Annotated in this window: 54 protein-coding genes (2 of these 54 cut by a window edge); 34 read left to right on the plus strand and 20 right to left on the minus strand. The window is 68.4% G+C overall.

What is annotated here, in order from left to right; genetic code table 11:
- Positions 1-17: the 3' portion of a TetR/AcrR family transcriptional regulator gene (locus ABZW96_RS27955; protein ID WP_355078603.1), read on the plus strand. It extends 700 nt beyond the left edge of the window; only the last 17 of its 717 coding nucleotides appear in the window; its start codon lies off the left edge, out of view; it ends in the stop codon at positions 15-17.
- Between the two features lie 23 nt (positions 18-40).
- Positions 41-463, plus strand: a complete 423-nt coding sequence (locus ABZW96_RS27960; protein ID WP_355078604.1) for a limonene-1,2-epoxide hydrolase family protein — start codon at positions 41-43, stop codon at positions 461-463.
- Positions 464-470: 7 nt separating this feature from the next.
- On the opposite strand, the gene ABZW96_RS27965 is transcribed toward ABZW96_RS27960, so the two are convergent.
- Positions 471-743 carry a hypothetical protein gene (locus ABZW96_RS27965; RefSeq protein WP_039800723.1) on the minus strand — a complete coding sequence of 91 codons (273 nt, stop codon included), beginning with the start codon at positions 741-743 and terminating at the stop codon, positions 471-473.
- 86 nt (positions 744-829) lie between these two features.
- Between ABZW96_RS27965 and ABZW96_RS27970 the strand changes: the two genes are divergently transcribed.
- From ABZW96_RS27970 to ABZW96_RS27985, 4 genes are all read left to right on the plus strand, one after another.
- Positions 830-1198 (plus strand): DUF488 family protein, encoded by a 369-nt coding sequence (locus ABZW96_RS27970; protein ID WP_355078605.1) that lies wholly within the window; start codon positions 830-832, stop codon positions 1196-1198.
- Between the two features lie 266 nt (positions 1199-1464).
- Complete coding sequence (locus ABZW96_RS27975; protein WP_355078606.1) at positions 1465-2850, plus strand: PhoH family protein; 1386 nt, start codon at positions 1465-1467, stop codon at positions 2848-2850.
- A 189-nt stretch (positions 2851-3039) separates the two neighbouring features.
- Positions 3040-3621: an esterase gene (locus ABZW96_RS27980; protein ID WP_355078607.1), complete on the plus strand. Its 582-nt coding sequence runs from the start codon at positions 3040-3042 to the stop codon at positions 3619-3621.
- Positions 3622-3721: 100 nt separating this feature from the next.
- A complete protein-coding gene (locus tag ABZW96_RS27985) occupies positions 3722-4579 on the plus strand; it encodes an acyl-ACP desaturase (RefSeq protein WP_355078608.1) in 858 nt (285 codons plus the stop codon).
- A 79-nt stretch (positions 4580-4658) separates the two neighbouring features.
- Here the strand turns inward: ABZW96_RS27985 and ABZW96_RS27990 are convergent, their stop codons facing one another.
- On the minus strand, positions 4659-6062 hold the full coding sequence (locus ABZW96_RS27990) for a class II fumarate hydratase (protein ID WP_355078609.1): 1404 nt from the start codon (positions 6060-6062) through the stop codon (positions 4659-4661).
- A 243-nt stretch (positions 6063-6305) separates the two neighbouring features.
- On the minus strand, positions 6306-7349 hold the full coding sequence (gene glpX / locus ABZW96_RS27995; protein ID WP_355078610.1) for a class II fructose-bisphosphatase: 1044 nt from the start codon (positions 7347-7349) through the stop codon (positions 6306-6308).
- Between the two features lie 127 nt (positions 7350-7476).
- On the opposite strand from glpX, the gene ABZW96_RS28000 reads away from it, so the two are divergent.
- Both ABZW96_RS28000 and ABZW96_RS28005 read left to right on the plus strand, forming a co-directional pair.
- Positions 7477-8043, plus strand: coding sequence for a DUF4245 domain-containing protein (locus ABZW96_RS28000; protein ID WP_355078611.1), 567 nt, complete (start codon positions 7477-7479; stop codon positions 8041-8043).
- A gap of 188 nt (positions 8044-8231) precedes the next feature.
- Positions 8232-8729, plus strand: a complete 498-nt coding sequence (locus tag ABZW96_RS28005) for a GNAT family N-acetyltransferase (protein ID WP_355078612.1) — start codon at positions 8232-8234, stop codon at positions 8727-8729.
- 18 nt (positions 8730-8747) lie between these two features.
- Here ABZW96_RS28005 and ABZW96_RS28010 read toward each other — a convergent pair whose 3' ends face one another.
- The 4 genes from ABZW96_RS28010 to ABZW96_RS28025 all read right to left on the minus strand — a co-directional run bounded on the left by ABZW96_RS28010 (position 8748) and on the right by ABZW96_RS28025 (position 11338).
- Complete coding sequence (locus ABZW96_RS28010) at positions 8748-9092, minus strand: VOC family protein (RefSeq protein WP_355078613.1); 345 nt, start codon at positions 9090-9092, stop codon at positions 8748-8750.
- On the minus strand, positions 9089-9295 hold the full coding sequence (locus ABZW96_RS28015; RefSeq protein WP_355078662.1) for an exodeoxyribonuclease VII small subunit: 207 nt from the start codon (positions 9293-9295) through the stop codon (positions 9089-9091). Before ABZW96_RS28015 ends, ABZW96_RS28010 begins: the two co-directional genes overlap by 4 nt.
- A 70-nt stretch (positions 9296-9365) precedes the next feature.
- Positions 9366-10589 carry an exodeoxyribonuclease VII large subunit gene (xseA, locus tag ABZW96_RS28020; protein WP_355078663.1) on the minus strand — a complete coding sequence of 408 codons (1224 nt, stop codon included), beginning with the start codon at positions 10587-10589 and terminating at the stop codon, positions 9366-9368.
- 95 nt (positions 10590-10684) lie between these two features.
- The gene (locus ABZW96_RS28025) at positions 10685-11338 is read right to left on the minus strand and encodes a lipid droplet-associated protein (protein ID WP_355078614.1); all 654 of its coding nucleotides are present in this window, start codon (positions 11336-11338) and stop codon (positions 10685-10687) included.
- Positions 11339-11585: 247 nt separating this feature from the next.
- Between ABZW96_RS28025 and ABZW96_RS28030 the strand changes: the two genes are divergently transcribed.
- Positions 11586-12596, plus strand: a complete 1011-nt coding sequence (locus tag ABZW96_RS28030; RefSeq protein ID WP_355078615.1) for a 4-hydroxy-3-methylbut-2-enyl diphosphate reductase — start codon at positions 11586-11588, stop codon at positions 12594-12596.
- 57 nt (positions 12597-12653) lie between these two features.
- Here ABZW96_RS28030 and ABZW96_RS28035 read toward each other — a convergent pair whose 3' ends face one another.
- Together ABZW96_RS28035 and ABZW96_RS28040 are read right to left on the minus strand one after the other, a co-directional pair.
- The gene (locus ABZW96_RS28035; RefSeq protein ID WP_355078616.1) at positions 12654-13514 is read right to left on the minus strand and encodes a DUF6542 domain-containing protein; all 861 of its coding nucleotides are present in this window, start codon (positions 13512-13514) and stop codon (positions 12654-12656) included.
- A 58-nt stretch (positions 13515-13572) separates the two neighbouring features.
- On the minus strand, positions 13573-14718 hold the full coding sequence (locus tag ABZW96_RS28040) for a DNA recombination protein RmuC (protein WP_355078617.1): 1146 nt from the start codon (positions 14716-14718) through the stop codon (positions 13573-13575).
- Positions 14719-15024: 306 nt separating this feature from the next.
- On the opposite strand from ABZW96_RS28040, the gene ABZW96_RS28045 reads away from it, so the two are divergent.
- Both ABZW96_RS28045 and ABZW96_RS28050 read left to right on the plus strand, forming a co-directional pair.
- The gene (locus ABZW96_RS28045; protein ID WP_355078618.1) at positions 15025-16200 is read left to right on the plus strand and encodes an exonuclease SbcCD subunit D; all 1176 of its coding nucleotides are present in this window, start codon (positions 15025-15027) and stop codon (positions 16198-16200) included.
- 34 nt (positions 16201-16234) lie between these two features.
- A complete protein-coding gene (locus ABZW96_RS28050) occupies positions 16235-19435 on the plus strand; it encodes an SMC family ATPase (RefSeq protein ID WP_355078619.1) in 3201 nt (1066 codons plus the stop codon).
- A 532-nt stretch (positions 19436-19967) separates the two neighbouring features.
- Here the strand turns inward: ABZW96_RS28050 and ABZW96_RS28055 are convergent.
- The 4 genes from ABZW96_RS28055 to ABZW96_RS28070 all read right to left on the minus strand — a co-directional run bounded on the left by ABZW96_RS28055 (position 19968) and on the right by ABZW96_RS28070 (position 24817).
- Complete coding sequence (locus tag ABZW96_RS28055; RefSeq protein ID WP_355078620.1) at positions 19968-20510, minus strand: methylated-DNA--[protein]-cysteine S-methyltransferase; 543 nt, start codon at positions 20508-20510, stop codon at positions 19968-19970.
- Positions 20507-22138, minus strand: coding sequence for an Ada metal-binding domain-containing protein (locus ABZW96_RS28060; protein ID WP_355078621.1), 1632 nt, complete (start codon positions 22136-22138; stop codon positions 20507-20509). Before ABZW96_RS28060 ends, ABZW96_RS28055 begins: the two co-directional genes overlap by 4 nt.
- Before the next feature lie 163 nt (positions 22139-22301).
- A complete protein-coding gene (locus ABZW96_RS28065) occupies positions 22302-22472 on the minus strand; it encodes a YbdD/YjiX family protein (RefSeq protein WP_355078664.1) in 171 nt (56 codons plus the stop codon).
- 86 nt (positions 22473-22558) lie between these two features.
- A complete protein-coding gene (locus tag ABZW96_RS28070) occupies positions 22559-24817 on the minus strand; it encodes a carbon starvation CstA family protein (RefSeq protein WP_355078665.1) in 2259 nt (752 codons plus the stop codon).
- 203 nt (positions 24818-25020) lie between these two features.
- Between ABZW96_RS28070 and ABZW96_RS28075 the strand changes: the two genes are divergently transcribed.
- Genes ABZW96_RS28075 through ABZW96_RS28085 form a run of 3 tightly spaced genes read left to right on the plus strand, consistent with a single transcriptional unit; the run spans position 25021 to position 28162 of the window.
- Positions 25021-26331 carry a sugar ABC transporter substrate-binding protein gene (locus ABZW96_RS28075; protein ID WP_355078622.1) on the plus strand — a complete coding sequence of 437 codons (1311 nt, stop codon included), beginning with the start codon at positions 25021-25023 and terminating at the stop codon, positions 26329-26331.
- Positions 26332-26381: 50 nt separating this feature from the next.
- Positions 26382-27257, plus strand: a complete 876-nt coding sequence (locus tag ABZW96_RS28080) for a sugar ABC transporter permease (protein WP_355078666.1) — start codon at positions 26382-26384, stop codon at positions 27255-27257.
- Between the two features lie 59 nt (positions 27258-27316).
- Positions 27317-28162: a carbohydrate ABC transporter permease gene (locus ABZW96_RS28085; protein ID WP_355078667.1), complete on the plus strand. Its 846-nt coding sequence runs from the start codon at positions 27317-27319 to the stop codon at positions 28160-28162.
- 86 nt (positions 28163-28248) lie between these two features.
- On the opposite strand, the gene ABZW96_RS28090 is transcribed toward ABZW96_RS28085, so the two are convergent.
- The gene (locus ABZW96_RS28090) at positions 28249-28665 is read right to left on the minus strand and encodes a VOC family protein (RefSeq protein ID WP_355078623.1); all 417 of its coding nucleotides are present in this window, start codon (positions 28663-28665) and stop codon (positions 28249-28251) included.
- A 10-nt stretch (positions 28666-28675) separates the two neighbouring features.
- Positions 28676-29512, minus strand: a complete 837-nt coding sequence (locus tag ABZW96_RS28095; protein ID WP_355078624.1) for a helix-turn-helix domain-containing protein — start codon at positions 29510-29512, stop codon at positions 28676-28678.
- Between the two features lie 410 nt (positions 29513-29922).
- Here ABZW96_RS28095 and ABZW96_RS28100 point away from each other — a divergent pair, with 410 nt between their 5' ends.
- The 4 genes from ABZW96_RS28100 (at position 29923) to ABZW96_RS28115 (ending at position 33786) form a co-directional block, all read left to right on the plus strand.
- Positions 29923-30846: a zinc-binding dehydrogenase gene (locus tag ABZW96_RS28100; RefSeq protein ID WP_355078625.1), complete on the plus strand. Its 924-nt coding sequence runs from the start codon at positions 29923-29925 to the stop codon at positions 30844-30846.
- 106 nt (positions 30847-30952) lie between these two features.
- The gene (ychF, locus tag ABZW96_RS28105) at positions 30953-32032 is read left to right on the plus strand and encodes a redox-regulated ATPase YchF (RefSeq protein WP_355078626.1); all 1080 of its coding nucleotides are present in this window, start codon (positions 30953-30955) and stop codon (positions 32030-32032) included.
- A gap of 268 nt (positions 32033-32300) precedes the next feature.
- Entirely contained in the window at positions 32301-33263 is a 963-nt protein-coding gene (locus ABZW96_RS28110) for an RNA polymerase subunit sigma-70 (RefSeq protein ID WP_355078627.1), read from the plus strand.
- 37 nt (positions 33264-33300) lie between these two features.
- Positions 33301-33786 carry an SgcJ/EcaC family oxidoreductase gene (locus ABZW96_RS28115; RefSeq protein WP_355078628.1) on the plus strand — a complete coding sequence of 162 codons (486 nt, stop codon included), beginning with the start codon at positions 33301-33303 and terminating at the stop codon, positions 33784-33786.
- Between the two features lie 296 nt (positions 33787-34082).
- On the opposite strand, the gene ABZW96_RS28120 is transcribed toward ABZW96_RS28115, so the two are convergent.
- A complete protein-coding gene (locus ABZW96_RS28120) occupies positions 34083-35078 on the minus strand; it encodes a YafY family protein (protein ID WP_355078629.1) in 996 nt (331 codons plus the stop codon).
- Positions 35079-35179: 101 nt separating this feature from the next.
- Between ABZW96_RS28120 and ABZW96_RS28125 the strand changes: the two genes are divergently transcribed.
- Positions 35180-35578, plus strand: coding sequence for a VOC family protein (locus ABZW96_RS28125; RefSeq protein WP_355078630.1), 399 nt, complete (start codon positions 35180-35182; stop codon positions 35576-35578).
- A 105-nt stretch (positions 35579-35683) separates the two neighbouring features.
- Here ABZW96_RS28125 and ABZW96_RS28130 read toward each other — a convergent pair whose 3' ends face one another.
- Positions 35684-36646: an NAD-dependent epimerase/dehydratase family protein gene (locus ABZW96_RS28130; protein ID WP_355078631.1), complete on the minus strand. Its 963-nt coding sequence runs from the start codon at positions 36644-36646 to the stop codon at positions 35684-35686.
- 84 nt (positions 36647-36730) lie between these two features.
- Between ABZW96_RS28130 and ABZW96_RS28135 the strand changes: the two genes are divergently transcribed.
- The 5 genes from ABZW96_RS28135 (at position 36731) to ABZW96_RS28155 (ending at position 41401) form a co-directional block, all read left to right on the plus strand.
- On the plus strand, positions 36731-37348 hold the full coding sequence (locus ABZW96_RS28135) for a TetR/AcrR family transcriptional regulator (protein ID WP_355078632.1): 618 nt from the start codon (positions 36731-36733) through the stop codon (positions 37346-37348).
- A 143-nt stretch (positions 37349-37491) separates the two neighbouring features.
- A complete protein-coding gene (locus ABZW96_RS28140) occupies positions 37492-38358 on the plus strand; it encodes a hypothetical protein (RefSeq protein ID WP_355078633.1) in 867 nt (288 codons plus the stop codon).
- 226 nt (positions 38359-38584) lie between these two features.
- The gene (locus ABZW96_RS28145; protein ID WP_355078634.1) at positions 38585-38995 is read left to right on the plus strand and encodes a hypothetical protein; all 411 of its coding nucleotides are present in this window, start codon (positions 38585-38587) and stop codon (positions 38993-38995) included.
- A gap of 411 nt (positions 38996-39406) precedes the next feature.
- Positions 39407-40612 carry a glycoside hydrolase family 76 protein gene (locus tag ABZW96_RS28150; RefSeq protein ID WP_355078635.1) on the plus strand — a complete coding sequence of 402 codons (1206 nt, stop codon included), beginning with the start codon at positions 39407-39409 and terminating at the stop codon, positions 40610-40612.
- Positions 40613-40696: 84 nt separating this feature from the next.
- A complete protein-coding gene (locus ABZW96_RS28155; protein WP_355078668.1) occupies positions 40697-41401 on the plus strand; it encodes a MerR family transcriptional regulator in 705 nt (234 codons plus the stop codon).
- 90 nt (positions 41402-41491) lie between these two features.
- Here ABZW96_RS28155 and ABZW96_RS28160 read toward each other — a convergent pair whose 3' ends face one another.
- Complete coding sequence (locus tag ABZW96_RS28160; protein WP_355078636.1) at positions 41492-42667, minus strand: transcription termination factor Rho, short form; 1176 nt, start codon at positions 42665-42667, stop codon at positions 41492-41494.
- Between the two features lie 443 nt (positions 42668-43110).
- On the minus strand, positions 43111-43728 hold the full coding sequence (locus ABZW96_RS28165; RefSeq protein WP_355078637.1) for a dihydrofolate reductase family protein: 618 nt from the start codon (positions 43726-43728) through the stop codon (positions 43111-43113).
- 563 nt (positions 43729-44291) lie between these two features.
- Between ABZW96_RS28165 and ABZW96_RS28170 the strand changes: the two genes are divergently transcribed.
- The 3 genes from ABZW96_RS28170 to ABZW96_RS28180 all read left to right on the plus strand — a co-directional run bounded on the left by ABZW96_RS28170 (position 44292) and on the right by ABZW96_RS28180 (position 49872).
- Positions 44292-46748, plus strand: a complete 2457-nt coding sequence (locus tag ABZW96_RS28170; RefSeq protein WP_355078638.1) for an FHA domain-containing protein — start codon at positions 44292-44294, stop codon at positions 46746-46748.
- 208 nt (positions 46749-46956) lie between these two features.
- A complete protein-coding gene (locus tag ABZW96_RS28175; protein ID WP_355078639.1) occupies positions 46957-47985 on the plus strand; it encodes a transglycosylase SLT domain-containing protein in 1029 nt (342 codons plus the stop codon).
- A gap of 216 nt (positions 47986-48201) precedes the next feature.
- Positions 48202-49872 carry a hypothetical protein gene (locus ABZW96_RS28180; RefSeq protein WP_355078640.1) on the plus strand — a complete coding sequence of 557 codons (1671 nt, stop codon included), beginning with the start codon at positions 48202-48204 and terminating at the stop codon, positions 49870-49872.
- A 166-nt stretch (positions 49873-50038) separates the two neighbouring features.
- Here the strand turns inward: ABZW96_RS28180 and ABZW96_RS28185 are convergent, their stop codons facing one another.
- A complete protein-coding gene (locus tag ABZW96_RS28185; protein WP_355078641.1) occupies positions 50039-50377 on the minus strand; it encodes a VOC family protein in 339 nt (112 codons plus the stop codon).
- Positions 50378-50517: 140 nt separating this feature from the next.
- On the opposite strand from ABZW96_RS28185, the gene ABZW96_RS28190 reads away from it, so the two are divergent.
- The 7 genes from ABZW96_RS28190 to ABZW96_RS28220 all read left to right on the plus strand — a co-directional run.
- Positions 50518-51912, plus strand: a complete 1395-nt coding sequence (locus ABZW96_RS28190; protein ID WP_355078642.1) for an ATP-binding protein — start codon at positions 50518-50520, stop codon at positions 51910-51912.
- A 25-nt stretch (positions 51913-51937) separates the two neighbouring features.
- Positions 51938-53887, plus strand: coding sequence for a VWA domain-containing protein (locus ABZW96_RS28195; protein ID WP_355078643.1), 1950 nt, complete (start codon positions 51938-51940; stop codon positions 53885-53887).
- Between the two features lie 457 nt (positions 53888-54344).
- A complete protein-coding gene (locus ABZW96_RS28200) occupies positions 54345-54698 on the plus strand; it encodes a hypothetical protein (RefSeq protein WP_355078644.1) in 354 nt (117 codons plus the stop codon).
- Positions 54688-55521 carry a hypothetical protein gene (locus tag ABZW96_RS28205; RefSeq protein WP_355078645.1) on the plus strand — a complete coding sequence of 278 codons (834 nt, stop codon included), beginning with the start codon at positions 54688-54690 and terminating at the stop codon, positions 55519-55521. The genes ABZW96_RS28200 and ABZW96_RS28205 overlap by 11 nt, the downstream gene beginning before the upstream one ends.
- Positions 55518-55994 carry a roadblock/LC7 domain-containing protein gene (locus tag ABZW96_RS28210; RefSeq protein WP_355078646.1) on the plus strand — a complete coding sequence of 159 codons (477 nt, stop codon included), beginning with the start codon at positions 55518-55520 and terminating at the stop codon, positions 55992-55994. Before ABZW96_RS28205 ends, ABZW96_RS28210 begins: the two co-directional genes overlap by 4 nt.
- An 11-nt stretch (positions 55995-56005) precedes the next feature.
- Complete coding sequence (locus ABZW96_RS28215) at positions 56006-56377, plus strand: hypothetical protein (RefSeq protein ID WP_043729685.1); 372 nt, start codon at positions 56006-56008, stop codon at positions 56375-56377.
- Between the two features lie 86 nt (positions 56378-56463).
- Positions 56464-56951, plus strand: the 5' portion of a protein-coding gene (locus ABZW96_RS28220) for an NAD(P)H-dependent oxidoreductase (RefSeq protein ID WP_355078647.1). Its footprint extends 97 nt past the window's final position; 488 of the gene's 585 nt are visible here — the first part of the coding sequence; it begins with the start codon at positions 56464-56466; its stop codon lies beyond the right edge, outside the window.

The following is a 56951-nucleotide window of genomic DNA, read 5'->3' on the forward strand; positions in this document are numbered from 1 at the left end:
TCGCGCGCCGCGGGTGACCGCAGCGGCCTACGCTCGGACCATGACCGACGAACCCGACCTGAAACAGGACTCGACCACCACGGTGCGGGAGTTCTTCGCCGCGCTGGAAATGGGCGCCTCGGAGGAGGCGATCGACCTGTTGCACCCCGACATCGTCTGGAAGAACACCTCGCTGCCCGATGTGAAGGGCATCCGCCGGGTCGGCGGCGTGCTGCGCGGCCTGCGCCGCGACTGGCTCGGCTTCGGAGTGGACATGCACCACATCGCCGCCGACGGCGAGGTCGTGCTCACCGACCGCACCGACTACCTGCGCTTCGGTCCGGTGCGCGTCGGGTTCTGGGTGACCGGCACCTTCCGGCTACGCGACGGCCGAATCATCTTGTGGCACGACCACTTCGGTTGGGCGAACTTCCTGCGCGGCACGGCTGTCGGCCTCTGGCGCGCGGCGCTCACCCGCCGCTGACCTGGTCTCAGGAGTGCTGGGCCAGGTAGTCCAGATAGACCGGTCGCAGCACCTCGGCCACCGCGCCGTCACCGGCGTGGACGTAGTCGTCGAGCATGGGCAGCACGTACTTGATGTCCGCCTCGCTTTCGCCGACATTGCCCGCGGCGGCCTCCGCGGCCGGGATCGACGTGAGCAGCCGCCACAGGAACTTCACATCCCCCCGCCGCACGGCGAGCTTCATCGCCCGGTCGTGCAGCTCCTTCGACGACAGCTTCTCCAAATCCTCGTTACCGGACATACCAGCGACTCTATCCGCCGAATCGGGCGACAGCGACCGCGTGGCGAATCCCGTCCCGGCCCGGACGTCGTGCTGCGATAACCGCTATGACACCGCAACCCCGGCCCGGCTTCCGGATCAAGCGCGTCTACGACGATCCCGACCCCGACGACGGCACCCGGGTGCTGGTCGACCGGCTCTGGCCGAGGGGCATCACCAAAGCGCAAGCGCGGGTCGATCGCTGGCCCAAAGCGCTCACCCCGACCACCGAATTGCGGCGCTGGTTCCACGCCGACCGGGACGCGCGCGGCCCGGAATTCGCCCGCCGCTACCGTGCCGAACTCGCCGCGCCGGAGGTTCAGCAAGATTTGCGGGATTTACGCGCCCTGGCAGCCGAAGCTCCGGTGACATTGCTCACGGCCGTACAGGATCCGGCGCACAGCCATGTTCCGGTGTTGCTCGACGTGCTGCGCTGAACCCTCGCGACGTGCGGGTTTACGACATGTTCACGGACACGCCTCGCAGTCCCCGAGCGCGGACACCGGAATCGGAGGTAGCGTCGGGTGTGCGGGCCGCGGCGGTGTGGCTCGTACGGGAGGTCCTGACCGTGACTGAGCTACTCAGTACGAGGGGGCCGGAGCCCGGCCCTCGTGGCATCTGACGGCAACGTCGGGTCCATCAGGACGGACCGGTCCAGCGAGATCGTTCGTGCGACTGCCGCATGAACACAGAGGAGCCCACCGTGACTGCTGCACGCTCCGTTTCCGCTCCCTCGGCGAACTCCCGCTCCGCGAAAGGCGGAGCCGCCGCGAAGGGGGCCCGCCCCTCGCAATTACCCGGCAAAACCTTCGTCATCGACACCTCCGTCCTGCTGTCGGATCCCGGTTCCTTCACGCGGTTCGGCGAACACGACGTGGTGTTACCCCTGGTGGTCATCAGTGAACTCGAAGCCAAACGGCACCACCACGAGCTGGGCTGGTTCGCGCGAGAAGCTTTGCGCAATCTGGACGATCTGCGCCTGCAACACGGCAGGCTGGATCAGCAGGTGCCGATCGGCACCGAGGGCGGAACGTTGCAGGTGGAACTGAACCACACCGATCCCGCGGTCCTTCCGGTCGGCTTCCGCACCGACACCAACGACTCGCGGATCCTGGCCTGTGCGCTCAATCTCGCGGCCGAGGGCCGCGAAGTGGTGTTGGTGTCCAAGGACATTCCGCTGCGGGTCAAGGCCAGTGCGGTGGGCTTGCACGCCGACGAGTACCACGCGCAGGACGTGGTGACCTCGGGCTGGTCCGGCATGGTCGAGCTCGACGTCAGCACGGCACGCATCGATCAGCTCTACGCCGAGTCGGTGATCGATCTCGACGAAGCGCGAGAACTGCCCTGCCACACCGGCGTCCGGCTGCTCGGCGTCAGCTCGAGTGCGCTGGGCCGGATCACGCCGGACAAGCGGGTGCAATTGGTCCGCGAGCGCGAGGCGTTCGGGCTGCACGGGCGTTCCGCCGAGCAGCGCATCGCACTCGACCTGCTGCTGGACGAGAGCGTCGGCATCGTCTCGCTCGGTGGCCGGGCCGGGACCGGCAAGTCGGCGCTGGCGTTGACGGCGGGCCTGGAGGCGGTGCTGGAACGGCGCACGCAGCGCAAGGTGGTGGTCTTCCGCCCGCTGTACGCGGTGGGCGGCCAGGACCTGGGCTATCTGCCCGGCACCGAGAGCGAGAAGATGGGCCCCTGGGCGCAAGCGGTCTTCGACACGCTCGACGGGCTGGCCAGCCGCGAGGTGATGGAGGAGGTGCTCAGCCGCGACATGCTGGAGGTGTTGCCGCTGACCCACATTCGCGGGCGGTCGCTGCACGACTCCTTCGTGATCGTGGACGAAGCCCAGTCGTTGGAGCGGAATGTGCTGCTCACGGTGCTCAGCCGTCTGGGAACCGGCTCGCGGGTGGTGCTCACCCACGACGTCGCCCAGCGCGACAACTTGCGCGTCGGCAGGCACGACGGGGTCGCGGCGGTGGTCGAGAAGCTCAAGGGCCATCCGCTCTTCGCGCACATCACGCTGACCCGTAGCGAGCGCTCGCCGATCGCGGCGCTGGTCACCGAGATGCTGGAGGAGTACGGCCCCAACGCCTGATCCCGCGACGCCGTTCGCCGGCGTGTTTCACCGCATGTCCGGTGGGTATCATCGGCCGCGATAGCAGTTCGATATGACCCGGTGGCCGCTCGTCGGTCACCGGGTCATCGTCTGACCAACGGCCGAGGCTATGCGCGGCGTCGTCACGGAATCCGTGGTGCGCCGGCAGCCCACAGCGAGAGGATGGACATGCACCACTTCGCTCGACGAACGGCTGGATTCACCGCAGTACTCGCCGCGGCAGGGCTGGTCCTGGTCGGCTGCGGCGGCGGCGACAACAAAGACAACGGCGCCAAGACCGGTATGGCCAGCATGACCGGTATGGTCACCTCGATCGCGAGCCCCACCACCACCGCCGGGATGACCACGCACACCGGCGCGAGCCCGACGACCACGGGCGCGGCCGAGGCGACGACCAAGATCGCGACCCCGGCGGGGGAGATCGCCGTCTCCGGCGCCATCTACGACAAGTATGTGCAGCTCGGCGGCCCGACCGGTCCGCTCGGCGCACCGCTGCAGGCCGAAGAGGACGCACCCGACGAGGGGCACTACCAGGACTTCGCGGGCGGCACGATCTACGAACCCAAGGAGGGCGAAGCGCACGTCGTCTGGGGTGAGATCCGCAAGGCCTGGGAAGACAACGGCGGCGCGCAGGGACAGCTCGGCTACCCGATCAGCGACGAGAAGGACATCCCCGGCGGTAAGCAGAGCGACTTCACCGGCGGCACCATCACCTGGGTGAACGGTACTATCACGGTCACGCCGAAGTAGGAACCAGATACTCGGCGTCCGGGATCGCGGTGCGGTCTCGGTTGCCTGTGAATCCCATCCATCCGCCCCGCTCCGCGGGCCAAGCCGCTAGGTTATCTCGGTGCAAACTCTCCTGACCGATCGCGAATTGCTCGAATCGCTCGCGGTGGACGTAGAACTGCTGCTGCGTAAGCACGTGGACGCCGCCGATGGGTGGCAGCCGCACGATTTCGTGCCGTGGGACGACGGGCGCAACTTCGCCTTCCTCGGCGGTACCGACTGGGCGGCGGAGCAGTCCGAGCTCGGCGAAACCGCCAAGCTGGCGTTGACCGTTTCGGTGCTGATCGCCGACAACCTGCCCTCGTATCACCGCGAGATCGGCAAGTACCTGCGCACCGGCGCGTGGTGGCGCTGGGTCGGCCGCTGGACGGCCGAGGAGAACCGCCACGAGATCACCATCCGCAACTACCTCATGGTGACCAGGTCCGTCGATCCGGTGGAACTGGAGCGGCTGCGCATGGAGCACATGACCAAGGGCTTCCGCCGCCCGGCGATGCACTTGCTCGACGTGCTGGCGACCTGCGCGTTCGAAGAGGCCGCCAGCGCGATCCGGCACCGCAACATCGCGGCGCTCGAAGAGAACCCCCTGGTCACCGCCATCGCCGAGCGCATCGCGCTGGACGACGAACTGCAGTCGGTGTTCTTCGCCGACCTGGTCTCCGCCGCGCTCGATCTGGCGCCGGACCAGACCGTGCGGGCCATCGCCGACCGGGTCGCGGGCTTCGAGGTCCCGACGGTGACGTTGCCGGACGGCCGCGACAGCGATGTGGTGCTCGCCGAGGCGGGCATCTACGACCGCGCCAAGGAGGGTGAGTTGGTGTTCGCCCCGCTGCTGAAGCGGTGGAACATCTTCACCCGCACCGATTTCGGTCCGGAAGGGGAGCAGGCGCGCGAGGAGCTCGCGCACTTGCGCGACTGATCCGCATCCCCGGGCGCAGCGCACGAACGCCACCTCGACAGCCTTCCGGCTACCGAGGTGGCGTTCGTTTCGGCGCGGGTCAGTCCTGCTCCTTTACCTTCGCCATGGCGAGCACGTCGAGGCGGCGGTCGAGTTCCTCCTCGGTCAGCTTCTCGTCCAGCAGGCCGCGGTCGATGACCGTCTGGCGGATGGTCTTCTTCTCCCGCAGCGCTTCCTTCGCGACCGCCGCCGCCTCCTCGTAGCCGATCGCCGAGTTCAGGGGCGTCACGATCGAAGGCGACGACTCGGCGAGCGTGCGCAGGTGCTCGACATTGGCGACCAGGCCGCGCACGCACTTGTCGGCGAACAGCCGGGAGACGCTGGCCAGCAGGCGGATCGACTCCAGCAGGTTGCGCGCCATCACCGGGATGTACACGTTCAGCTCGAATGCGCCGTTCGCGCCCGCGAACGCCACCGCGGCATCGTTGCCGATCACCTGCGCGCCCACCTGGGTCACGGCCTCGGGCAGCACCGGGTTCACTTTGCCGGGCATGATCGAGCTGCCCGGTTGCAGATCCGGCAGCTGGATCTCGGCCAGGCCGGTGAGCGGACCAGAGCCCATCCAGCGAATATCGTTGGCGATCTTGGTCAGGCTCACCGCGATCGTGCGGAGCGCGCCGGACGCCTCGACCAGACCGTCGCGCGCGGCCTGCGCCTCGAAGTGGTCCTCGGCCTCGCGCAGCGCATCGATGTCGGTGGCGCGCACGAGTTCCGTGACGACCTTCGCGCCGAAACCCTCGGGCGCGTTCAGCCCGGTGCCGACCGCCGTGCCGCCGATGGGCAGCTCGCCGAGCCGCGGGAGCGTGGCCATGATGCGGTCGATGCCCGCGGCGACCTGCCGGGTGTAGCCGCCGAACTCCTGGCCGAGGGTCACCGGGACGGCGTCCATCAGGTGCGTGCGGCCGGACTTCACCACGGTGCGCCATTCCGTGGACTTGTCCAGCAACGCCAGCCGCAGATGCTCCAGCGCGGGAACCAGATCGGTGATGACCGCTTCGGTGGCGGCGAGATGCGTTGCGGTGGGGAAGGTGTCGTTGGACGACTGGGACATGTTCACGTCGTCGTTCGGGTGGACGGTGACGCCCTTCGCCTTGGCGAGCGAGGCGATCACCTCGTTGGCGTTCATGTTCGAGCTGGTGCCGGAACCGGTTTGGAAGACGTCGATCGGGAACTGATCGTCGTGTTCGCCACGCGCGATCTCGTTCGCCGCGGCGATGATGGCATCGGCCTTCACGGGATCGAGCAGCCCCAGGTCGCGGTTGACCGTGGCACACGCGGCCTTCAGCAAGCCGAGCGCGCGAATCTGCGCCCGCTCCAAGCCGCGTCCGCTGATCGGGAAGTTCTCCACGGCCCGCTGGGTCTGCGCCCGCCACAAAGCGTCCACCGGAACCCGGACCTCGCCCATGGTGTCGTGCTCGATGCGGTACTGCGTCTCCTCGCTCATGATCCCGACCCTATGCCGCGGCAGCGGCCCGTGGGGCAGCCACGCCTGAGGTCATTCGCACACCTCGGCAGGCCTTCGCTCGGGAATACGAACCGTTGGCTCAGGCGCCCGAGCATGCGCCGTTCGCGACCCGGCTCGCGTTTGCGCGACCACCGCGTCCGCGGCGAAGTCGCCTGCGGTGGTCGCGCAAACGCGAGCCACAAAGGGGCCGCGAACACGCCGCGACGAAGTCGCGGCCGAACATCACGGCAGCGGCGGGACCGCGTGTTCGTCGCCGATGAAATCGACAGAGGAGTATTCGCGCAGCTTGGTCAGGCGGTGGTAGGCGTCGATCATGCGTACCGTGCCGGACTTCGAGCGCATCACGATCGATTGGGTGGACGCGCCGCCGCCGTAGTAGCGCACGCCGCGCAGCAGGTCGCCGTCGGTCACGCCGGTGGCGCAGAAGAACACGTTGTCACCGGAGACGAGGTCCTCGGTGGTCAGTACGCGGTCGAGGTCGTGGCCCGCGTCGATGGCCTTCTGCCGTTCCTCGTCGTCCTTGGGCGCGAGCATGCCTTGCAGCTCGCCGCCCATACAGCGCATCGCGGCGGCGGCGATGATGCCCTCCGGGGTGCCGCCGATGCCGACCAGGATGTCGGTGCCGGAGTCGGGGCGGGCGGCGGCGATCGCGCCCGCGACGTCGCCGTCGGAGATCAGGCGGATCCGGGCGCCCGCGTCACGCACCTGCTGGATGAGCTCGGCGTGCCGGGGGCGATCCAGGATGCAGACGGTCAGGTCGGACTTCGCGGAATTCTTGGCCTTGGCGACCCGGCTGATGTTCTCCGCGATCGGGGCCGAGATATCGATCACGTGGGCAGCGTCGGGGCCTACGGCGATCTTGTGCATGTAGAACACCGCGGACGGGTCGAACATGGCGCCGCGTTCGGCGACCGCGAGCACCGAGATCGCGCCGGGCACGCCCTTGGACATCAGCGTGGTGCCGTCGATCGGGTCGACCGCGAAGTCCACTTCCGGGCCGGTGCCGTCGCCGACGGCCTCGCCGTTGTACAGCATGGGCGCCTCGTCCTTCTCGCCCTCGCCGATGACGACGATGCCGCGCATGGACACCGAGCTGACCAGCTGCCGCATGGCGTCGACGGCCGCGCCGTCGCCCCCCTCCTTGTCGCCGCGTCCGACCCACCGGCCCGCGGCCATCGCCCCTGCCTCGGTCACGCGGACCAGCTCGAGTGCGAGGTTGCGGTCGGGCGCCTCGCGGCGGCTAGGTGTGGGGGAAGTTGCCGTCATTGCGGGGCCTCCTGTGCGTCGGTACGTACCGGTCAATTGTCTCATTCGATGTGGCACGGCCGTACACCCCTGCTCGTGGTGCCGGGGTGCGGGGGGCGGCGTCGCCGCGCGAGTGGATACTGGGAGCGTGTCGTACCAAAAGCCGCGCATCTTGAACGACTACCGGGATCTGTTCTGGTCGTTGATCCCGTTGGTCCTGATCGCGCTGGTGTTCGCCGGGCTGGCCAGCCAATGCAGTTTCGCCGCGAACGGTCCGACGCAGGGTCAGATCCCGCATTTCGACGCGCGCGCCGCGCTCACCGCCGACGCTCGTTCCCTGCCGTTCCCCATCCGCAACCCGGCCCTGCCCGCGGACTGGACGCCGAACTCCGGCAGTCGCGAGTCCATCGGCGGCAACGGGGGCGGGCCGGTCAGCACGGTCGGCTACATCACGCCGCAGGGCACCTACATGCGGTTCAGTCAGAGCAACGCGACCGAGGAGGCGCTGGCCAGGTTCGTGCTCGGGTCGCGCTACGCCAGTGGCACCGAGCAGGTCGGCGCGCAGAAATGGATCGTCTACGCCGAGCAGGGCTCGGAGACCGCGTGGATCGCCGACCTCGGCCAGTCCCGCGTGCTGATCACCGGCGCGGGCAACCAGGCGGCGTTCAGCACGCTCGCTCAGGCGATCACGGCGGCGCAACCGCTAAAGCCCTGAAATTCGCTTGTCTTCGGCGGCGCGCGTTGGTTAATTTTGCCGCGGCAAGAGACACGTGCCGAACCGGTTTTCGGAGGTCGATGAATATGGCTGTCCTCAGCCGTCTTTCGCATGCCTTTCGCCGGTTCGCGCGCCACTGATTTTCCGCGGACGCGGACCGGTCTCTCTTCGACGACCAGGAGTGTCACGTGTCTGTTTCCCTTTCCCCCGACCTGCGCACCGAACGGCTGATCCTGCGGTCGTGGACCGCCGGTGCGGCGGCCGCCGTGCTCGATGGCCGCCGTCACGCCGAGTGGGCGGCGGATTTCCCTGCCGACGGCGATCGCGTCATCGCGGGCCTGTTCGCGGCGCACCCGGACTGGCTCGGGCCGTTCGGGCACCGGCTCGTCGTCGAGCGCTCGACCGGGCTCGTCGTCGGATCGATCGGGCTGTTCTGGCCGCCCGCCGACGGTGCCCTGGAGCTCGGGTACGGCATCGTCGCCTCGCGGCGCGGTCGCGGGTACGCCACCGAGGCCACCGTCGCCCTCACGGCGCACGCGCTCACCGCGCCCGGCGTTCGTGCGGTGCACGCCGAGGTGGAGCTGTCGAATCCGCCGTCGGCGCGGGTGCTGGAGAAGGCCGGATTCGAGCGGGTGAGCAGCGTGGACGGCGTCGCCCGGTTCCGCGCCGTGGCCGCATCGCGCTGACGAGGCCGGGGCCCGTCGTCAGCGGTGGCTCACCACGTTGACGATGGTCCCGCTCGGGTCGCGGACGAAGAAGCGGCGCACGCCCCACGGCTCGTCGCGCAGGGAGTAGACGACCTCGGCGCCCGCGGCGGTCACCGCCGCGTGTACGGCGTCGACGTCGTCCACCTCCACGCTCATGTCCGGCTGGAGCTGTTCGGCGTCCGGGCCGACGAGCAGGACCTGCGCGGTCGGGTTGGACGGCGAGGCCATCGTCACGACCCAGCCCAGGTCCATCGCCTCGTGGAAGCCGAGCAGCCGGTAGAAGTCGCGGCTCGCGGCCAGGTCGGTGGTGCGGATGTCGGGCGTGGCGCGGCGGATGGTCACTCTTGCCGCTCCAGGTCGGTGCGGTGCAGCGCGTCCTCGACGCGCTTGCGCGCCCCCGCCAGATGTTCCTCACAGCGGTTGGCCAGCGCCTCGCCGCGCTCCCACAGGGCGAGGGATTCATCGAGGTCGAGGCCGCCCTGTTCGAGGATCTTGACGACGTTGACGAGTTCGTCGCGCGCGCGTTCGTAGCCGAAACCGGCGATCTCGGCGGCATCGTCGGCCGGGTCGGCGCCCGTCCCGTCGGCTTCGGTGGACTTGCCGGACTGGGCCAAGTCAGTTCCTCCCTGTGTCGGTGTTCTTGGCGCCGAGGGCCTGGGTGCCGAGCGCGGCGGCCGTGACGGCCCCGTCGGCGACCCGGATGCGCAGCTGGCTGCCTGCGGGCGCGTCCTCGATCGAACGCACCACCTCGCGTTCCCGGCCGGTGACCCGCTGCACGACAGCGTAGCCACGGGCGAGTGTGGCGGCGGGGCCGACGGCGGTGAGTTTCTCGCGCAGATGCCTGGTGGCCGTGGCTTCGGTGCGGACGAAGTGCTCGGCGCAGCGGTGCGTGGCCGTGCGCAGGCGTTCGATCTCTTCTTGGCGGCGATCGATCTCGCGCAGCGGATCGGCCAGCACGGGTCGCGAACGCAGCTGGGCGAGCGCCTCGGTCTCCCGGTCGACCCAACCCCGCAACGCCGCGGCGGTGCGTTCGCGCAGTTCACGAATGCTGGCCAGTTCGGCGGCGGCGTCCGGGACGATCCGTTTGGCGGCGTCGGTCGGTGTGGCCGCGCGCAGGTCGGCGACGAAGTCACTGAGCGGGTTGTCCGGTTCGTGGCCGATCGCGCTGACGATCGGCGTGGTCGCGGCCACGATGGCACGGCACAGCGCCTCGTCGGAGAACGGCAGCAGGTCTTCGACGCTGCCGCCGCCGCGCGCGAGCACGATCACCTCGACGTCCGGATGCCGATCGAGCTCCGCCAGCGCCGTCAGCATCTGCGATACCGCGGTCGGCCCTTGCACGGCGGTGTTGCGAATCTCGAAACGCACCGCGGGCCAGCGATTGCGAGCGACGCTCAGCACATCGCGCTCCGCGGCGCTGGCGCGTCCGGTGATGAGGCCGACGGTTCCGGGAAGGAACGGGATCGGACGCTTGAGCCGGGGATCGAACAGGCCCTCGGCGTGCAGCAGCGCCTTCAGCCGTTCGATGCGGGCCAGTAGTTCGCCGATGCCGACGGGGCGGATTTCCAGCACGCGCAGCGAGATCGTGCCGCGCCCGGTGAAGAAGGAGAGCTTGCCGTAGACGACCACCCGGCTGCCCTCTTGCAGGGGAATGGGGGATTTGCGGATCAGGTCGGGATCGCAGGTCACCGACAGCGACATGTCGGCGGACGGGTCGCGCAGCACCAGGAACGCGGTGCGGGTGCCGGGCCGGAGATTGATCTGGGTGATCTGGCCCTCCACCCAGATGCTGCCGAGCCGGTCGATCCACTGGGCGACCTTGATGGAGACCGAACGCACCGGCCACGGATGCTCGGCGGAGTTGGCCGGAGCGGCGGCGGGTTGGCCGGAGGTCTCCCGGCCAGCCGTCGGCGACGAGGGTGTCCGGGGTTCGGTCACTGGGCCTGCACAGTGGCGATCCGGTTCGTGAGCATGGTCACGAACGGCGCCCTGGCGCGGGTGTGCTGCTCGTACTCCAGCAGCGCGGTGAGGTCATCGATCGTCAGCAGGCGCAGGCGGGCGCGCAACTGGGCCAGGGTCATGTTGGCGTAGTCGTAGCGGGTGGCGACTTCCGGTTCGGCGATGACGGGCGCTTCCGCGACGGGTTCGGGATCGGTATCCGGGTCCGGCTCTTCGACCGGTGGCTCGCCGATCGGCGTCACGGAGGCGACATGGCCGTTGGTCGCGCCTGCGCGGCTGTCGTCCGTGGCGAAGGATTCGGGCGCGGGGAACGCGTCGGGATCATCGGCGGTGTAGAGGTCGAATCGGCTGCCGCGCAGCGTGCTGGGGCCCGGGTCGTCGGCGAGGTCCTCGTCGAAGGTGGCCCACTCCGGCTGCTCGACCGGGCGGTTGGACAAACGGTCGAAAACCGCGTCGCCCTTCAGGGCCAGACTGGTGACGAACTGCTGGACGTGCATCGTCGTCTGCAGCACCTGACTGATGGCCGTGATCGGGAAATTCATTGCCGCCGTGGGTAGCCGACGGGATTCCTCGAGGGCGTATACGGCCGCGCCTGCGGCGACCCGGGCCAGAAAGGGTGGTCGAAACATGGTCCTAGCCTGCCGGAAATGGTGTGTTATGCAAAGGAGGGGCGCGCGGTTCGGGTATTCGCGGGTCGGGGCCGGTGGGCGGGACCGCACTCATATCGCGGAAATGCGCGCGGGAACCCGGCGGGCCGTCCGAAACAATCGGCGCACCCGGTCGTAGACCCGGCTCACGATTCCGATGGTTGCGGCGGGAATGTGACGGGCAACTCCCGGACGTGGCGGGATCCCGGGCCGCACGTATCCTGTGGGCATGTCTTCGGCCATTCCCTTGAACGTCGGAATCGCTCGCTCGGCAGGTGCCGGAAGCGCCGTCGCCGACGGCGGAAAACGCGTGCTGCTCGCGGAGCCGCGCGGGTATTGCGCCGGCGTGGACCGGGCGGTCGAAACCGTCGAGAAGGCGCTGGAGAAGCACGGCGCGCCCATCTACGTGCGCAAGGAGATCGTGCACAACCGGCACGTCGTGGAGACGCTGCGCGACCGCGGTGTGATCTTCGTCGACGAGACCGACCAGGTCCCCGAGGGCGCGGTCGTCGTGTTCTCCGCGCACGGCGTGTCCCCCGCGGTGCACACGTCGGCCGCCGAGCGGAATCTGCACACCATCGATGCCACCTGCCCGCTGGTGACCAAGGTGCACCAGGAGGCGAAGCGGTTCGCCCGCGACGACTACGACATCCTGCTGATCGGTCACGAGGGCCACGAGGAGGTCGAGGGCACCGCGGGCGAGGCGCCCGAACACGTCCAGCTGGTCGACGGGCCCGGCGCGGTGGACCAGGTCAGCGTGCGCGACGAGTCGAAGGTGATCTGGCTCTCGCAGACCACGTTGAGCGTGGACGAGACGATGGAGACGGTGCAGCGGCTGCGCGAGCGCTTCCCCGCCCTGCAGGACCCGCCGAGCGACGACATCTGCTACGCCACGCAGAACCGCCAGGTCGCGGTGAAGGCGATGGCTCCGGAATGCGATCTGGTGATCGTGGTCGGCTCGCGCAACTCGTCGAACTCGGTGCGCTTGGTGGAGGTGGCGCTCGGTGCGGGCGCCAAGGCCGCGTATCTGGTGGACTTCGCCCGCGAGATCGACCCGGCCTGGCTCGACGGCGTCCGCACGATCGGCATCACCTCCGGCGCGTCGGTGCCCGAGATCCTGGTCCGCGGTGTGCTGGACAGCCTGGCCGAGCACGGCTACGGCGACGTCCAGCCGGTCACCACGGCCAACGAAACCCTCGTCTTCGCCCTTCCCCGCGAACTGCGCGACGCCCGGCGCTGACGCCGGGCCCGCACCGAGCGTGCGGTATCCAGCTCCGACCGCACCGAGCGACCTCGCCTACAGATTCTCTGGCCTGCGCCGTTCCGGGCGGTTCGAATCGCGTTCGCGATAGCGCACATTGGGCTGGGGGTGCGGCGGCATCTCTCGGCGGCGGCCCGCGCCGCGCGGTGGTTCGGCTTCGGCCCGCGGCATGGCCCCGGTCGGGCGGGCAGGGCCCCGGGCGGGAGCCCGCCCTTCGCGCGGACGGGAGGGGGCAACGCGCGGCGGCGTATCCGCGACCTGCGCCGCGGGTCGGCGGGCCGGTCGGGGAGCTGGCTGTTCGGCATCGGCCGACTCCGGCTCGGCGGGCTCGTCCTTCGGGCGGCGGGTTCTGCGGCGCGCGGCGTCCGGCAGGCCACGGGAGGACCGGCCGGGCTTGGTCTTCTTCGCTGGTGACTTGCCCCAGCTGCCGCCACGGCGTGGCGCTTTGTCGTCCCCCTCTTCCCGGCGGTGCAGGTAGATCCGGGCGCCACCGATCAGCAGGACCACCACCGTGGCCAGCATCATGGTCGGGAACCGGTTCACCAGCGGGATCGCCAGGTTCAGCAGGATGTCCTTCATCGAGGTCGAGCCACGACCGGTGAGCTGCTGATAGGCCAGCGGGACGGCGACGAAGAGCAGCAGTGGCGGCAGCACCATCGTGCTGAACAAGCCCCGGTAGCGAACGGCGGCGACGGCCGCCACACAGCCCACGATGTACAGCGCGGCGAACGTGCCGGTCAGCTCGGCACTGCCGCCGCTGGCATCGATCAGGAATCCCAGAAACGTGCAGGCAACCGCGATCAGGATCGCCGCGCCGACCGGGATCCCCGGCACCGACGGCAGGATCGAGCGTTGCGGCGCGGGCACCCGGGATCGCACACGTTCGGAAGCAGCCACGATATGCACATTAGTTGCCGCCGCTCTCGGCGGCGTGGCGGCACGGCCATAGTCCCGGTTACTCGCCCGCGTCGGCGAAGCTCACCGCGCGAGGCCGGGAATCCACACGCCCGATCTCGGGCACTTCCTGCTCGGCCATCTCGAGCTCGTGCAGTTTGCGCGCGGTAACCATCACTCGTGACTCCACCGAGGCCACCGTGTAATTGAAAGCCTCGACGGCTCTGCCGAGTTGCGCCCCCAGCCGGTCCAGATGTTTCCCTGTCATGCCGAGCCGCTGGTACAGCTCACGGCCGAGCCGCTGCACGGTGGCCATGTCCTTGGAGAGCGCCTCCTGCCGCCAGCCGAAGGCGATGGTGCGCAGCAACGCGATCAGGGTGGTCGGTGTAGCGAGGATCACATTGCGGCCGAACGCGTACTCCAACAGCTCGGAGTCGGTGGTCAGGGCGGCGTCCAGGAACGGATCGCCGGGCACGAACAGCACCACGAATTCGGGTGCGGGGTCGAAGGCGGCCCAGTACGCCTTGTCCGACAGCTGGTCGACATGCGCGCGCAGATGTTTGGCGTGCCTGGTGAGCAGCTCGGCGCGCACGTCGGGGTCGTCGGAGCCGCAGGCGTCCAGGTAGGCGGCGAACGGCACCTTGGCGTCCACCACGATGTGCCTGCCGCCCGCCAGGCGCACCACCAGATCGGGTCGCACCGTGCGGTCGTCCTCGCCGTGACCGGTGCGGCTCACCTGGGTCCGGAAATCGCAATGCCTGGTCATCCCGGCCAGCTCGACCACCCGCTCCAGTTGGATCTCGCCCCATCGTCCCCGTACTTGCGGCGCGCGCAGCGCCGCGACCAGCCGGCCGGTCTCCCCGGTGAGCTGATGCGACGTGCGCTGCATGCTCGCGACCTGTTCGCGCAGGCTCGAATACGCGGTGAGCCGCTGTCGCTCGACCTGCTGGATGTGCTCGTTCAGCGCTCCGACCGCCGCCCGCAGCGGTTCCACCAGCGCGCCCACGGCGTGCGAATGCCTTCGCGCGGCATCCTCGTTGGCCGCGGTGAGCGACTGCCGCAGCAGCCGTTCGTTGTCCGCCGCCGCGGTGAGCCGCGCCTGGGCCGCCGCCGCGCGATGCCCGTCCCGCGCGGCGCGACCCAGCCAGCCGAGGCCGAGACCGGCGGCGAACACCAGCACGAGGGCGACGAGCATCGGTGCGGTCATAGCGGAGATAGTGCCGTACGTCACCGACAGGAACGAGCATCTGGCAACTGCCCGGCATCGCGTCGGAAACCGGCTCGGCCAGTGCGTTGCCGCATATTTCACATAGCTGTTCGGATTCTGGCATCCGGAATCGCCGACGCCGTGGATTCGGGAGGTCAAGAGGTGCGTGAGGTTTCGGCTCGTCGCCGAACGGGATCCGCCGACTCGGACACGTCCGCTGGACACGCCGGGTTCCGGCTGGGCGAACCCGACACGGCGGGCGGGGCGATTGAAGTCTGTCGGTGCCTTGCCCTACGGTTTCGCGGCATGCGGATGCTGCACACCTCGGACTGGCACATCGGGCGCACGTTCCACGGGGTCGATCTGCTTGCCGACCAGGCTCGTTCACTGACCGCCATCGCGGAGCTGGTAGCCGAGGAATCGGTCGATGTGGTGGTGCTGCCGGGTGACGTGTACGACCGGTCGATTCCCAGCGCCGACGCGATCGCGGTGTGCAACCGGGGATTCGAGGCGATCCGCAGTGCGGGGGCGCGGATCGTAGCCACTTCGGGGAACCACGATTCGCCCGCTCGGCTGGGCGCCGGCGCGAGCTTCGCCGCCGCGGGCGGGCTGCATCTGCGCACCACCGTGGCCGACGCCGATCGGCCCGTGCTGCTGGAAGACGAGCACGGGCCGGTGGCGTTCTACGGCATCCCGTACTTGGAACCGGAGATCACCCGCGCGGAACTCGAAGTGCCGCAAGCGCGCTCGCACGCGGAGATCCTGGACGCGGCCATGGCTCGCGTACGTGCCGACATCGCGCGGCGGCCCGGGGTGCGGACGGTCGTGCTGGCGCACGCCTTCGTGGTCGGCGGGGAAGCCACCGGATCGGAGCGCTCCATCTCGGTCGGCGGCGTGGAGACGGTTCCGCTGGCCGCTTTCGACGGCATCGACTACGTGGCCCTCGGCCATTTGCATTCACCGCAGACGCTCGCGGAGGCGGTGCGCTACTCCGGCTCGCCGCTGCCGTATTCGTTCGGCGAGAACGCGCATCGCAAAGCGGTTTGGATCGTCGACTTGGATGCGTCCGGCCTGCGAGCGGTGCGCCGCCGGGACCTACCGACGGTGCGGGGCCTGAGCAAGCTGACCGGCACCCTGGACGAACTGCTGAGCGGCGCGGAGTACGGCACGGCCGAACAGCACTACGTGTCCGCGATGCTCACCGACGTTGCCCGCCCGGTCGACGCCATGCGCAAGCTGCGCGAACGGTTCCCCTACGCGGTGCACGTCGAATGGGTGCGGCCCGAGGGCAGCCCGGACCTGCGCTACCGTGAGCGAGTGCACGGCCGCCGCGACATCGAAGTAGCCCACAGCTTCCTCACCGACGTCCGCGGCGCACCCAGCTCGAGCGAGATGACCTGGCTGGAGCGGGCGCTGTCCGCCGCCGTCGCCGAACCGGAGCAGGTGGCCACCGTGGCCGCCGCCGAGGAACTGACCGCATGAGCGCCCTGTCCAGGCCGGGCGTAGGCGCGGCGGCATGAGGCTGCACAAGCTGGAGATGACCGCCTTCGGCCCGTTCGCCGCCACCACGGTCGTCGACTTCGACGCGCTCGGCGCCGACGGGCTGTTCCTGCTGCACGGCCAGACCGGAGCGGGCAAGACCACGGTGCTGGACGCCATCGCGTTCGCGCTCTACGGCCGGGTGCCCGGTGCGCGCGGGGAGAGCAAGCGCCTGCATTCCGATCACGCACCGGAGCAGACACCACCGGAGGTGGTGCTGGAGGCGACGTTGGGCGGGCGGCGACTACGTCTGACCAGAAGCCCCGAGTTCCAGCGTCCCAAGCGGGACGGCACGGGCATGCGCACGATCAATCCGAAGGCGACGCTGGCCTGGCTGGACGGCCGAGGCGAGAACCTCTCCCGGATACCGGATATCGGCGAGGAGGTGCTGCGCCTGCTCGGCATGAGCGCCGACCAGTTCTTCCAGGTGGTGCTGCTGCCCCAGGGCGACTTCGCCCGCTTCCTACGCGCGGACAACGAAGATCGCGAGAAGCTGCTCGAAAAACTGTTCGACACGAAGCGTTTCGGCACCGCCGAGCAGTGGCTCGCCGACAAGCGCCGCGCCGCCGAAGCGGATCTGGATGCTCGTACCGACGGCATCAAGCGGCTGATCACGCAGGTGGGCATGGCCGCGGGGGTAGCGGATTCGGTCGGTACGGGCGAATGCGTCGGGTGGTCGCAGGATCTTTTGTCCACCGCGCGCGTCGACCTGGCCACGGCCGCGGCAGAAGTCGAACGCTGCCAGGCGGAATCGGCGCGCGTCCGGGAGCAGGCCGAACAGCAGCGTCGGCTGCGCGAATTGCGTCGCCGCATGAGCTCGGCACGCGCGCAACTGGACGACTACGTGGCGGGCGCGGATCGGCGCGCCGCACTGCAAGCCGAACTCGACCTCGCTCGCCGGGCCGCGCCGGTCGTCGCCGCCATCGACGAAGCGCGTACGGCGGTGCAAACCCAGCGCAGGCGCGAGGGCGAAAAGCGCACGGCGGCAGAGCGGCTCGCAGCCCGCCTGCTGGAACCGGAGAGCGCCGAACTCGGCGGCGCCGAACTGGTCGACGGCGACCGGGTACGCGATGACGCCGACATCGACGCGGCGGTCCAGCGCTGGAGCGCGCAGATCGGTGCGCTGGACGAAGTGCGCACCGACGCCGCCACCGCCACCCGGCTCGGTGGTGAACTCGACGCCCTGCGCACCGAGGACGCGACGCTGGCCCGGCGCGTCACCGAACTCGCCGCACGGCGCGAGGAGCTGCCCGCCGTGCTCACCGCGGCCGAGGCCAGGCTGCGCGAGGCCGCCGAAGCGGTCGCCGCCCTGCCTGGCATCACCGCGGAGACCGAACGGTTGCAGGCGGCCGCCACGGCCGCGGTCGAGCTGGCCGCCCGGCGCACCGCGCTCGATCACGCCCGCATCGAGTTCGACGCCGCCCGCGCCGCGCACCTCGACGCCAAAGAACTCGTGCTGGATCTGCGTGAGCGCAGGCTGAGCGGAATGGCCGCCGAACTGGCCGGCGAGCTGGTCGACGGAAGCCCCTGCGCGGTCTGCGGTTCCGCGCAGCATCCCGCACCCGCCCAGCCGACCGACACCGCGGTGTCCAAGGACGAGGAGGAAGCCGCGGTGGTGGCCGAGCGTGCCGCGGAGGACGTCCGCGATCGCGCGCTGGCTCGCATCACCGGCCTGGAACGCGAGATCGAAGCGCTGGTCGCTCGCGGCGGCGATACCGACCGCGTCGAACTCGCCGCGGCCCTGCGCGCCGTGACCGACCGCTACGAGGACACTTCGGAACTGGCCGCCAACGCCGACGGGCTGGAAGCCGAACTCACGCGCCTGCGCGGCGACGAGGCGCGCCTGCACGACGAGCTGCGCGCATCCGAGGCGCGCCGCAGCGCGGTCGCCGCCACCGTCGCCTCCGCCGAAAGGCGCCTCGGCGAGCTCACCGACCGGCTGCGGAGCGCGGCGGGCGCCGACCTGACCATCGACCGCCGCCGTGCCCGGCTCGCCGCTCTCGTCGCCGAGGCGACCGCCCTGCGCGAAACCCGCGCCGAAGCGGTGGCGGCGCGTGAGCAGGTGTCCCGGATCGCCGATCGGGTGGAAAATCTCGCCGGCGTCGCGGGTTTCGTGCCGGAAGGCGAGTATGGCGGTTCGTCGTCGGCTCCGGGCTCCGCGTCGGTCACTACTGAAGGCTCGGCTCTGTCCGGCGGTCCGGCTCAGCTCCCGGAATCCGCCGAGATGGCCGCTTCGGACTCCGTCGGCGCCGAGGAACCGGCGCTTGTCGGCACTCGAACTCGCGACACGTTGGGAGACGATGTCGCGCGCTTGACCGCCTACGCGAAAGTCGTCAACGCCGCATCGCGTGACTCTCGGCGGCAGGCCGAGATCGAAGCGGAACTCGTGGCCGCCGACCGTGCCCGTGCCGCGGCGGAAGCGGTTCTGGCGGAACCGGAGATCCGAGCGGCGTCGGAGCAGGAGCCCGGCGATCCCGCCGAACTGGACGCGCTGGTGACGGCCGCGCAGACCGCGCTCAACGCCGCTGTGGCCGCCCATGCCGAGGCGAGCAGGCGAGCGAGTCAGCTCGAGGAGCTCGGCGGCCAACTCTGGGCCGCTGTGGATCGGATCGCCCCGGCACAACGAGCGTTCGAGGAACTCGACGGTCTCGCCGACCTGGTCGCCGGGCGCGGTGCGAACAACCGCCGCATGTCCCTGCACTCCTACGTCCTGGCCGCACGCTTGGAGGAAGTCGCGCAGGCGGGCTCGCTGCGGCTACGCAGAATGTCCGGCGGCCGTTACGAATTCGTCCACTCGGACAAGGCAGGACCGCGTGGTCGCCGAGGCGGCCTCGGCCTGGACATCCGTGACGACTACACCGGAGCCATCCGCCCGGCCAAGACGCTGTCCGGTGGCGAAACCTTCATGGCCTCGCTCTCGCTGGCGCTCGGCCTGGCCGACACCGTCGCCGCCGAATCCGGTGGCCTCGTGCTGGACACTCTGTTCATCGATGAGGGATTCGGCGGCCTGGACGCCGACACCCTGGACGCCGTGATGGGCGTGCTGGACGAACTCCGCGCGGGCGGCCGCGTGGTCGGCGTGGTCAGCCACGTGGACGAGATGCGCCAGCGTATCCCCAGCCGCCTGCACGTCGTACGCGGCCGCGACGGCTCCCACCTCCAGGCGACGATCGCCTGAGCGCGGACTCCGGCTGCTCGGCGGTTCCGGCTGCTCGGCGGTTGAGCCCTGCGGGCGGTGGGTGCACCCGGCCGTGGCGACACGCTGCCGAACGGTTTACCGGCCGCTGGGTGCCGGACGTGAACATATCGGCTGCACTGCCGAGCGGCCTGTCCGGACGCAGCGCATCACGTCCTCACCCGCGAGAGCCGGCCCGTAGGCAGCGGAGCGTGGGCGTGTTCGCCTCGCAACCGCCCAAACGACGTGCACGCTTCCGGCTGGAAATCAGCCGCGCGAATGGGCCACGGCGACCGTAGGCGTCCGCGCGACCTACCCGGATGAGCGGCACCGTGCAGGCCGCGCGGGGGCACGCTGAGCTGCCCGGGCGCACCCTTGACTGAGCGTCGAGGACTGACGGTCGGCGATCAGCACGTTACGGCCTCGCCGAACGACAGGCTGTTGCCGTCTCGGGCCAGCACGCCGACGTGACGTACGCCGTTGCTGTAGGTCCTCCTGCTCGTGGCCGATGCCCTGCGCGGCGAGTCGCGAGACCTCAGCCCTCGTGGTCGAGCAGCCACCGTTTCACCGGCAATCCCCAGCGGAAGCCGCCGAGTGCGCCGCCGATGCGGAGGATCCGATGACAGGGCACGAAGAGGGCGGCGGCGTTGCGGGCGCAGGCGTTGGCCGCGGCGCGCGTGGCGTCGGGGCGGCCGGCGCGGGCGGCGAATTCGGTGTAGGTGAGTGGGCTCCCCGCCGGGACGGCGCGGAGCACTTCCCAGGCGTGCACGAGGAATTCCCCGGACTGCTGGCGAACGGGAATCGGGTCGATCGCGGTGAGATCGCCTTCGTGATAGGCGGTGACGGCACCGGTCACCTCGCCCAGCGAATCCCGCTGCCGCAGTCGGCCGGGCCGCAAGGCGGGATGGATCAGGCCGCGCAGGTTTTCCGCGTCGGAGGTCCAACCGGAGGCCAGCACCGCGCCGTCGGGGTCGACGAGCGTGGTGAACGGGCCGAGCGGTGTCTCCGTGACGGCGAAATCCGCTGTGACGGTGCGGGCGCTACCGACGTCGGTGCGGACGGCGAAGCTGGCGTTCATGATTCGACACTGCCTTTCGTAGTGGCGAGCGCGGGGACGACGGAAGGTGTGGCGCGGCTGGTCAGTGCCGTTTTCCACAGGTGCATGGACAAGTACGATCGCCACGGCACCCAGCGTGCGGTGTCCGTCAGATCGATGCCGAGCAGGCTCGCGCCGCGGCGGACGACCAAGTCGGTGCCGAGCAGGACGTCCGGATCGGCGAGCAGGCGCATGGTCACGTAATCGGCCGTCCACGGCCCGACACCGTCCAGCGCGAGCAGGTCGCGGCGCAGGTCGGCGGCGGTGCGCCCTTGGTGCAGCGCCAGCTCCCCGGAGGCGAGCGCCTCGGCGGCCGCGGTGATGGATCGGATGCGCCGCGCCGGTCCGGTCAAAATATCGGCGCCGCGTTCGGCGATCACCTCCGGCGTCGGGAACAGCAGCGGGATCGGCCCGTCCACCCGTTCCCCGAGTGCCTCGACCAGTCGGGCGGTGTGCGTGGCGGCGGCGGCCACCGAGATCTGCTGCCCGATCATGGTGCGCAGCAATAGTTCTGCGCCGTCGACGCACCCGGGCACACGGATACCGGGGGTGAACGACGGGCGACCGACGTCGACCGGGTCGATCTCGGTCAGCGCTTCGCTCTCCGGCGGTGACCCCGCCCCCGCGTCCGGCAGATATTCGGCGGCCTGCTCAGGCGGCCGTTTCGGGGAGCCGCCGTGCGCCGTGGGCCCGACACCGAGTGCTTCGTCGATGCCGACCGGGTCGGCGTCCAGGTCGAGCAGGTGCCGCAGCCTGGTCACCGTCGGCGCGAGATCGCGCATGTCGTGCAGGGACAAATCCGCGCGCACATGGTCGCGCTGGAAGCTCAGCCGCGCGGTGGCGTGCCCGTGTGGCGTGCGCAGGTTCCTGGTGTAGGCGCGGTCCTCCCACAATTCCATGCCCGGCACCACGTGCGCGGACAGGAACCATTCCAGCCAGGCCCGGTCGAGCGGTTCCCGGTAGGGCAGCCGCAGCGTGAGCGAGCCGCTGCCGGACGGCGCGGGACGCGCGGGGGCTCCGGTTCTCGCGCGCTGCGCTTCGAGCCGCATGGTGGTGGGGCTGACCGCGAACACCTCGCGCACCGTGTCGTTGAACTGGCGGATCGAGGCGAAACCCGCCGCGAACGCGATGTCGGACATGGGCATCGCGGTGGTCTGGATCAGCAGCCGCGCCGTGTGCGCCCGGTGCGCCCTGGCCAGCGCCAGCGGCCCCGCGCCCAGTTCGGTGGTCAGTACCCGGGTGAGCTGCCGCTGGGAATAGCCGAGCGTGGCGGCCAGCCCCGGTACCCCGGCCCGCTCGACCACGCCGTCTCCGATCAGCCGCATCGCCCGCGCGGCCAGATCCGCCCTGGTGTTCCACAGCGGCGAGCCGGGCGCCGCGTCCGGCAGGCAGCGGCGGCAGGCGCGGTAACCCGCCTGCTGCGCCGCGGCGGCGGTCGGCAGGAACGACACGTTGGCCCGCTTCGGCGTGATCGCCGGACACGAAGGACGGCAATAGATTCCGGTGGTTCGCACCGCGGTGAAGAATTGCCCGTCGAATCGCGAGTCTCGGGTCGACACCGCCCGGTAGCAACGTTCGAAATCCAATGCCGTGATCGTCACGCACACCACAATGGCAGCTGCGGCGAACCCGTGCTAGCGGGAATCGGCCACCATCGCTGGGGGTAGCCGCGACCTCGCACGACGACCTTGAGATCGCACAGCCGTTGCCGGGTCAACAGTTGTGGCAACTACCGAATCGGCATGTGGTGACGCGCGCCGAAAATCTTTTCGGTCAGCAGCACCGGTTGGCCGGATTGCGATCGGCCTCGGCATGCCGCTGCCGCCAGTACTCCCGCTCGGTCGGGATGGCGCAGCCGGGATGGCTGCGCCGCAGGTGCTCCACGTAACGCTGGTAGTCCTGCCCACCCAGGATCGAGTCGAACCACCAGACGCCCGCTCGGATGCCGTCGCCGCAGGCGCGGGCCGCGGCGCGCAGCCGGGCGCCGACCGGTCGCGCGGACCGATCGGCGCCCTGCTTCGCGGAGTCGCTCATTGCGCGTGTACGTGTGCCGCGCCGGAGGCGCGCGCCTTCCCGGTCGCGATCAACTCGTCCCACTCCTTCTGGACTTCCTTCTCCGCCGCGGTGGCGAGGAATCCGCTGGGCGCGAAGATCTTCGACGGCTGTTCGGGCGTCTCGGTGGTCGTCGTCTCCCCGGAGCGCCAGGCGCGGAAGGCCACCAGCGCGCCCACCACCGCCACGATCAGTACCAGCACAGCGAAGATGATCGACAAAGTGCCCTGGATGAAGGTGTTGCGCACGATCGCGTTCATGTCGTCCTGGGTCTTCGCCGTCAGGCACAGCTTCCCGGCGTCCTGCGCCGCTCGGCAGATGCTGTGCTGCTTCCAGTAACCGAGCTTCGGATCGGCGGAGAAGATCTTCTGCCACGACGCCGTCATCGTCACCAAGAGGTCCCAGACCAGTGGAATCGCCGGAATCCAGGCCCATTTCGTGAGGCCCTTCTTCACCACGATCACCAGCACGACGGTCAACGCGATGGCGGCCAGCAACTGATTGGCGATGCCGAACAGCGGGAACAGCGTGTTGATGCCGCCGAGCGGATCGGTCACACCCATCAGCAGGATCGAGCCCCACGCGCCGACCACGACGGCCGAGCACAGCCACGCGCCCACTCGCCAGGACGGATCACGGAACTTCTTCGCCGCGCCGCCGAAGTTGCCCAGCGCGTCCGACAGCATGAACCGGGCCACCCGGGTGCCCGCGTCGATCGTGGTGAGGATGAACAGCGCCTCGAACATGATCGCGAAGTGGTACCAGAACGACTTCATGCTCGCGCCGCCCAGGAATTGGTGGAACACCTCGGAGATGCCGACCGCCAGCGTCGGCGCGCCGCCCGTGCGGGAGATGATCGATGATTCGCCGACATCGCTCGCGGCCTGGCTCAGCTCCGCCGGAGTGATCGCCGGACCGCTGAGCCCGAGGCTATTGGTGTAGGCCGCGGCCTTCTCCGCGGTGCCACCGGTGAGACCGAGCGGCGCGTTCATCGCGAAGTACAAGTGCTGGTCGATGATCGAGGCGGTGATGATCGCCATGACCGCGACGAACGACTCCATCAGCATGCCGCCGTAGCCGATCATCCGCGCGTGCGATTCCTTCTCCAGCAGTTTCGGCGTGGTGCCGGAGGAAACGAGCGCGTGGAAGCCGCTCAGCGCGCCGCAGGCGATGGTGATGAACAGGAACGGGAACAGCGAACCCGCGAACGCCGGTCCGGTACCGCTGGACGCGAACGACGAGACGGCGGGCGCGTGCAGCACCGGCAACGTGACCAGGATGCCGACCGCGAGCAGCACGATGGTGCCCACCTTCATGAACGTCGACAGGTAGTCGCGCGGGGCGAGCAGCAGCCACACCGGGAGCACCGAGGCGACGAAACCGTAGGCGATCAGCAGCCAGGAGATGGTCACCGGCGAGAGCGTGAACCAGTCCGCGCCCCACTCGGTTTCCGACACCCAACCGCCGCCGACGATGGCCAGCAGCAACATGGCGAACCCGATCACGGAGACCTCGCCGACCTTGCCCGGCCGGAGGAACCGCAGGTACACACCCATGAACAGTGCGATCGGAATGGTCATGCCGATCGAGAACACGCCCCACGGGCTGTGCGCGAGCGCGTTGACCACCACCAGCGCGAGCACCGCCAGCAGGATCATCATGATCACCAGGACGCCCACGATGGCCGACCAGCCGCCGATCACGCCCAGCTCGTCGCGCGCCATCTGCCCCAGGCTGCGCCCGCGCCGCTTCATCGAGACCCACAGCACCAGGTAGTCCTGCACCGCGCCGGCCAGCACCACGCCGACCACGATCCAGATGGTCCCCGGCAGGTAGCCCATCTGCGCGGCCAGCACCGGACCGACCAGCGGCCCCGCGCCCGCGATGGCGGCGAAGTGGTGCCCGTAGAGCACCCGCCGGTCCATCGGCATGTAGTCCTTGCCGTTCTCCAGGATTTCGGCGGGTGTGGCCAGGTCGTCGCGTGGTTTGACGATCTTGCGTTCGATGAACCTGGCGTAGAACCGGTACGCGATGATGTAAGTGCACACCGCCGCGATCACGATCCACACCGCGTTCACCGATTCGCCGCGTGAGATGGCGAGCACCGCCCACGCTATGGCGCCGAGTGCGGCGATCCCCGCGAAGATCAATTTCTTGGCCGGTGTGATCGGGGACTTGTCGACCACGCCGACGGGCGGCAGATCGGGATCGGTCCGCAGATATTCGATTGTCGCCATCTGCCTACTCTCCTGTAAAACGCGCAGGATCTTGCTCAAACACGTGACAACGTAACCGATCGATGATCGCCGTCGTGCCGATTCCGGACGTCGGACGCGCACCGTGAAATATTGTTTATGTGTCGGCCGTCACCATGTGATTGCCGAACGTATGCTGCCATGCCGTTCGAGAAGCTCCACATCCGCCCTGGAGGAGGGCTGTGTTGCGTGCGAATCCCGTCGCCAGGGTCCGTCGCCGGACGCTGCTCGGGTCGGCGCTGGCCGCGCCACTACTGGCGAGCGGCGGCTGCGGCTCCGACGACGACGCGTTGACCTTCTTCTTCCAGGCCAGGCCGGAAGAGGCCAGGGTCCGGCTGACGATCATCGACGAGTTCCGGAAGCTGCATCCCGACATCAGGATTCGCACCATCATGTCGGGTCCGGACCCGCTCCAGCAGATGCTCACCTACTGCGCGGGCGGGAAATGCCCGGACGTGCTGATGGCGTGGGAGCTGACCTACGCGGGGCTGGCCGAGCGCGGGGTACTGCTGGATCTGAACACCCTGCTCGACCGCGATCCGCGGTACGCCGCCCAGCTGCGCGCCGACAGCTATCCGGCGCTGTACGACACCTTCACCTACGCGGGCGGGCAGTACGCCCTGCCCGAACAGTGGTCCGGCGTCTTCCTGTACTACAACCGGGAGCTGTTCGACGGAACCGGGATCACTCCGCCCGCGCGCTGGCGCGACGCCTGGTCTTTCGACGAGTTCCTGGCCGCTGCCGAGGCGTTGACCAGGCATGACTCGTCTCGCACCCGGTGGGGGTTCGCCGACGCCTGGGTGCCGTACTTCTCGGCGGCCTGCTTCGGCATGAACAACGGCGCCGAATGGTTCTCGCCCTCGGTGCGTCCGACCAGGACCAACCTCGGCGATCCGCGGTTCGCCGAAGGATTCCAGTTCTACGCCGACCTCGCCGTACGCCACCGCGTGGCGCCGAAAGCCGCCGACACGCTTTCCGTCTCGGCCCCAGACCTGTTCCGGCGGGGCCGGGCCGCGATGGCGCTGGGCGGGCATTGGCTGTATTCCGAATTCGCCGGACACGACGATCTCCCGATCGACATCACCGTGCTGCCGGTGGGCCCGCACGGCGGTCCCGGCGCGCTCACCGACGTCGGCAGCACGGGCCTGGCCATCGCCGCGGGCAGCCCGCGTGTCGAACAGGCCTGGGAATTCGTCAAATTCGCTACCGGACCGGTGGGTCAGGAGATCATCGCCGCGTCCGGGCTGTTCGTCCCCGTGCTCCAGTCGGCGATGAACTCACCGGAGTTCGCCGCCGCGCACCGGGAGATCCGCAATCTCGAGGTGTTCACCGCCGGTCCGGCCAATTCCCGCCCGCTGCCGATCACCTCCGCTTGGGGGAAGGTGTCCGCCCTGCTCGAACGCGGCTCCAACCGAGTGCTGCGCGGCGCCGCCACCGCCGCCTCGTTGGACGGCCGTTTCGCCTCCGACGTCGACGCGCTGCTGGAGACGCCATGATGGCAGGGCGGCGATCGCAAACATCGGGCAAAGCGGGGGTCGCGTCCCGATTGGCGCGGCGGCGCGAGCGGGCCGGTTGGGCATTCGTCGCGCCCAACGTGGCGGCCGTCGCGGTTTTCTTGTTGTTCCCGTTGGGTTTTTCGCTCTATCTGAGTTTTCATTCGTGGGACCTGTTCAGCCTCATGCGATTTGTCGGTGTGGACAACTATCGGCGGCTGTTCGCCTCGGACCCGTTGTTTCTCATCGCATTACGCAACACGGCCGTTTTCACGCTGCTGACCTTGGTGCCCACGGTGCTGATCGGACTCGCCGTCGCCGCCGCGCTGAATCGAAAATTGGCCGGCATAGGCCTATTTCGCACCATCGCTTTTCTGCCGTTGGTCGCCTCGGCGGTCGCCATGGCCGTGGTGTGGCGGTTCCTGTTCACCGACGACGGGCTGCTCAACGTCGCGCTCGGCTGGATCGGCATCGACGCGGTGCCCTGGCTGACCGACCCCGATTGGGCGCTGGTCTCGCTCTGCATCGTCACCGTGTGGAAGAGCGTGCCGTTCGCGACGGTCATCCTGCTCGCCGCCATGCAAGGCGTACCGGAGACGCTCTACGAGGCCGCCGAGATCGACGGAGCCGGGGCGCTGCGGCGATTCTTCGCGATCACCGTGCCGCTGATCCGGGGGCCGCTGTCCTTCGTCTTCATCATCACGATCATCAATTCCGTGCAGGCGTTCGACCAGGCATACGTGCTGACCGGCGGCAACGGGGGGCCGGAGACGGGTACGTACCTGCTGGGGATCATGCTGTTCCAGAACGCGTTCGGCTTCTACGAGGTCGGGTACGCCTCCGCGCTCGCCTGGGTGATCTTCGCGATCCTGTTCCTGTTGACACTGGTGCAACTGCGGATGGCCCGGCGGTCGGAGGTGGAACAGTGAACACCTACGAGGCGGTGCGGCGCGCGCTGCCGGTTCGACGCGACCGCGCGTTCGTCGCGATCGGCCGCGTCGACCGGGCTATCGTGCGGCGAGTGGTGCGCGGAACCGCGATATACGCGGTGCTGGTCGGCATCGGGTGGTGCGCGCTGCTGCCGATCCTGTGGGCGGTGTCGGGCTCGCTGAAACGGGACGGCGAGATCGCCGATGCGGCGTTCCTTCCGCAGCGGCCGCAGTGGTCGAACTACGGGAAGGTCTTCGATCTGCTGCCCATGGGGCGGATGCTGCTCAACACCACCATCTACGCGTTGTGCGTCACGGCGGGGCAGGTCTTCTTCTGCTCGTTGGCCGGTTATGCCTTCGCGCGTCTGCGTTTCCGTGGGCGCGACATGCTGTTCCTGGCCTACCTCGCGACGCTGATGGTGCCGTTGACCGTGACGGTGATTCCGCAGTTCCTGCTGATGCGGGCGTTCGGCTGGGTGGACACCCCGTGGGCGATGATCGTGCCCGGCCTGTTCGGCAGTGCGTTCGGCACGTATCTGATGCGGCAGTTCTTCCGCACGCTGCCCGAGGAACTCGAGGAGGCCGCCATCCTCGACGGCTGTTCCACCTGGCAGGTGTACTGGCGGGTGCTGCTGCCGCACACCCGTCCGGCCCTGATGGTGCTCGCCGTGCTCACCTGGATCACCGTGTGGAACGACTTCCTCTGGCCGCTGGTCATGATCCAGCGCGACGACGTCGCCACCGCGACACTGGGACTGGTCCGGCTGCAAGGCCAGTACTACACCCAGTGGCCCATCCTCATGGCCGCCGCGGTCGTCATCTTGCTCCCACTGCTGCTCATCTACGCGATAGCCCAGCGCGCGTTCATCCGCGGCATCGCGATGTCGGGCTTCGGCGGGCGCTGAGCGGGTGTGCTCGGTTCGCCTGATTCGCGCGCCTTTCCGGTTGCCGGTGCTCTTCGGTGACGCCCCGCGCTTCGTCCTCAGGCCGATCAAGCGCCCCAGTAGGTGCCGAAGCTCCAGAGATTGCCTTCCGGGTCGCGGACCGTGAAGCCGCGTGAGCCGTAGTCCTCGTCGCGCAGGCCACGGACCACTTCGGCGCCCGCGGCGGTGGCGCGGGCGAACAGCGCGTCGGGCTCCTCGCAGACGAGATAGACCGAGTTGGTGCCGGTCGGGCGGGTGCTGAACGGGCTGTCGTCCTTACCTGCCGAGCCGAACATGACACCGCCGCCCAGCGGCCAGCGCAGTTCCGCGTGCTCGACGATCGATGGGTCGTCCTCGCGGGCGTAGAGCGCGGCCTCCCGGAAGCCGAACGCCTCGATCAGGAAGGCGGCCATCGCGCGGGCATCGCGGAAAACGAGCGTGGGCCAGACGGCGGTGCGGGTGCTGACTTCTGTCGGATTCGTCATGCCTTCATCGTCATCCGGCGGACTCGTCCGGGGCTTGGACGGATGGAATCTCCTCGGCCAGCCACGCGGTCGGGCTGGTTCCGGCGAGGTCGGCGAAGTCCCGATCCAGATGAGCCTGGTCGTAATACCCACACGTGGCGGCCACCTGGGCGATGGTGACGTAGGAGGGCGTGTGCGCCAGCATCCGGCGCGCCTGTTCGAAGCGCGTGATCCGGGCCGCGAGTTTCGGGCTCAGGCCGAACTCGCGCTTGAACCGGCGCGTCAGATGCTGTCTGGTCCACCCGACCTCCGCGGCGAGCGAGCCGACCGCGATTCCGCCGCCGGAACCGACCACCGCACGCCACGCCCAGGTGAGTTCGGGACCGACCGCACGGACCGGATCGGCCAGCGCCGAGAGCACCCGATCGCAGACACCGAAACGCTCCGGCCAGCTCGGCGCGTACTGCAATCGCTCCCACAGCTCCGATCCGACAGGTCCGACGACGTCGGCGAATTCCACCGACGTGTCCCACAGCGCCGCTGCGGGCATGCCGAACAAGGTGCGGCAACCCAGCGGCGTGAGTGACACGGCCACACCTTCCTGACGACCGTCGTGCGCGATCAGCGCCGTGCTCGCTTGCAGGCCGCTCAGCACACACCGATAGTTCTGGGGCGACTGCCGTGGATCCGTCTGCTCGACGACGTCGATCGTGGGCCCGATCGCGACGATGAAAGTCATGTGCCGCGACGGCAACCCACGATGCATCCCCGCCGCGAACCCGGACATGCGATAACCGACGTACCGGTCGATGAACGCGGCGAGCGTGGGTGCCGGACGCGCCGTCACCACCTCGGAGGTCGGCTCCATGCGGTCACGCTACGCCGGGGGACCGACAGGAGTGCCTCGAGAGTTGAGGCGCGCGGACGATCGTCCAGTCCAGCGCCGAATCACGGACGACGTGCTCCGCCGCGGACGTGCCGGCCAGGCTGTGCCGCAACAGCGGGCACGGGATCAGCGGCTTCACCACGAAGCGGGGAACCGATCGTCGCCGGGTGCGGCGACTCGGGCGCTGTTGCTGACGATGACCATCCGCGCGAGGTCCGCCATAGCCATCGCCTCGATGATGGACCGCACGGCATCGGCGCGGACCCAGCGCTCCGGCTGCTCTCCGCCGGTCTCGACCAGCGGTGAGATGTACCACTACAGCGTGTAGTGGACTGTGATCACCACCCGCGATCCGGTTACCGTTGCGCCTCCTGACGATTTCTGGAGGTGTGATGCGGCGGGTGCAGTACGAGCGCAGCGGTGGTCCCGAGGTGCTCGAGCTCGTCTCGGTCGAAGTCCCGACACCAGGGCCGGGTGAGCTTCTGGTCCGTGTCGAGGCGGTCGGGGTGACCCTGCCGGTGGTGCGGAAGGTGCGTGAGCAGCGCGAACCGATCGCGTTGGGCGGCGAGATCGCGGGCGAGGTGGTCGCGGTGGGCGAGGGCGTCGACCGATACGGGCCCGGCTACCGCGTGACCGGTCTCGTGTTCGGACACGGCTACGCCGACTACGCCCTGCTCTCGGCTGCCATGGCGTCGCCGATTCCGGACGGTGCGTCGGCGGTGGACGCGGTCGCGCTGGTGCGCAGCGGCCTGGTGGCGCTCGGCGCGCTGAGCGCCGCATCGCCCCGGGAAGGGGAGTCCGCCCTGATCACCGCCGCCGCGAGCGGCGTCGGTCACCTCGCGGTCCAGTTGGCGCGGGTCCGTGGCGCGGCGCGGGTGGTCGGCGCGGTGTCGGATCTCGCGAAGTCGGAGTTCGTGCGGGAACTCGGAGCCGACGACGTGGTCGAGTACGGCCAGGAGTCCTGGGGCGCTCCCGCCGACTACGTGCTGGACGCCGTCGGCGGCGATCTGCTCTCACCCGCGATCGCGGCGCTGGCTCCCGGTGGCCGGTTGGTCGCCTACAGTTCCGGTGGCGGCACCATTCAGGCCTACGACCTGCTCGTCGGCGCGAAATCCGTGATCGGCTTCCAGATGGCCCGCATCGCGAAAACCCAGCCTGACGTCTACGAACACTGGCGCCAAGAACTCTGGCAATACTTCGCCTCCGGCCAACTACGCCCCGCCGTCCACGCCGAATATCCCCTCGACCAAGCCGCCGCGGCCCACGCCGCCATCGAAGCCCACGCCAACCTCGGCAAAGTCGTCCTCATCCCCTGAAACGGGCCGCGAGTGGCACATGGCTGCGGCGAAGTCCGAGAGACCCCTCCGCCATGTGCCACTCGCGGGAGAGCGGGGTCGGCGCGCCGCGTAGACTCTGTTCCTCGTGAGTCTCACCCTCGGAATTGTCGGTCTGCCCAACGTCGGCAAGTCGACGCTGTTCAATGCGTTGACCAAGAACGACGTGCTCGCCGCGAACTACCCGTTCGCGACCATCGAGCCGAACGTCGGCGTGGTGCCCCTGCCCGATCCGAGGCTGAACAAGCTGGCCGAGATCTTCTCCTCCGAGCGGATCGTGCCCGCCACCGTGTCGTTCGTCGACATCGCCGGCATCGTGAAGGGCGCGTCCGAGGGGGCGGGCCTGGGAAACAAATTCCTCGCCAACATCCGCGAGGCCGACGCCATCTGCCAGGTGGTACGGGTGTTCGCCGATGACGACGTGGTGCACGTCGACGGCCGCGTCGACCCGGGCGCCGACATCGAGGTGATCGAGACCGAACTCATCCTGGCCGACCTGCAGACCCTGGAGAAGGCGGTCGTGCGGTTGGAGAAGGAAGCGAAGGTCAAGAAGGACCGCAAGCCGGTCGCCGACGCCGCGAAGGCCGCGCAGGAGATCCTCAACAACGGCACCACCCTGTTCGCCGCGGCCGACAAGGTGGACACCGAGCTGCTGAAAGAGCTCTCGCTGCTCACCACGAAGCCCTTCCTCTACGTCTTCAACGCCGACGAGTCGGTGCTCACCGACGAGGCGAAGGTCGCCGAGCTGAAAGCTTCCGTCGCCCCGGCCGATTCGGTCTTCCTCGACGCCAAGGTGGAAGCCGAACTCCTCGAACTCGACGAGGAATCCGCCACCGAACTCCTCGAATCCATCGGCCAGACCGAACCCGGCCTGCACGCCTTGGCCCGCGCCGGCTTCCACACCCTCGGCCTGCAGACCTACCTCACCGCGGGCCCGAAAGAAGCCCGCGCCTGGACCATCCACCAGGGCGACACCGCCCCGAAGGCCGCCGGCGTCATCCACACCGACTTCGAACGCGGCTTCATCAAGGCCGAAGTCGTCGCCTACGCCGACCTCGTCGATGCAGGCTCCATGGCCGCCGCCAAAGCAGCGGGCAAGGTCCGCATGGAAGGCAAGGACTACGTCATGACCGACGGCGACGTGGTCGAGTTCCGCTTCAACGTCTGAGGCGCTGCGAAGAAATAGGGTAGCGCGCACATCGTTGCTAGTAGAGACTCTGCTGGGCCCCCGTCCGGTATCTCGGGTGGGGGCCCAGCCGGACGGCCGGGCTGCGCGCCGGGCGGTTCGGTCAGCGCGGTATGCGGCTGAAGCGGATGGCCGAGAGGTCGGCCATGGCCGGGCTGTTGACGACCCGCGTGGTGGTCGACCCTTCCGCAGCGGATGACCACCGCAGTCGCCGATCCGGTGCTTGTGACGGTCGTGGAGATGAGGCGTGATGACGAGGGAAGAAGGCTTCGATCGTCGGATCGAACCGTTCCGGACGGAGCTGCTGGCGTACTGCTACCGGATGCTGGGCTCGGCGCACGACGCTGAGGACCTGGTCCAAGACACGTATCTGCGGGCGTGGCGGGCGCGGGAGCAGTACGACGAAACGCGCAGCTCACTGCGCACCTGGCTCTACCGGATCGCGACCAACGTCTGCCTGACCGCGCTGCAGACTCGCGGCGGCCGACCGCTGCCATCGGGACTGGTGGCCGCGGCGGATCCGCTCGGGCCGTTCGTGCGGGGAGAGCACGCCGCCTGGCTGCAGCCCTTACCGGATTCGTTGCTGGACAACGCCGATCCGTCCGCGACCGTGATCGATCACAGCAGCCTGCGCTTGGCATTCGCTTCCGCCCTGCAGCACCTGTCGGCGCGTCAGCGCGGTGCGCTGATCCTGCGTGAGGTGCTCAGCTTCTCCGCGGCCGAGACGGCGGAAATTCTCGGCACCACCGTCGTATCGGTGAACAGCTCCCTGCAGCGGGCGCGCACCCGCCTGAAAGAGATCGGGGTCGGGTTGGAACGGGTCCGCGAACCGTCCACGACCGAGCAGCGCGCCTGGGTCGAGCGCTACATGACGGCGTTCGCGCGCGCCGACATCGAGGGCCTCAAGCGTCTGCTCACCGAGGACGTGATTATGGAGATGCCGCCGATGCTCAACTGGTTCTCCGGCCGCGGCAACTACGGCCTGTTCATGGAATGGGTCTTCGAGGCGGCCGGGAAGGACTGGGTTCTCCAGCAGGTCGCCGCCAACGGGGGCCAACCCGGATTCGCCGCCTATCAGCGCGTCGGTGGCCGGTACGAACTGCACACGCTCCAGATCTTCACAGTCACCCCCGAGGGCATCAGCCGGAATTCGGTGTTCCAGGATCCCGAGATCTTCGCGGCATTCGGCCTGGCGGCCCGACTCGACGCTTAGACCCGAAAGTTTCCTTCCAGCGGCGCGATGAGTTCGGATGCCGCCGCCGGTATGTATTCCCGAGGTCGCCGGAACACTGCAGGCGATCCGACCACCAAGGGAGACTCCGATGTCGAACCATCGCGCCGCAGACGAGGCCGCGATCCAGGCCGTGCTGGCTGATTCCTACAAGGCGTGGGAGGCGGGCGACGCCGACGCCATGGTCGCCAACTACTCCGCGGACGCGACCGCCATCATGACGGGCTCGCTCCGCGACGGCCGTGAGGTGATCCGCCAGAACATGGCACTGGCCTTCGCGGGGCCGCTCGCGGGCAGCTCAACCTACAACAAACAGCTCAGCGTCCGCTTCATCGGCGAGGATGCCGCGATCGTCATCAGCGAATCCGCCATCCTGTTCGCCGGCGAGACCGAAGTTCCCACCGACGAGCGCAAGGTGAACGCGACGTGGGTCCTCGAGAAGCGCAACCATCAGTGGCTGATCGCCGCCTATCACAACAGCCCGGTACTGGCGCCTTCCCAGTGAGCCGCGGCGTGAACCAGCCACCGCACTGACTGGACGGCCCTCATCCGCCGATGTGGATGAGGGCCGCCCGTCGCAGGGTGTATCGCGCCCTCGCGCTGGCGCTGCGAAGAAGTAGGGTAGCGCGCGTATCGCTGCTGGTAGCGACTCTGTTGAGCCCCCATCTGGTATCTGGTGGGGCTCCGTCGTTCCGCCAGCACTGCCCGCCAGCCGGTTTCGATCAGCGCGCTATGCGGCTACTCGAGACTGGTGGTACGGCTTGATCCCGGCCAGGATCGAGTCTCGGTGCCCGGTGGGGGCTACCTATGGGTTTCGTATCGGCCGTCGGCGGCCGCGGTGAGTCGGTAGGCCAGGGCGCGTACGGCGTCTTTGAGGGTGTCGGGGTGTTCGATGACGAACGGGCGATTCAGGCCGGCGAGGACTGGGGGAATCCAGTCGAGTTGTTCGGCCCGGATTCGGACCCGGACCCACGGGCGAGTGTCGGCCGGCGGTGAGTCGATCTCGTGCATGGTCGCGATCGTCGCGGGGAGCAGCGGGCGGACCTGGCTGAGCGTGCCCTGCACTCGGATCGATACCTCGTGCCGGTAGGGCGCCGTGGCAAGTGCGGACAGCAGGTGAGCTGCCGGCTCGAATCCGGTGGGCGGAGTGAACGTTCCGGGCAGTGTGGTCACCGCGGTGATACGGTCCACCCGGAACTGGCGTAGTTCGTCACTGTTGCTGTCCTGCCCTGTCAGGTACCACCGGCCGGAGTGGTCTACGAGCCCGTAGGGGTGCACGGTCCGCTCGCTGGGCCGCCCGTTTCGGTCGGTGTAGTCGATCGCGACCGGTCGGTGCTCGCGGGTGGCCTCGGCGAGGCGGAGCAGGACGGCGGTCTCGACAGCGACTTCCGGGCGAGCGTCGGCGGTGAACTCGACGGTGTTGATCAATGCGTCCAGCCGGGCCGTCAGGCGGGCGGGCAGGACGCGGCGGAGTTTGGCCGTCGCGCTGTCGGCTGCGCGGGCGGAAGCTGTCGATCGGTCGGCGCCGCGGTTGGTGAGGAGTCCGAGTAACACCGCCACCGCCTCGTCGTCGGTCAGCATCAGCGGCGGCATTCGGTACCCGGGGGCGAGCTGGTAGCCCCCGTAGCGGCCCCGAGCCGATCGGACGGGGATATCCAGGTCGGTGAGATGGGTGACGTATCGCCTGACGGTGCGTTCATCGACGCCCAGCCGTCCGGCCAGTTCACCGACGGTATGGGTACCGCCGGCCTGCAACAGCTCGAGCAGGGCCAGCACGCGGGCGGTGGGGCGCGTCATCGGGAAACTCTCGCATCTATACCGGGCGGAAACTGTCCGGTATCGACTCTACGGTGGCATGCGGCGGCGGAACTTCCGCCTCATCCGACAGCAGGAGCACAATGAAGCTCGTCTCGATCCGCCTGATCACCGATGACATCCAGCGGTTGGTCAGCTTCTATCAGCACGTGACCGGTGTCGAAGCAACCTGGGCTACACCGGATTTCGCCGAAATCGTCACACCGGCCGGCACGCTCGCGATCGGAAGCACCCGCACCGTGGCGCTGTTCGCGGCAGGCAGCGCGCGCCCAGCCGACAACCACACCGCGATCATCGAATTCCTGGTCCCCGATGTCGATGCCGATTACCGACGGTTGCGGGATGCGGTCGAGGATTTCGTCAACGAGCCAACGACGATGCCGTGGGGGAACCGGTCGTTGCTGTTCCGCGATCCCGACGGCAACCTGATCAACCTCTTCACGCCGGTCACCGCGCAAGCCGTCGCCAAGTTCGCTTCTTGACATCCGCTCATCGGCATGAGCGCGCACTCGAGTCGACTAGAGCCAGACACGTGAAAGCGGAACTTCTATCAGTGATGGGGCGGCTCCGCCCGATCCGCGCCGCGGCTAGATGGGCAGGCGGGTTTCGTCGAGACCTGCGATGCCCTCGGCGAAGCCGACGGCGGGCTCGTACTTCAGCTCGTGGCGGGCCAGGGTGATGTCGTATCGCCTTGGCAGGGCGAGGAATTCGATCTCGAATCGGGTCAGTGGCGGACGCCCGGGCAGCGGCAGGGTGGACCAGAGCCATTCGGCGGCACGGGCGAGGGCGAATAGCGGCCCGGACGGGACCGACCGAGTCGGCGTCGACGCGCCCTGGGCAGCGAGCACGCCGGTCAGAAACTCGCGGACCGGCATCGGCTCGGCGTTGGTGATGAGGTACGTGCCGCCGGGCGTGCCCTCGCTCAGCGCGGCGGCGACAGCGGCGGCGACGTTGTCGACGTGGACATGTTCGAAACTTGCCATGCCGTGATCGATCAGCGGCAGCTTGCCGGCGCGGGCGCGAGTGGCCAGGTCGGCCAGCTGCCCCGAACCCGGACCCCAGATGAAGGTGGGCCGCAGCACGATCGTTTCGATCACATCCGCGTGCGCGCGGATCAGGTGTTCGGCGGCGAGTTTCGCTTGGCCGTAGCGCGAGCTGGGCACGGCCGGGGTGGGCTGGGATTCGGTGATGTCGAGCAGCGGCCGGCCATCCTGCAGCACTGATTCACTGCTGATATAGACGAATCGGCGTACACCGTGCCGCACGGCCGCAGCCAGCACATCGCGCGTGCCCTCCACGATCGCCTCATCGAGGGCACGCTGAGGAGCCCACGTCGACACCAATCCCGCCGCATGAACGACGACGTCGATACCGGCCAGCCGATCTTCCCAGGCCGCCACGTCCTCGAGGCTGCCCGGCATGACGGTTACCTGCGGAATGCGCCTGCCCGTGCCCCGGACCAACGTCGATACGTCGTGTCCGTCGGCCACCAGCCGATGCACCACACGTTGCCCCAAAAACCCGGTCGCACCCGTAAGCAGCACCTTCATCCCTATCGTCCTTTCTCGAAAGTAACTTGACCAGTCATCATAGTATGATCGTAGCTTGACCGGTCGGCATAGTATTCTGGAGACATGCCTCGTCCCCCGTCCGATTCCCGGCCGCGCCTGGTGGCGGCCGCCCGCGAGTTACTGCAACGCCAGGGCTATCAGGCCACCGGGCTCAGTGAGATCGTCGCTGCCAGCGGCGCCCCCCGGGGCTCGCTGTACTACCTGTTCCCGGGCGGGAAGCAAGAGCTGGCGGTCGCGGCGATCGAGGAATCCGCGGAGGAGTTCACCCGGTTGATTCGGGAAACTGCCGCCCACGCGCCGGATGTGCGCTCCTTCTGTGAGCAATTCGCCCTGCACTTGAGCCGCGGACTCGTCGAATCGGGCTATCTGGGCGGGTGCCCGGTCAGCACGGTCACCCTCGATTCCGCTCCCCGCTCCACCGCACTCACCCTCGCCTGCCGTGACGCCTATCGGCAATGGCGCACCGCCTTGACCCAGGCGCTGGTGCGGTACGGCATTCCGGCGGCGCGCGCCGAACGGCTCGCGGCACTCATGCTGTCAGCGGTCGAGGGTGCCATGATCATCGCTCGTGCCGAATGCTCCACCGTCCCGCTGGACGACATCCACCTCGACCTGGCCGCTCTCGCGATCGCAGCCACTGATTCCACTGGGACCCAAACGTCCAGGGCGACCGAAGGATAACCTTCGGAACTCCAGACTCTGTCGTGCGTCTTATGGGACTGTCGCGGAGTGATCGGGCCCTCGCCTCGACCGCGGTTCTGAGCATCCTGTACTGCCGAATTCGCTTTCAGGTCAGAGAAGTTCAGCGCGATAGGCTTTCGGTCATGAAGCGGCCAGACCAGAGCTCTCCGCCGACCTACGATGAAGCGCTGCGAATCGCGCGCGATCTGGTGCGGGATCCCGACACTCTTGTCCCATACCCCCACCAGGGGCTGGAGAATGCTCGCTACGGGCAAGGTTTCGCGTTCTTACAGACAATCGGAACCGACCGCGGCGAGATGGACGGCTACGTCCTGGTGACCACGACCAGTTACGGCAGCGGGCTACTGTCCGCGAGCGGAGACACCATCGAATCGGTAATCGCCGAACACTTGTCCCAAGCCGAACATGCCAACAGACACATCCCCGACAGCGAACTGTCGGTGGCGCACCGCCTGGCGCTCGAGGCCTACGACGGCGGCCTCACACGCATAGGCGAGATACCCCGGAGCGGAGCGATCGCTCCCGAGGTAGCCGACTACGCCGAGTTCCTTCTAATCGGACTGCGGCGCAGGGGCGTCCGAGGAGACTCGGCACGCAGCATCTTCGCCCGCAATGATTTCCTGATGCAAAGTCCGGCCGCTGGGCGTCGATACACGCAACCCTGCCCGCACTGCGACCGGCCGACGATCTATGAGGAACGCTACCCCCGCGCGGTCTGCGATCACTGCCTGAGCCGCACCACCGACCACGCCGGGCGCCGGGTCAGGGGTTTCAACACCAGTATGAGTGGCGGGATGATCTGCTACTACGCGGATACGCTCGAGCACCCGGACGGCTCCGGCTCCCAGAAGGAGGAATGCGTCGAGACCACTCGAACCGGTGCATGTTTTATCGACGGACACCCCGCGACCATGCAGGAGGCACGTTTCGGCGGGATCGTCGTCCAGATGGAGCCCCGCAAGTCGGCACGGCGGAGGTGGTTTCGGTAGGCCGAACGAGCCGTAGTGCCCGCATACCGCGTCGACCCAACCATCAGCACCCGTCAGCGGTGACCATCCTCGTGGGGTAGCGGGTCGGACGCTGTGTCAGTCACCGTGTCAGGTCGGCATCAGTGCGCTGTCAGCCGCTCCGGACAAAGTATGCCCATCGAACAAAACGGGCCCGGATCGACACCGGTTCGGGCCACTGCCACAACGGTTTTCGAAGGAGCACAAAATGTCCGCCACCCTCACCCTGACCGACCAGGACAAGGCCACCGTCCGCTCTGCCGCTTACGGCGCGGTTTCCTTGCTCGCCGCCGCCTCCGACAAGCCCCACAAGGCCGCCACCGCCGGCTCTATCGCGTTGACGTCGGCGACCGGTCGGGTCGGGCACGTGCTGAACGCGAAGTCCAAGGACATCCACCTGACCGGCAGGACCGTCGCCGAGCTCGCCGACCAAGTGCTGCCGGCCCTGGCTGCCGCGGTGGCTCTGCTCGACCAGCAGGATCCCGCCGAGGCCGACAACTTCCGCAGCATCGTGCTGGCCGCCCTCGAAGCCGCTGCCGCAACGAGCCGCAACGGTCAGCCCGGCCCCGTCGTCGACGAGATGACCCGCAAGGTGGCTGCGGCTCTGCACGCCGCGTGAAAGAGCGGAGGCCAACCGCCGCGGGTCGCCGAATGAATCCCTGAGATTCCCTCAGCACCGTCGATATCGGGAATACCGCGCTGACCGAATTGGCCAGCGCGGTATGCGGCTGCATAAGACTGGTGGCAGGGCTTGATCCCGGCAAGGATCGAGTCCCAGGTGCCCGGTGGGAGGCTCCCTATGCGGCTGCCCATTGGAGCGCGTTCGAAGGTCAGGTCGATGATGTTCGGGCATCCGTGCGGCGGTGTGGGCAGCGTTCCCGATCTCGGACCGGCAGGAGCCGCGCTGAGCGTTGCCGCCCGCACCCGGGGGAGCCGTGGCCGCCGCGCCGTAATGGTCGTTGCGCGATAGGATCCAGCTGCCCGGTTTCCGGCCCCGATGATCGTTGTTCAGTAAAGGGAGTCCGAGCGGATGGATCGCCGGAAGAAGGAAATCAGTCGGCGCGGTGTGTTGCTGGCGGCCGGAGCAGCGATCGCACTCACCGCATTGGCCCAGCCCGCGCAGGCGGTGACGATCACGCGGAAAGTGTCCCCGGGCCCGGAGGAGCCGGGGAGGCGGGCGGACCTGGCGGAACAGGCGATCGTGCAGCGGCACGTGCGCACGCTCTGGGGTCAGCCGCAGATGCGGCTGGGCACGCTCGTCTGGCCAGGGTCCTTGCTGGACCAGTCGTTCGCGCGATGGTGCTACTGGTGGCAAGCCCACCTTCTCGACTGTGCGGTGGACGCCGCGTATCGTGCCGGCACGCCCGAACGCATAGACCGGGTCGTCGCCATCGCACGCGGTATCCGTACCCGCAACCTCACCGGCTGGACCAACCGGTACTACGACGATATGTCCTGGTTGGTATTGGCACTCGAACGCGCCGACCGGCTGCTCGGCGTCCGCTTCGGCGACGCCGTCGGCGAGCTGCGAGCCGGTTTGATCGAGGGATGGGATCCGGACGTCGGTGCGGTGCCCTGGCGGTCCGGCGACGAGTATTACAACACCCCCGCGATCGGTCCGACCGGCATCGCTATGGCGCGTGTGGGCGAACTTTCGCGCGCCGGACAACTCGCCGATTTCCTGCACACTCGATTGCGCGACACCGCCAGTGGCCTGGTTCTCGACGGTGTCCATGAGCCCGGCGGACGAGTAGAGCGGACCGTCCACACCTACTGCCAGGGGGTGGCCATCGGGTTGGAAACCGAGCTGGCGCTTCGCACAGGTGAATCGCACCATCGCAGGCGCGTGGCAGATCTCGTCGCCGCGGCGGGGGACAGGCTCACCGACGCCGGGGTGATCGTCGCGGCCTCCGGCGACGACTCCGGGCTGTTCATGGGCATCCTCGCCAGATATCTCGCGGAAGCCGCACTGTCCTTGGGCGACACCACCGCGGCGAATATCGTGCACGCTTCCGCGCAGGCGGCCTGGAAACACCGCGCCGAGGTGGATGGGCTACCACTGTTCGGTGTGGACTGGACCCGCCCGGTCACGGTGCCGGCGCATCCGGAAACCTTTCCCCAGTTCACCCACTCGTCCGCCGCTTCGTCGGCGAACCTGAGCAGCGATCTCTCGGTACAGCTGAGCGGGTGGATGCTGCTCGAAGCGGATCACCAGCTCACCGCCGCGGGCCGCTGAGCCCATGGGGGAAGCGCGGCGCGCAGGGACTTCTACCGCTTTTACCTGGAAGCCAGAGAGCAAAGACTCGATCGGAGGTGCAACCTGCGGCCCATCGACCTCGCCCGGGAACACGAGTTGTCCGCACAGGCGATCCGCAACTACGACGACGCGGGCATCCTCCCGCCGACCGAGCGCAGCGAGACCGGTTACCGGCGCTACACGCTCCTGCACGCGCAGGCGCTACGCGCTTTCCTGGCGTTGCGCGGTGGCCACGGGCACCAGCAGGCAATGGAGATCATGCGCGCGGCCAATCGCGGCGATACCGAGTCCGCCTACCGGCTCATCGACGCCTCCCACGTCGCGCTGCTCACCGAACGCGACACACGCACCGAGGTCGCCAAGGCCTTGGGCAGTCTGTCCACCGCGATGCCGACTCCGGTCCACGGTCGACCGTTGACCGTGGGTGAACTCGCACGCCGAATCCGCGTGCACCCGGCGACCCTGCGCACCTGGGAGACCCAGGGCATCCTGCGCCCCGAACGCGATCGGGCAACGGGCTATCGCCAATACGGACCGGACTGCATACGCGACGCCGAGATCGCGCGACAATTGCGCCGAGGCGGCTACCTGCTGTCCCAGGTCGCGCAGTTCATCGAGTCACTGCGCGAGGCAGGCGGGGCGGACGCGCTGCGGGCTTTCCTCGACTCCTGGCAGGACCGGCTGACCGCGCGCAGCCGCAACCTGCTCGCCGGCGCGGCCCAGCTCGATGCCTACCTCACGATGCTCGATCGCACACCCCGGGAATGATCCACAATCCGCGGAGCCGCGAGGACTGTGTCGACTCGCTCGGTGCGGCGAGTGGGGTAGACGCCGGTCTCCAGGCGCAGTAGACCCTTGTCAGCCCGCGTTGCGAATCTGGGTCAGGAATTCCGGGTTGGTTCCGGTTTGACGGAGGCCGGTCAGTAGCAGTTCGAGCGCTTGCTGCGGGTCGCGGCCCGAGAGGGTCTTGCGCAGGGACCCCGTGGCCGTGAGCTCGTCGGCGGACAGCAGCAGTTCCTCTTTGCGGGTGCTGGAGCGGTCGATGTCGATCGCGGGGAACAGACGGCGGTCGGCGAGGTGCCGATCGAGCTTCAGTTCGGCGTTTCCGGTCCCCTTGTATTCCTCGAAGATCACGGTGTCGGCGAGCGAGCCGGTCTCGACCAGGGCAGTGGCGATGATGGTGAGCGAGCCGCCGTGCTCGACATTTCGTGCGGCGCCGAGGAATTTCTTCGGTGGCGCGAGTGCCCCGGCATCGACGCCGCCGGAGAGGATGCGGCCGGACCCGGCGGCCGCCAGGTTGTAGGCGCGGGCAAGCCGGGTCAGCGAGTCCAGCAGCACGACGACGTCGTGACCCATTTCGACAAGGCGTTTCGCGTGTTCGATGGCCAGTTCGGCGAGTGCGATGTGGTCCTGGGCCGGTTGGTCGAAGGTCGCGGCGGCGACCTCGGCCGGTACCGCTCGGGACAGGTCGGTCACCTCTTCCGGGCGTTCCCCGACCAATACCAGCATCAGCTGGCATTCGGGATGATTCTTGGCGATGCCGTGCGCGATGGCTTGCAGCACAGAGGTTTTGCCCGCCTTGGGCGGTGCGACGACCAGCGCGCGCTGGCCCTTGCCGATCGGCATGACCAGATCGGTGACGCGGGTGGTCAGTTCATGCGGCTCGGTCTCCAGCCGTAGCCGGTCCTGGGGATAGATGGGGATCAAATCGGCGAAGTGCGGTCGCGCTCTGGTATTGCCGGGTGGCAAGCCGTTGATGCTGTCCACTCCGACAAGCGGTGCGAGTTTGGCGCCTTCACGTTTCGGTCCGACCGTGCCGGTGACGGTATCGCCGCGGCGCAGGCCGTGCTCGCGGATCAAACGCGCGGGCACATGAGCGTCCCGCGGTCCGGGCAGATAACCGTCGACGTGCAGCGAGGCGTGGTTGTGCGTGATGTCGAGGATGCCGGTGACCGATGTAGTCCGGTTCTCCCCGGTGGGGCTGTCTTCACTGTGGATAGTGTTGTCTTGCATGGTTTTCTCCTCGGGGGGCAATGAATGTGGCGGGTTGCCGATGAATGCCGCCTACGGGAATGACGCTCGTTGCATGCGCCGTTAGGTGGCTGGGCGCTGTCTGCTCCGGACGTGCTGCCGGCGCACGGTATACGAGACCGCCGTGGCGACTGTGGATTCTTGTGGGAGGGGGTCGACACCTACATCCACAAGATGGAGACCGCCTCACGGTAGCGTCATCAGCGACAACACGCAATAGCGCCCGTTTGTTCCCCGCCGTTGATCAGCTGAACTGCTCAGCACGCGAGCACGACTGCGCGCTGCTCGAGAGAGCCGCTTCGTGCACCTTGTGAAGTCGCGAATATGCTGTGGCGCAGGCACTTCAGACCCAGGCTTGCCTGTTTGTCCAAGCGCGCGGCATGGAGTGTGTACCGCCGGCTGTGCTCGGGTGATGCGCGGCGGTGATCGGCAGACTCGTGCTCGGGTCAGTTCCCGCGTCGACGTTGCGAGTCAGGCGCCCAGTCCGGCTCCTGCGCCGCGGGGACGGCTCCGTCGGTCCGTACCCGGTAGGCGATCTCGACCGACCCGCCCGGCAGCGCGCGCGAGGCTTCGAATTCCAAGCCCGTATCGACGCTCAGGGCATCAGTGAGGCGCATTCCTCCGCCGACCAGGAACGGCAGGACCACCAGCTCCAGCTTGTCGAGCGCGCCGAGCGCACGAAAGGTGTCGATCGTGCGGGGACCGCCGATGAGATGGACATCGCCACCGCGATTGGCGGCGCGCAAGCGCTCGAGCAGTCGAACCGGATCGCTTTCGACGATGACATCGTCGGGCGTGCCCTCCGGACGACGCGAGCCGAGCACGAACACCCGCAAGCCCGGCCACGGCCACCGGTCGTTTGTGAGCGCCGGTTCGAACGTGGTCCGGCCCATCAGCGCCGCCTCGACAGGCTCGAGGAATTCCGCGATGCCATGGCTGCCAGGCCCGTGGAGCGGATCCAGCACCTGGGGCGGCCAGCCGTTCGGAGTGGTCACATAACCGTCGGCACTCATGCACAGGCGTGCGCGGATCTGCATGCGGCTGTCTCCTGTCAGATCGGTCATGTGTGTCAGGACGGGCCCCCCGACCGAAAGTCATCGGTCGCGGCGGCCGGCCTAGCCTTTCGGCATTGCGGCACAGGCGAAGTCGTGTGCACATCTGGAGTGGAACCGGTACGGGGTCGGCCGACGCTGTATAGGTAAGGAAGGCCGGGTGGCAAGCCGGTTTCGTTGCAAGAAAACGCAATCGGGCTGCGGCGGTCGGACGTTTTCGGAACAACTCCCGGGGCGATCGAGGATGATTTCAACATTGAACGATTTGTATTGCCGCGACCGTATTAGCTGACCCCGGTGCCGAATGCGGAAATATCGCGACGAGGCGGGACTCACCTATCGATCCGAGCTGTAACGGCACGATCGGTTGTGATTCCTTGGATTCGACTGCCGTTTCTCGAATCCGGCGTGAGCAGGTGGCTGCGGACGAGGCTGCCCCACTGTCTTCCACGCCTATTTGTACTGCTCAGCCGGGGTTCGTGTGATGGAGCGAGATCGCGGCGGTGAGACTCGTGGCGAGATCGGGCGGTCGCGACTATTGCGGCTACCGTGTGGCGCGGTCGTATACTCCCTTTATGGCGGACGGATCATCCTCCACCGAATTGCCCGAGGCGCCGGTTCTCGTGGTCCAGACACGGGAACGCGTCTATCGGCTCCGCGCTGGTGGTGCCTATAACGTCGGTCGCGATCCGGCGGCCGATATCGTCGTCTCCGATCCCCGCGTTTCGTCGTTGCACGCCGTTCTGGAGCGTGGTGCGGACGGTTGGAAAATCGAGGACGCGCACAGTCTCAACGGCACGTTCTTCGACGGTCACCGCGTCGATCGGATGGTGATAGATCACGACGAGACGTTCCAGCTCGGACACGCGGTGGACGGCGAGAAATTGGCTTGCTCGGTGGAAACCCCACCCGAGCAGGAACCCGATGGCGATGCCGGCGGCGACACGATGATCGTGCCGAACCCCGGCTACGCTCTCGACGACGAAGCAACGGTCACGAAGTTCCATCCGGGCCTGCCCCGGCGTGTGTCGCGGTCGGCGCCTCCGGCGGACCACCCCAGCGCGGTGGTCCGGATAACGTCGCCCACTCTCCGAATCGGGCGCGCCGCGGACAACGACATCGTCGCGCACGATCTCATGGTCTCCCGCCATCACGCCGAGTTGCGGACGATCGGTGCGGGCAGATACCGGATCGTCGACCTCGACAGCCACAACGGCACCTACGTCAACGGAGCCCGCGTCGCCGCCGCCGATCTGTCCGAATCCGACTTGATCGGAATGGGCCATACCACCTTCCGGTTGGTGGGCGACGAACTGCGCGAGTTCGTCGACACCGGTGACGTATCGGTCTGCGTGCAGAACATCACCGTCCGGACACCCGAGGGCAAGGTGTTGATGGACAGCGTGAGGTTCCCCATCCCGGGACGATCGCTCGTGGGGGTGATCGGGCCGAGCGGGGCGGGCAAATCGACACTGCTCGGCGCGATCACCGGGTTGCGGCCCGCGACCGAGGGGACGGTGCTCTACGACGGCCGCGATCTGTACACCAACTACGACGAACTCCGCCACCGCATCGGATTGGTACCGCAGGAAGACATCCTGCACAACCAGCTTCCGACGCGCCGGGCGCTGCTCTACGCGGCCGAGCTGCGTTTCCCCGGTGACACGGGCCGCGAGGAGCGCGAGCAGCGGGTCGACGAGGTCCTCGACGAGCTCGGCTTGGCGCGGCACGCCGACACCCGCATCGATCGGCTCTCGGGTGGGCAGCGCAAACGCGTGAGCGTCGCACTGGAACTGCTGACCAAACCCTCCTTGCTGTTCCTCGACGAACCGACATCCGGTTTGGATCCCGGCCTGGACAAGACGGTCATGGAAATGCTGTCGGGACTGGCGCACGACGGGCGTACGGTCATCGTCGTCACCCACAGCGTCGCGAACCTCGATGCCTGCGACCGCCTGCTGGTCCTGGTGCCCGGCGGCCGGCTGGCCTACTACGGTCCGCCCGCGGAAGGGTTGCTGCAGTTCGCAGCGGGGAGCTGGGCCGAGGTGTTCCAGGCTTTCGACCGCGAGGAAGAGCGGGACTGGGCCGGTGAGTTCCGGGAGTCGCCACGCTACGACCGCTACGTGTCGGTCGGCCCGACCGATGATGTCGTCCCCGCGGAAGTGCACACACCGACGCCGCCGCCACCGTCGCAGTCCAAGTTCAGCCAGCTCAGCACGTTGTGCAGGCGTTACCTCGCGGTGATCGCCTCGGACCGCAGTTATCTGGCGCTGCTCGGTGTCATGCCCCTGCTGCTCGGTGGGTTGATCGCCGCCGTGCCGGCCGGTCAGGGATTCACCGGTGCGCCGGGAACGAACGTCGATGCCGCGACCAAGCTCATGATCCTGGCGTTCGCGGCATGCTTCGTCGGCACCGGCAACTCGATCCGGGAGATCGTCAAGGAACAGACGATCTATCGCAGAGAACGCGCGGCAGGATTGTCGGCCGGCGTCTATTTGATGTCGAAACTGCTGGTCCTCGGCGTGATCACCACGCTGCAGGCGGTAGTGCTCGTCCTGATCGGCACCATCGGGGTCAGTATGCCGCCCACGGGGCTGTTCACCTCGGTCGAGCTGGAATTGATGCTGATGATGGCGTTGCTCGGCATCTCGTCGCTGGCACTCGGCTTGCTGGTGTCGGTATCGGTGAACACCTCGGAGAAGACGCTGCCGTTGCTGATCGTGCTGTCCATGGCGCAACTGGTGCTCACCGGCGGTCTGGTGCGGCTGCCCGGCACTCCCGTCCTGGAGCAGCTGGCATACATCGCGCCGGCTCGGTGGGGGTTCGCCGCGGGAGCCGCCACTCTCGACCTCGATACCCTCTCCCCGCATGAGGGGGGCCCTGACCCGCTGTGGAAACACACCATCGGCACCTGGCTGCTCGATATGGGAGTGGTCGCCGGTCTGGGAGCCATCTTCCTCGCGCTGGCCTGGTATCGCCTCTACCAACTGCGTCCACGGCGTCGCGGCGCCCGCCGCCCCGCAACGATCTGACGTCTTCGCGCGCCGCGCCGGCGCGCGCCCGTGGCGATCGGCTGCTCGAAGCCGCTACTCCCACAGCCGGGAAAGGGGCATGGGGCGTTGCGGGATACTCGACGGCGTCGGACTGGTAGGCCACGCACGGCCTGGTGAGCGTTGTCAGGCGTGAGGTGATGATGCTGGTATTCGCAAGGCCGCGGCCGACCAGGGCTGGGGGGTCTCGATGAGCACCGAGCGCTGGGTGGTGAAGCTGGACCCGCCCGCGGACGCGAGCCCGGGCCTGAAGGCGGTCATCGAAGTGGGCCGCCAGACGATCCAGACGTCGGCGGATCTGCTGGCGACGGGTTCGCCTTCGCAGGCGCCGGATGTGGTCAAGTTGCTGCGCGACGAGAAGCTCGTCACCGGTGACGAGAAGAAGTCGGTCTTGGCCGAGGGTTACGCCAACCGGGCGCAGGAGTTCGACGACATCAAGGACGACATCCGCAAGCAAGACGACAACGTCGATCTGTCCGCCTACGGCACCTACGACATCTCCAGCGGCACCTTCGTCGCTATCAGGCAGCATGTCAAAGATCTGCAGGCGACATTGGACGCGGCTCCTGGGGCGAGCCCGGGCAAGCAGTACATCGCTACGGACATCGAGATCAGGCTGGCGAACGCCGTGCTGAAGACGATCGACGACGTACACGACGAGATCGCGAAGGCCACCGACCGCGTCCAAGCGCACGCGAAGAACATCGACGGCTCCGCGCCCACGTACAGCCCCGCCTCGGCGGCAGGCAACTACGTGCCGAGCAACTACATGCAGCGCAGTTATTCACCCGGCCCCGGCTTCGTGCCTGCCGCGACGAGCGCTGATTACGCCCGCTACCAGGGCAACGTCTCGGTCGACGCCGCGATCGACGGCGCGCTCGACGCGCTCGGCATCACCGATCCGGTGGCCCGCGAGTACTGGAAGCGCGGCTACCGGGTTCTGATCGAACGAGAATCCGGCGGAAATCCCAACGCCGTGAACAATTGGGACAGCAACGCGGCCGCCGGACACGCGTCCAGGGGACTTACCCAGACGATCCCCAGCACCTTCCTTGGCTACCATGCCGCTGGAACCTCCAGCAACATTCACGATCCGGTGGCCAATGTCGCCGCCAGCATGAACTACGTCATGGAGCGGTACGGTGTCTCCCGCGACGGCCACGACCTGCAAGCGAAGGTTCAGCAAGCGGATCCGAATCGTTCGCCGAAGGGCTACTGAGCCCGGGGACGGGAGCGATCCGGATGGGACCTGCGATCTGTCCTGCGGGATTCGTTCCGCTGCCACTGAGCGGCTCCGATTGCTCGTCGGGTCGAACGGATTTCGATGACGAGTTATCTTTTCGTTCTCGGCCGGGTCGGTCGTCCGGTTCGACGGCCGAGGCAGCTATGGCGCGCTGCGTCTGGAACACTCGACCGTCGGAAAGGTTCTTTGCTGATGTTCCGTCGTTTCACGACCAACGCGCCCGCCGGGGCGTCGCCGATGGATGATCTGGTGGCAGGCGCGCTGCCGGATCGGGTGCAGATCGCGCATGAGCGATTGGCCCACCAGGACGATCCGGCGCTGCTCGAAGCATTATCTGAGCGTGAGCTCGCCGCCTCCCGCGAGTTGGCCGAGCTCGTGCGTGACTATGAACGCCACGAGAAACGGGCGCGCATCCAGGCGGCCGCGGACGCCGCGGAGCGGGTGCGGCGCACGGCCGCCGAGCTGGCCGAACGGGAAGCCGCCGACTTGCTGCGGGCCGCCCAGGCGATCGGTGAGCAGCGGCATAGCAGCAGCCCGCACGCGAAAGTCGCCCGCCTGCATCAGCGCAAGCCGCGGGTGCTGGGATTGCTGGCCGGAGTCGTCGCGTTCTCGATGCTGTTCTCCGCGGTGACGGTGCAGCAGAACATCGCGCCGTCCGGCGGTGCGAGCAATCCGATGTTCTGGCTGTCCTACGGTCTGGAAGCGCTGATCAGCGCGGTACTCGTCGCGCTGATGCTGTCCACCGGGGACACCGCCGAGTGGGGCGTGATCGATCGGCTGTGGCAGGTCTACACCGTCGAGGGCGTCCTGCTGACGGCGAGTATCGCGTTGAACACGTTTCCCTACATCAGGACGGGCGAGGTGGCCGGGATCGGTATCCACGCGATCGCGCCCATCATGATCGGCGTCGCGCTCGTCACCCACCGGCTCGTCGCCGAGCGATACGGGCGCGCGATCGAGCAGGCGACCGCCGCCGTCCCCGACCACGAAGATCTCCAGGAACGACTGGCGGCGCTCACCCAGGTCGGCGGCGCCGGGAACCAGATCCTGCCGAGCATCCTCATGGAGCCGACGGCTCGCCGTGCGAGCGAATCCGCCGCGAGCGAGCCGCCCGCACCCGGCCGGGAGGGCGCGGCCCCCGCGGCTCCGCAGCACGGACAGGCCGCTGCGGCGGGGCAGCAGCCCGCCGTCGAAGCCCCGATCGCCACGCCCGCCGCCGCCTCGGCCGAACTCACCGAGCTGTGGCTGGCAACGACGCCGCTGCCCGCGATCGAACGGCCGTCCGCGGCCGGCGCGGGCGGTCCGGAAGCGCCTGCCGCAGCCAGTCCGGATGAAGCTGTCCTGGACGCACGTCTGGCGGCGGCGGTGCGACAGACGCTCGACCGGATTCGCACCGGCAGGCAGGCGGAGCCGGGCGAGCAGCCGGTGGAGCTTTCCGTGGCCGTGCCCGAGCCGAGTGCCCCCGGATTCGCGGAGGCGGCCAACGAGCATGGTGCGCGCGGCGAGACCGCCGAGGCGCATCCCGAGTCGACGGCTCACAGTGCGGCCGAGGCGGTCACCGAACATATCGCGCTCTCGGCGGCCCCTGAGGTGTCCCCCGAGTCGAACGCCGTTGGCACGGTGGAGCCCACCGGGCACGTCGCGCTCTCGGAGGCTGCCGCGACGCGTTCGGAGTCGAATGGTCGTGCGCTGGAGCCGGGCATGGCCCAGCACTACGCACCCGATGGCAACGACCACGCGCCGCGGATGGAACAGGTCACGCCGGTCGGTGCCGTGCACCCGTCTCCGGTCGTGCACGAACCGGAGAACCCCGCTGCGACCGCGCCGCACGCGTCCAACGAACCGCAACTCACCACGCGATGACCTGAACGGGCCGTAATCGGTTCGGCAACAGCACTATTCAGCGAGTCCGGCCGACTCGGGGAGTTCGTTTACGGACTGTCTTGCCGCCCACCTGCAGACGGACGGCGTGCCGGAGCGTGGACCGAATTGCGGCGCGGCGCACCGGCGCACAGTGTCTGGGGCGTTCTCAGCCCTGAGCCTGCAGACTCCAGATGCGCCCGTCGGGATCGCGCACCGTCATTTCCTTTGTGCCGTAATGCGTTGCCTCGAACGGCGCGACCACGTCGATATCGGCGTTCGGCTGGAACGCGTCGGCATCGGAGACGGTCAGGACCAGTTGAGTGCGGGGCGTCTGATGGCGCGGGATCTCCGCGATGAAGACATAGGGTCCCTCGCCGTTGCGGAACAGCCCGGAGTTGTGGTCGGTGGTGAATTCCGGCTCATAGCCGAGGGCTAGGAAGAATCTCGCGGTCGCGCCCCAGTTGTGCGTCTCCACGTGGACGCCCTCGATGCCCTTCGTCGTCATATCGCTCTCTCCTCGGGTTGCTTCGGTTGTCCGGGATGTCGTCTTGATCGGCGCGCCATCAAAGCTAGCATGCTAGCAATCTAGCGTCCATCGATTTCTTTCGGTCGACCCGATGGCGGAATGGACGTAGCGTCGAATTCGTGAAAGTTCCCGAACACCTGCCCACGACCGCGGGCGAGCTACGTTCGGCCGGCTACCTGCCGCGTGGCGTGAAGACCGAGATCCGCGAGAACCTCCTGACCCTGCTGAGTTCCGGTGGCGACCCGTGGCCCGGCATCGTCGGGTTCGACCGGACGGTCGTGCCGCAGCTGGAACGCGCCCTGCTGGCGGGACACGACGTCGTGCTGCTCGGTGAGCGCGGCCAGGGCAAGACCCGGCTGCTGCGTACCCTGGTCGGCCTGCTGGACGAATGGACGCCCGTGATCGCGGGCGCCGAACTGGGCGAACATCCGCTCGACCCGATCAGCCCCGCCGGTCGTAGGCTGGCCGCCGAACTCGGCGACGAGCTGCCCGTCACGTGGCGGCATCGCTCGCAGCGGTACGCCGAGAAGCTCGCCACGCCGGACACTTCCGTCGGCGATCTGATCGGCGACGTCGACCCGGTGAAGGTGGCCGAGGGCCGCAGTCTCGGTGACCCCGAGACCATCCATTTCGGACTCGTCCCGCGCGCGCATCGCGGCATCGTTGCGATCAACGAGTTGCCAGATCTCGCCGAACGTATCCAGGTCGCGTTGCTGAACGTGATGGAGGAACGCGACATCCAGGTCCGCGGCTACACCCTGCGCCTTCCGCTGGACGTGCTGCTGGTCGCCACCGCCAACCCGGAGGACTACACCAACCGCGGCCGGATCATCACGCCGCTGAAAGACCGCTTCGGCGCGGAGATTCGCACTCACTACCCGCTCAGCGTGGAGGCCGAGGTGGCGCTGGTGCGCCAGGAGGCCGAGCTCGTTGCCGAAGTGGGCGACCCGCTGATCGAGGTGCTCGCCCGGTTCGTGCGGCAATTGCGCGAGTCGTCCGCGATCGACCAGCGGTCCGGCGTATCCGCTCGTTTCGCCGTGGCCGCGGCCGAGACGGTGGCCGCGGCGGCTTTGCGCAGGTCCGCGGTGACGGGGGAGAGCCCTGCCGTGGCGCGTCCGGTCGACCTGGAATCCGTTCCCGCCGTCTTGCGCGGCAAGCTGGAATTCGAGTCCGGGGAGGAGGGGCGTGAGCAGGAACATCTCACCCATCTGCTGCGCCGCTCGTTCTCCGAGACCGCGCGGGCCCTGCTCGGCGGATTGAATCTGCGGCCGCTTGCCGAGGCGGTCGGGGACGGGCATCTGGTCACCACCGGCGAACGCGTGCCCGGCGCGGAGGTCCTCTCGGCGTTGCCCGAACTGCCGGTCCTGCACGAGGTGGCCGGACGGCTCGGCGTCGACGCTGCCGATCCGCCGCCGCGGATCGCCTCGGCCGTCGAGTTCGCGCTGGAGGCGCTCTACCTGGCCCGGCAGATCGCGAAGGACTCCGACGACGGTCTGGCGGTGTACGGCCGATGACCGCCGCTGTTCCCGGCGAGGCATCGTGACCAACCCCGATCGCTACTCCTACGGCCCCTACCACGAGGGGCCCGATCCCTTGGCGCCCCCGCTGGACCTGCGCGAGGCACTGGACCGGATCGGTCGCGACGTGATGGAGGGCAGCTCGCCGCGCAACGCCCTGCAAGAGCTGCTGCGGCGCGGCACCCGCGGCACGCCGGGATTGGAGGAGCTGACTCGCCGGTTGTGGCAGCGCCGCGCGGAGATCGCTCGCAGCCACCGGCTGGACGGCACGTTGCAGCAGGTCCGGGAACTGCTGGAGGAGGCGCTGGAAGCCGAGCGCGGCGCACTGTTCCCCGACCCCTCCGACGACGCCAGGTTCGCCGAAGCGCAGCTGGACGCCCTGCCGTCGAGCGCGGCCGCCGCCGTCACCGAACTCGCCGACTACGCCTGGCGATCGGAGACCGGCCGCGAGAACTATCAGAAGATCCGTGACCTGCTCGGCCGCGAGCTGCTGGAATCGCGCTTCCAGGGCATGAAACAGGCTTTGCGGAACACCACCCCGGAGGACGTCGAGCGGGTCGGACAGATGATGTCCGACCTCAACGACCTGCTCGCCGCCCATGCCAGGGGCGAGAACACCGAGCAGCGGTTCGCCGAGTTCATGGCCGAGCACGGCGAGTTCTTCCCCGGGAACCCGCGCGACACCGAGGAATTGATCGACGCGCTCGCGGCCCGAGCCGCCGCCGCGCAGCGCATGATGAATTCGATGACCGAGCAGCAGCGCGCGGAGCTGTCCGAGTTGATCGGCCAGGCGTTCGGCGATCCGGCGATCGCCCAGCAGGTCGCCGCGCTGGACGCGCATCTGCGGGCGCTGCGTCCCGGTGAGGACTGGAACTCCGCGCGGCGGTTTCGCGGCGAGGATCCGCTCGGCCTCGGCGCGGGCGCGCAGGCCCTGCAAGATCTCGCCGAACTCGACGCGCTCGCCGAGCAACTCGGCCAGACCTACGCGGGCGCCCGGCTGGAGGACATCGATCTGGACGCGCTGGAGCGCCACCTCGGCGCGGACGCGAGCGTGGACGCCGCGCGGCTGGCCGAACTGGAACGCGAATTGCGCAGGCAAGGCATCTTCGAACGGGCGCAGGACGGCTCGCTCCGGTTGACGCCCAAGGCCTTGCGGCGTCTCGGCGAGGTGGCGCTGCGTGATGTCGTCGGGCGCTTGCGGTCTCGGCGCGGCGAACGGGACACCGCCGCGGCCGGCGCCGCGGGCGAGCCGACCGGCGGCTCCCGGGCCTGGCGCTTCGGTGATACCGAGCCGTGGGACGTGTCGCGGACCGTGCGCAATGCCGTGCTGCGGTCGGCGTCGACGGGTAATCGCCAGGTGCGGCTGGACGTTTCCGACGTCGAGATCATGGAGACCGAGCAGCGCTCCAGGGCCGCCGTCGCGCTGTGCGTCGACACGTCCTGGTCGATGGTGCAGGACGGCAGATGGGTGCCGATGAAGCGCACCGCTCTCGCGCTGCACCATCTGATCGGCACCCGGTTCCGCTCCGACGCGTTGAGCGTGATCACCTTCGGCAGGCACGCGACGACCGTGGACATCGGCGAACTCACCGCGCTGGAAGGCGTTTGGGAACAGGGCACCAATCTGCACCACGCACTGCTGCTGGCCGCGGCGCACCTGCGCAGGCATCCGGACGCGGTGCCGGTCGTGCTCGTGGTCACCGACGGTGAGCCGACCGCGCACCTGGAGCCGGACGGGGAGACCTACTTCAACTGGCCACCCGCGCAACGCACGCTGGCAGTGACGATGGCGCAGGTCGACGCCCTGGCCAAGCTGGGTGCGTCGGTGACGGTGTTCATGCTCGGCGAGGACCCGCGCCTGGCCGCGTTCGTCGACCTGGTGGCCCGCCGCAGCGGCGGCCGGGTGGTGGCGCCCGGCCTGGACGGCTTGGGCGCCGCCGTGGTCAGCGACTACCTGCGTGGCAGGCGCTGAAGTCGCGGCTTCGCGGGCGGGCAGTGCGGCCGATCTGGTGATTGCTGCGAGATCACTACTTGCCCTTGCCGTCTCCGGGCAGGTCCCTGCCGCCGTGCGCCGCGCACAGCGAGAAGACTCGCGCGGCTGTGTCGTTCCGGCGGTACACGTTCGTGCGTGCGCGGACGCAGGCGTGCCGGGAAAGTGGCACGGGGGCCGTCGAGCAGCCGTATCGAGGATTTATTGTGGCCGGGTCGGCGTGTCGGAAAACGAAAACCGAAGGGTATGAATACCAATAGGTATTTGATACCGAAAGGTATTTATCGTGCGTTTCCAGGGACGACGTTTTTTACCGGAAATTTCTCACCGATTTGCTGTACATCGCGCGGTGCCCGTGTGTAGCGTCTGGAACCCGTAAACCCCCTCACATGACAAGTGGTGGCGCGTGATCGGAATCGACGGTTGTCTGAAACGCATCATGGATATTCCCGGTGCGCGCAGCGTGACGCTGGTGGACGGTGCGAGCGGTCTGGCGATCGCCGCCGACGGCAGGCACGACCTGGTGGACGAGCACGAAGATGCCGCTGCCACAACGGATGTGGTGCGCGCGGTGCTCGCCTGTCCGGCATTGTCGACCGACGGCGACGACGTCACCGAGATCATCGTCTACGGCACCCGCGGATATCACCTGTTGAACCTGGTGAACGGAGACTTCGACGGACGGCTTTTCGTGCACGTGCTGTTCGACGAGGACGCCGGAAATCTCGCGATGGCGCGATACCAACTGCACGGAATTCTCGACGAATTGGCCGAGGACGCGCATGAGTCCTGAACTCGCGGTCGAATTGCGGCGGTTGGAGCAGGAAGGACGTACGGGGGTGCTGCACGCGGGCGACGGTGCTTTCCATCTCGCCGAAGGCGCGATCGTTTCCGCCGACTGTCGTCGCACCACCGGGCTGGACCGGCTGGTCGTCGAGGCGGGCGTGGCGACCGCCGAGGACTGGCGGCGCGCCGATGCGGGCGATCCAGGCCGTGTGCTGGGACGGCCACGGCTGGAAACCCTCGCGATGCTCTCGGTTTTCGACGCCGCCTATTTCTTGCTGGCCTCGCCCGCCGTCCCGGAGTTCCGCCCGGCCCCACCGCACTGGCTGGCCCCCGTCTGTCACATCACGCCCCGTGCTCTCGTGCAGGAGTGCGCGCGGCGCGGCGATCCCGAGTCCGGGCCGTGGCCCGCCGATTTGGTCGATCGCGTCCCGGTCGTGCCGGTCCGCCGAGTGCGGCGACGGCGTTTGGTGCTCACCGGAGGGCAGGCGGAGGTGCTGGCCGCCGCGGATGGCAGGCGCAGCGTCGCGGAGATCGGTCGCGAACTCGGCCGTACCACCTACGGATGTCTGGTGGCGGTGCGGGATCTGACCGCGGCGGGCTTGATCGAGCCGCCCCTCGCGACGCCGGTCCCGGTGGCGGCCGGGCCGGTCGGGCTCGAGCCGGTGCGCCCCGAGCCCGTGGCGGTCGCGCCTGTGCTCGCCGAGCCGGGCCGGCTTCCCCGCCGCCGTGGCAGGCACTCGGCGCCACCGGTCCCGGTCGCCGATCGGTTGGAGCCGCCCGACCGGGACCTGCTCGTCCGCCTGCAAGCGGCTTTGGAGGAGCTCGCGTGACCACGCGGAAGAAACTGCTCGGCGATTGGATGGGAAGGTTGACCAAGGTGGCGATGTCCGGACCCGAACCGAACGCGGCGGTGCTCACGGAGTTGAAAGCGCTGCGCAATCGAGTTCCGCGACTGACCGGCGCGCTGGTCGCGTCCAACGACGGACTGTTGGTCGCCCATGATCTGCCTGCGCAGATCGAGCCGAACGGGATGGCCGCCATGGCCGCCTCGCAGCTGTCGCTGTCCCACCGGCTCGCCACCACCGCGCACGGCGGCGGGTTCAGCGAGGTCGTGGTCCACGGCACCGGAGGGCACGTGGTCATCTACGCGGCGGGCTGGACGTCGCTGACCGTTTTGGCCGCCCCCGAGGTGAACATCGGCAGGCTGCATCTGGAATCCCGTCCGGCGGCCCGCGCGATCGCCGACTTGCTGACGTCGGTGACCACCGACGCGGGAAGCGAACAAGCAACGAAAACCCACTGAAAGGAAAGCATATGTCCAATATGGATCTGGCCCTCAAAGACATGATGGTGATCGACGGCGCGATCGGCGCCGCCGTCGTCGACTACAACAGCGGCATGGCGCTGGGCATGCTCGGCAGCTCCAAGTCCCTGGACCTCCAGATCGCGGGTGCGGGCAACACCGAGGTGGTGCGCGCCAAGCTGCGCACCATGGACCAGCTGGGGCTCAAAGAGGACATCGAGGACATCCTCATCACGCTGTCCGGGCAATATCACATCATCCGGCCGATGACCGGCCGCAAGTCCAAGGGCCTGTTCCTCTACCTGGCCCTGGACCGGGGACGGGCGAACCTGGCGATGGCCCGGCACCGCCTGCGGGGGATCGAAGAGGATCTGGAGGTCTGATGATCGGCGATCGAGCCGATTTGACCTGAACTGTTGTTCAGGTTCGACGCTGTTCTGGACACCGAACACGTCGAAGGGAATCCACCATGTCCGACCATCCGATCCAGCTCGCCCTGATCGTCGGCAGCACTCGAGCGGGCCGCTTCGGGCCGACCGTCGCCAAGTGGTTCGCCGCTCACGCCGAGCGGCGCGACGACGTCGACGTCGACGTTGTCGACCTGGCCGAAACGCCTCTGCCGGAACGGCTTTCCCATCACCCCGAACCCGAGGCGGCGCGGGCGCTGGCAGCGGTCGGCCCCCGCCTGGCCGCGGCGGACGGGTTCGTCGTCGTGACACCCGAGTACAACCACAGTTATCCGGCGTCGGTCAAGAACGCCATCGACTGGCATTACACCGAATGGCGGGCCAAGCCGGTGGGATTCGTGTCCTACGGCGGCATCTCCGGTGGCTTGCGCGCGGTGGAGCACCTCAGGCAGGTGTTCGCCGAGCTGCATGCGGTCACCGTGCGCGATACGGTGAGCTTCCACGACGCGGGCGGGCGGTTCGATGCCGCGGGGCAGCCGACGGATCCGGA

The sequence above is a fragment of the Nocardia sp. NPDC004168 genome, assembly GCF_040610355.1.
In the GTDB taxonomy this organism is placed as follows: domain Bacteria; phylum Actinomycetota; class Actinomycetes; order Mycobacteriales; family Mycobacteriaceae; genus Nocardia; species Nocardia sichangensis.

What these genes read in the sequence shown, in the direction of transcription:
- ABZW96_RS27960 (WP_355078604.1), top strand. Translation starts at nt 41, where the DNA reads ATGACCGACGAACCCGACCTGAAACAGGACTCGACCACCACGGTGCGG.
- ABZW96_RS27965 (WP_039800723.1), bottom strand. Translation starts at nt 743, where the DNA reads ATGTCCGGTAACGAGGATTTGGAGAAGCTGTCGTCGAAGGAGCTGCAC.
- ABZW96_RS27970 (WP_355078605.1), top strand. Translation starts at nt 830, where the DNA reads ATGACACCGCAACCCCGGCCCGGCTTCCGGATCAAGCGCGTCTACGAC.
- ABZW96_RS27980 (WP_355078607.1), top strand. Translation starts at nt 3,040, where the DNA reads ATGCACCACTTCGCTCGACGAACGGCTGGATTCACCGCAGTACTCGCC.
- ABZW96_RS27990 (WP_355078609.1), bottom strand. Translation starts at nt 6,062, where the DNA reads ATGAGCGAGGAGACGCAGTACCGCATCGAGCACGACACCATGGGCGAG.
- glpX (WP_355078610.1), bottom strand. Translation starts at nt 7,349, where the DNA reads ATGACGGCAACTTCCCCCACACCTAGCCGCCGCGAGGCGCCCGACCGC.
- ABZW96_RS28025 (WP_355078614.1), bottom strand. Translation starts at nt 11,338, where the DNA reads ATGTTTCGACCACCCTTTCTGGCCCGGGTCGCCGCAGGCGCGGCCGTA.
- ABZW96_RS28030 (WP_355078615.1), top strand. Translation starts at nt 11,586, where the DNA reads ATGTCTTCGGCCATTCCCTTGAACGTCGGAATCGCTCGCTCGGCAGGT.
- ABZW96_RS28040 (WP_355078617.1), bottom strand. Translation starts at nt 14,718, where the DNA reads ATGACCGCACCGATGCTCGTCGCCCTCGTGCTGGTGTTCGCCGCCGGT.
- ABZW96_RS28045 (WP_355078618.1), top strand. Translation starts at nt 15,025, where the DNA reads ATGCGGATGCTGCACACCTCGGACTGGCACATCGGGCGCACGTTCCAC.
- ABZW96_RS28050 (WP_355078619.1), top strand. Translation starts at nt 16,235, where the DNA reads ATGAGGCTGCACAAGCTGGAGATGACCGCCTTCGGCCCGTTCGCCGCC.
- ABZW96_RS28055 (WP_355078620.1), bottom strand. Translation starts at nt 20,510, where the DNA reads ATGAACGCCAGCTTCGCCGTCCGCACCGACGTCGGTAGCGCCCGCACC.
- ABZW96_RS28070 (WP_355078665.1), bottom strand. Translation starts at nt 24,817, where the DNA reads ATGGCGACAATCGAATATCTGCGGACCGATCCCGATCTGCCGCCCGTC.
- ABZW96_RS28090 (WP_355078623.1), bottom strand. Translation starts at nt 28,665, where the DNA reads ATGACGAATCCGACAGAAGTCAGCACCCGCACCGCCGTCTGGCCCACG.
- ABZW96_RS28095 (WP_355078624.1), bottom strand. Translation starts at nt 29,512, where the DNA reads ATGGAGCCGACCTCCGAGGTGGTGACGGCGCGTCCGGCACCCACGCTC.
- ABZW96_RS28100 (WP_355078625.1), top strand. Translation starts at nt 29,923, where the DNA reads ATGCGGCGGGTGCAGTACGAGCGCAGCGGTGGTCCCGAGGTGCTCGAG.
- ABZW96_RS28110 (WP_355078627.1), top strand. Translation starts at nt 32,301, where the DNA reads ATGACGAGGGAAGAAGGCTTCGATCGTCGGATCGAACCGTTCCGGACG.
- ABZW96_RS28115 (WP_355078628.1), top strand. Translation starts at nt 33,301, where the DNA reads ATGCCGCCGCCGGTATGTATTCCCGAGGTCGCCGGAACACTGCAGGCG.
- ABZW96_RS28120 (WP_355078629.1), bottom strand. Translation starts at nt 35,078, where the DNA reads ATGACGCGCCCCACCGCCCGCGTGCTGGCCCTGCTCGAGCTGTTGCAG.
- ABZW96_RS28125 (WP_355078630.1), top strand. Translation starts at nt 35,180, where the DNA reads ATGAAGCTCGTCTCGATCCGCCTGATCACCGATGACATCCAGCGGTTG.
- ABZW96_RS28130 (WP_355078631.1), bottom strand. Translation starts at nt 36,646, where the DNA reads ATGAAGGTGCTGCTTACGGGTGCGACCGGGTTTTTGGGGCAACGTGTG.
- ABZW96_RS28135 (WP_355078632.1), top strand. Translation starts at nt 36,731, where the DNA reads ATGCCTCGTCCCCCGTCCGATTCCCGGCCGCGCCTGGTGGCGGCCGCC.
- ABZW96_RS28140 (WP_355078633.1), top strand. Translation starts at nt 37,492, where the DNA reads ATGAAGCGGCCAGACCAGAGCTCTCCGCCGACCTACGATGAAGCGCTG.
- ABZW96_RS28145 (WP_355078634.1), top strand. Translation starts at nt 38,585, where the DNA reads ATGTCCGCCACCCTCACCCTGACCGACCAGGACAAGGCCACCGTCCGC.
- ABZW96_RS28150 (WP_355078635.1), top strand. Translation starts at nt 39,407, where the DNA reads ATGGATCGCCGGAAGAAGGAAATCAGTCGGCGCGGTGTGTTGCTGGCG.
- ABZW96_RS28165 (WP_355078637.1), bottom strand. Translation starts at nt 43,728, where the DNA reads ATGACCGATCTGACAGGAGACAGCCGCATGCAGATCCGCGCACGCCTG.
- ABZW96_RS28170 (WP_355078638.1), top strand. Translation starts at nt 44,292, where the DNA reads ATGGCGGACGGATCATCCTCCACCGAATTGCCCGAGGCGCCGGTTCTC.
- ABZW96_RS28175 (WP_355078639.1), top strand. Translation starts at nt 46,957, where the DNA reads ATGAGCACCGAGCGCTGGGTGGTGAAGCTGGACCCGCCCGCGGACGCG.
- ABZW96_RS28180 (WP_355078640.1), top strand. Translation starts at nt 48,202, where the DNA reads ATGTTCCGTCGTTTCACGACCAACGCGCCCGCCGGGGCGTCGCCGATG.
- ABZW96_RS28185 (WP_355078641.1), bottom strand. Translation starts at nt 50,377, where the DNA reads ATGACGACGAAGGGCATCGAGGGCGTCCACGTGGAGACGCACAACTGG.
- ABZW96_RS28200 (WP_355078644.1), top strand. Translation starts at nt 54,345, where the DNA reads ATGGATATTCCCGGTGCGCGCAGCGTGACGCTGGTGGACGGTGCGAGC.
- ABZW96_RS28205 (WP_355078645.1), top strand. Translation starts at nt 54,688, where the DNA reads ATGAGTCCTGAACTCGCGGTCGAATTGCGGCGGTTGGAGCAGGAAGGA.
- ABZW96_RS28215 (WP_043729685.1), top strand. Translation starts at nt 56,006, where the DNA reads ATGTCCAATATGGATCTGGCCCTCAAAGACATGATGGTGATCGACGGC.